Origin of the sequence: Streptomyces sp. OZ13 (assembly GCF_052068155.1) — a bacterium.
Classification (GTDB): domain Bacteria; phylum Actinomycetota; class Actinomycetes; order Streptomycetales; family Streptomycetaceae; genus Streptomyces.
Genome location: NZ_JBQHCZ010000004.1, coordinates 1 through 57,245, shown reverse-complemented (window position 1 = coordinate 57,245; position 57,245 = coordinate 1). Strand labels below are relative to the sequence as shown.

General features: G+C 71.1%; 46 protein-coding genes, 9 tRNA genes and 1 riboswitch (1 of these 56 running past the window's edge). Of the genes, 34 read left to right on the top strand and 21 right to left on the bottom strand.

All coding sequences use genetic code 11. The annotated features are described in order from the left end of the window. From ACTMTU_RS10515 to ACTMTU_RS10505, 3 genes are all read left to right on the top strand, one after another. Window positions 1–1,597: the 3' portion of a hypothetical protein gene (locus ACTMTU_RS10515; RefSeq protein ID WP_441263219.1), read on the top strand. Its footprint begins 62 nt before the window's first position; the window shows 1,597 of its 1,659 coding nt (coding positions 63–1,659); its start codon lies beyond the left edge, outside the window; its stop codon occupies window positions 1,595–1,597. Window positions 1,598–1,819: 222 nt separating this feature from the next. Then, window positions 1,820–3,280 (top strand): N,N-dimethylformamidase beta subunit family domain-containing protein, encoded by a 1,461-nt coding sequence (locus tag ACTMTU_RS10510; protein ID WP_441263218.1) that lies wholly within the window; start codon window positions 1,820–1,822, stop codon window positions 3,278–3,280. 137 nt (window positions 3,281–3,417) lie between these two features. Then, entirely contained in the window at window positions 3,418–4,317 is a 900-nt protein-coding gene (locus tag ACTMTU_RS10505) for a phosphoribosylaminoimidazolesuccinocarboxamide synthase (protein ID WP_441263217.1), read from the top strand. A 57-nt stretch (window positions 4,318–4,374) separates the two neighbouring features. Here ACTMTU_RS10505 and ACTMTU_RS10500 read toward each other — a convergent pair. The 4 genes from ACTMTU_RS10500 to ACTMTU_RS10485 form a co-directional block, all read right to left on the bottom strand. Next, window positions 4,375–4,447, bottom strand: a tRNA-Gly gene (locus ACTMTU_RS10500). Window positions 4,448–5,049: 602 nt separating this feature from the next. Beyond that, window positions 5,050–5,122: transfer RNA gene (locus ACTMTU_RS10495), tRNA-Gly, on the bottom strand. Window positions 5,123–5,202: 80 nt separating this feature from the next. Then, window positions 5,203–5,274, bottom strand: a tRNA-Gly gene (locus ACTMTU_RS10490). A gap of 109 nt (window positions 5,275–5,383) precedes the next feature. Beyond that, a complete protein-coding gene (locus ACTMTU_RS10485; protein WP_244258208.1) occupies window positions 5,384–5,722 on the bottom strand; it encodes a histone-like nucleoid-structuring protein Lsr2 in 339 nt (112 codons plus the stop codon). A gap of 290 nt (window positions 5,723–6,012) precedes the next feature. On the opposite strand from ACTMTU_RS10485, the gene purS reads away from it, so the two are divergent. The 9 genes from purS (at window position 6,013) to purM (ending at window position 15,355) form a co-directional block, all read left to right on the top strand. Continuing rightward, window positions 6,013–6,258 carry a phosphoribosylformylglycinamidine synthase subunit PurS gene (purS, locus tag ACTMTU_RS10480; protein WP_005315325.1) on the top strand — a complete coding sequence of 82 codons (246 nt, stop codon included), beginning with the start codon at window positions 6,013–6,015 and terminating at the stop codon, window positions 6,256–6,258. After that, window positions 6,255–6,935 carry a phosphoribosylformylglycinamidine synthase subunit PurQ gene (gene purQ / locus ACTMTU_RS10475; protein ID WP_441263216.1) on the top strand — a complete coding sequence of 227 codons (681 nt, stop codon included), beginning with the start codon at window positions 6,255–6,257 and terminating at the stop codon, window positions 6,933–6,935. Before purS ends, purQ begins: the two co-directional genes overlap by 4 nt. Then, a complete protein-coding gene (gene purL, locus ACTMTU_RS10470) occupies window positions 6,932–9,181 on the top strand; it encodes a phosphoribosylformylglycinamidine synthase subunit PurL (protein ID WP_441263215.1) in 2,250 nt (749 codons plus the stop codon). Before purQ ends, purL begins: the two co-directional genes overlap by 4 nt. Before the next feature lie 95 nt (window positions 9,182–9,276). Continuing rightward, window positions 9,277–9,792 carry an ArsR/SmtB family transcription factor gene (locus tag ACTMTU_RS10465; RefSeq protein WP_441263214.1) on the top strand — a complete coding sequence of 172 codons (516 nt, stop codon included), beginning with the start codon at window positions 9,277–9,279 and terminating at the stop codon, window positions 9,790–9,792. 37 nt (window positions 9,793–9,829) lie between these two features. After that, on the top strand, window positions 9,830–10,669 hold the full coding sequence (locus tag ACTMTU_RS10460; RefSeq protein WP_441263213.1) for a M23 family metallopeptidase: 840 nt from the start codon (window positions 9,830–9,832) through the stop codon (window positions 10,667–10,669). A 9-nt stretch (window positions 10,670–10,678) separates the two neighbouring features. Beyond that, complete coding sequence (locus ACTMTU_RS10455) at window positions 10,679–11,470, top strand: sterol carrier family protein (RefSeq protein ID WP_441263212.1); 792 nt, start codon at window positions 10,679–10,681, stop codon at window positions 11,468–11,470. Window positions 11,471–11,569: 99 nt separating this feature from the next. After that, a complete protein-coding gene (locus ACTMTU_RS10450; RefSeq protein ID WP_441263211.1) occupies window positions 11,570–12,397 on the top strand; it encodes an META domain-containing protein in 828 nt (275 codons plus the stop codon). A gap of 306 nt (window positions 12,398–12,703) precedes the next feature. Continuing rightward, window positions 12,704–14,221, top strand: coding sequence for an amidophosphoribosyltransferase (gene purF / locus ACTMTU_RS10445; protein ID WP_037774285.1), 1,518 nt, complete (start codon window positions 12,704–12,706; stop codon window positions 14,219–14,221). Between the two features lie 33 nt (window positions 14,222–14,254). Continuing rightward, window positions 14,255–15,355, top strand: coding sequence for a phosphoribosylformylglycinamidine cyclo-ligase (purM, locus tag ACTMTU_RS10440; protein ID WP_441263210.1), 1,101 nt, complete (start codon window positions 14,255–14,257; stop codon window positions 15,353–15,355). An 86-nt stretch (window positions 15,356–15,441) separates the two neighbouring features. Here the strand turns inward: purM and ACTMTU_RS10435 are convergent, their stop codons facing one another. Continuing rightward, complete coding sequence (locus ACTMTU_RS10435; RefSeq protein WP_005315345.1) at window positions 15,442–15,696, bottom strand: DUF3073 domain-containing protein; 255 nt, start codon at window positions 15,694–15,696, stop codon at window positions 15,442–15,444. A 279-nt stretch (window positions 15,697–15,975) separates the two neighbouring features. After that, a complete protein-coding gene (locus ACTMTU_RS10430; protein ID WP_441263209.1) occupies window positions 15,976–17,067 on the bottom strand; it encodes a Leu/Phe/Val dehydrogenase in 1,092 nt (363 codons plus the stop codon). Window positions 17,068–17,253: 186 nt separating this feature from the next. Between ACTMTU_RS10430 and ACTMTU_RS10425 the strand changes: the two genes are divergently transcribed. Together ACTMTU_RS10425 and bldC are read left to right on the top strand one after the other, a co-directional pair. Further along, on the top strand, window positions 17,254–18,093 hold the full coding sequence (locus tag ACTMTU_RS10425) for a hypothetical protein (RefSeq protein ID WP_441263208.1): 840 nt from the start codon (window positions 17,254–17,256) through the stop codon (window positions 18,091–18,093). A 481-nt stretch (window positions 18,094–18,574) separates the two neighbouring features. Continuing rightward, window positions 18,575–18,781 (top strand): developmental transcriptional regulator BldC, encoded by a 207-nt coding sequence (gene bldC, locus ACTMTU_RS10420; RefSeq protein WP_003949541.1) that lies wholly within the window; start codon window positions 18,575–18,577, stop codon window positions 18,779–18,781. Window positions 18,782–19,126: 345 nt separating this feature from the next. Here the strand turns inward: bldC and ACTMTU_RS10415 are convergent, their stop codons facing one another. The 3 genes from ACTMTU_RS10415 to hrpA all read right to left on the bottom strand — a co-directional run bounded on the left by ACTMTU_RS10415 (window position 19,127) and on the right by hrpA (window position 23,681). Continuing rightward, on the bottom strand, window positions 19,127–19,393 hold the full coding sequence (locus ACTMTU_RS10415; protein ID WP_441263207.1) for a DUF6274 family protein: 267 nt from the start codon (window positions 19,391–19,393) through the stop codon (window positions 19,127–19,129). A 168-nt stretch (window positions 19,394–19,561) separates the two neighbouring features. Next, a tRNA-Asp gene (locus ACTMTU_RS10410) sits at window positions 19,562–19,636 on the bottom strand. A gap of 94 nt (window positions 19,637–19,730) precedes the next feature. Then, window positions 19,731–23,681 (bottom strand): ATP-dependent RNA helicase HrpA, encoded by a 3,951-nt coding sequence (gene hrpA, locus ACTMTU_RS10405; RefSeq protein WP_441263206.1) that lies wholly within the window; start codon window positions 23,679–23,681, stop codon window positions 19,731–19,733. Between the two features lie 112 nt (window positions 23,682–23,793). On the opposite strand from hrpA, the gene ACTMTU_RS10400 reads away from it, so the two are divergent. From ACTMTU_RS10400 to ACTMTU_RS10390, 3 genes are read left to right on the top strand one after another with little or no spacing between them, the layout of a single operon-like run. Beyond that, on the top strand, window positions 23,794–24,300 hold the full coding sequence (locus tag ACTMTU_RS10400) for a hypothetical protein (protein ID WP_441263205.1): 507 nt from the start codon (window positions 23,794–23,796) through the stop codon (window positions 24,298–24,300). Between the two features lie 55 nt (window positions 24,301–24,355). Beyond that, window positions 24,356–25,087, top strand: coding sequence for a thioredoxin domain-containing protein (locus ACTMTU_RS10395; protein WP_441263204.1), 732 nt, complete (start codon window positions 24,356–24,358; stop codon window positions 25,085–25,087). Next, on the top strand, window positions 25,084–25,917 hold the full coding sequence (locus ACTMTU_RS10390; RefSeq protein WP_441263203.1) for a cytochrome c biogenesis CcdA family protein: 834 nt from the start codon (window positions 25,084–25,086) through the stop codon (window positions 25,915–25,917). Before ACTMTU_RS10395 ends, ACTMTU_RS10390 begins: the two co-directional genes overlap by 4 nt. A gap of 111 nt (window positions 25,918–26,028) precedes the next feature. On the opposite strand, the gene ACTMTU_RS10385 is transcribed toward ACTMTU_RS10390, so the two are convergent. The 4 genes from ACTMTU_RS10385 to ACTMTU_RS10370 form a co-directional block, all read right to left on the bottom strand. Then, window positions 26,029–26,102 (bottom strand) — tRNA-Phe (locus ACTMTU_RS10385). A 22-nt stretch (window positions 26,103–26,124) separates the two neighbouring features. Then, window positions 26,125–26,199, bottom strand: a tRNA-Asp gene (locus tag ACTMTU_RS10380). Between the two features lie 39 nt (window positions 26,200–26,238). Beyond that, window positions 26,239–26,311: transfer RNA gene (locus ACTMTU_RS10375), tRNA-Glu, on the bottom strand. An 80-nt stretch (window positions 26,312–26,391) separates the two neighbouring features. Next, window positions 26,392–28,008 (bottom strand): metallophosphoesterase family protein, encoded by a 1,617-nt coding sequence (locus ACTMTU_RS10370; protein ID WP_441263202.1) that lies wholly within the window; start codon window positions 28,006–28,008, stop codon window positions 26,392–26,394. A gap of 74 nt (window positions 28,009–28,082) precedes the next feature. Between ACTMTU_RS10370 and ACTMTU_RS10365 the strand changes: the two genes are divergently transcribed. From ACTMTU_RS10365 to ACTMTU_RS10335, 7 genes are all read left to right on the top strand, one after another. Then, on the top strand, window positions 28,083–28,433 hold the full coding sequence (locus ACTMTU_RS10365) for a metallopeptidase family protein (RefSeq protein WP_441263201.1): 351 nt from the start codon (window positions 28,083–28,085) through the stop codon (window positions 28,431–28,433). After that, window positions 28,430–28,927 carry a fluoride efflux transporter FluC gene (locus tag ACTMTU_RS10360; RefSeq protein WP_441263200.1) on the top strand — a complete coding sequence of 166 codons (498 nt, stop codon included), beginning with the start codon at window positions 28,430–28,432 and terminating at the stop codon, window positions 28,925–28,927. Before ACTMTU_RS10365 ends, ACTMTU_RS10360 begins: the two co-directional genes overlap by 4 nt. Then, window positions 28,924–29,286 carry a fluoride efflux transporter CrcB gene (crcB, locus tag ACTMTU_RS10355; protein WP_441263199.1) on the top strand — a complete coding sequence of 121 codons (363 nt, stop codon included), beginning with the start codon at window positions 28,924–28,926 and terminating at the stop codon, window positions 29,284–29,286. The genes ACTMTU_RS10360 and crcB overlap by 4 nt, the downstream gene beginning before the upstream one ends. 104 nt (window positions 29,287–29,390) lie before the next feature. Then, window positions 29,391–29,987, top strand: coding sequence for a hypothetical protein (locus ACTMTU_RS10350; RefSeq protein ID WP_441263198.1), 597 nt, complete (start codon window positions 29,391–29,393; stop codon window positions 29,985–29,987). Window positions 29,988–30,202: 215 nt separating this feature from the next. After that, a complete protein-coding gene (locus ACTMTU_RS10345; protein ID WP_441263197.1) occupies window positions 30,203–32,338 on the top strand; it encodes a DEAD/DEAH box helicase in 2,136 nt (711 codons plus the stop codon). Window positions 32,339–32,582: 244 nt separating this feature from the next. Continuing rightward, window positions 32,583–32,658 (top strand) — tRNA-Lys (locus tag ACTMTU_RS10340). 138 nt (window positions 32,659–32,796) lie between these two features. Beyond that, on the top strand, window positions 32,797–32,970 hold the full coding sequence (locus ACTMTU_RS10335) for a hypothetical protein (RefSeq protein ID WP_441263196.1): 174 nt from the start codon (window positions 32,797–32,799) through the stop codon (window positions 32,968–32,970). Here ACTMTU_RS10335 and ACTMTU_RS10330 read toward each other — a convergent pair. Next, window positions 32,955–33,668, bottom strand: coding sequence for a class I SAM-dependent methyltransferase (locus tag ACTMTU_RS10330; RefSeq protein ID WP_441263195.1), 714 nt, complete (start codon window positions 33,666–33,668; stop codon window positions 32,955–32,957). The two genes, ACTMTU_RS10335 and ACTMTU_RS10330, sit on opposite strands and share 16 nt — an antisense overlap. A 228-nt stretch (window positions 33,669–33,896) precedes the next feature. On the opposite strand from ACTMTU_RS10330, the gene ACTMTU_RS10325 reads away from it, so the two are divergent. The 6 genes from ACTMTU_RS10325 to ACTMTU_RS10300 all read left to right on the top strand — a co-directional run bounded on the left by ACTMTU_RS10325 (window position 33,897) and on the right by ACTMTU_RS10300 (window position 39,672). Beyond that, a complete protein-coding gene (locus tag ACTMTU_RS10325) occupies window positions 33,897–34,340 on the top strand; it encodes an RrF2 family transcriptional regulator (RefSeq protein WP_441263194.1) in 444 nt (147 codons plus the stop codon). Window positions 34,341–34,421: 81 nt separating this feature from the next. Continuing rightward, window positions 34,422–35,612: a globin domain-containing protein gene (locus tag ACTMTU_RS10320; protein ID WP_441263193.1), complete on the top strand. Its 1,191-nt coding sequence runs from the start codon at window positions 34,422–34,424 to the stop codon at window positions 35,610–35,612. Window positions 35,613–35,698: 86 nt separating this feature from the next. Further along, window positions 35,699–35,772 (top strand) — tRNA-Met (locus ACTMTU_RS10315). A 259-nt stretch (window positions 35,773–36,031) separates the two neighbouring features. Beyond that, on the top strand, window positions 36,032–37,135 hold the full coding sequence (locus ACTMTU_RS10310) for a PP2C family protein-serine/threonine phosphatase (RefSeq protein WP_441263192.1): 1,104 nt from the start codon (window positions 36,032–36,034) through the stop codon (window positions 37,133–37,135). 253 nt (window positions 37,136–37,388) lie between these two features. Further along, window positions 37,389–37,545, top strand: a riboswitch (cyclic di-AMP (ydaO/yuaA leader). Window positions 37,546–37,556: 11 nt separating this feature from the next. Continuing rightward, a complete protein-coding gene (locus ACTMTU_RS10305; RefSeq protein ID WP_441263191.1) occupies window positions 37,557–38,600 on the top strand; it encodes a M23 family metallopeptidase in 1,044 nt (347 codons plus the stop codon). Window positions 38,601–38,727: 127 nt separating this feature from the next. After that, the gene (locus ACTMTU_RS10300) at window positions 38,728–39,672 is read left to right on the top strand and encodes an aldo/keto reductase (protein WP_441263190.1); all 945 of its coding nucleotides are present in this window, start codon (window positions 38,728–38,730) and stop codon (window positions 39,670–39,672) included. 18 nt (window positions 39,673–39,690) lie between these two features. On the opposite strand, the gene ACTMTU_RS10295 is transcribed toward ACTMTU_RS10300, so the two are convergent. From ACTMTU_RS10295 to ACTMTU_RS10280, 4 genes are all read right to left on the bottom strand, one after another. Further along, the gene (locus tag ACTMTU_RS10295; RefSeq protein WP_441263189.1) at window positions 39,691–41,064 is read right to left on the bottom strand and encodes a PrsW family intramembrane metalloprotease; all 1,374 of its coding nucleotides are present in this window, start codon (window positions 41,062–41,064) and stop codon (window positions 39,691–39,693) included. A 71-nt stretch (window positions 41,065–41,135) separates the two neighbouring features. Continuing rightward, a complete protein-coding gene (gene trmB / locus ACTMTU_RS10290) occupies window positions 41,136–41,933 on the bottom strand; it encodes a tRNA (guanosine(46)-N7)-methyltransferase TrmB (protein WP_441263188.1) in 798 nt (265 codons plus the stop codon). Window positions 41,934–42,072: 139 nt separating this feature from the next. Then, the gene (gene lhgO, locus ACTMTU_RS10285) at window positions 42,073–43,302 is read right to left on the bottom strand and encodes an L-2-hydroxyglutarate oxidase (RefSeq protein ID WP_441263187.1); all 1,230 of its coding nucleotides are present in this window, start codon (window positions 43,300–43,302) and stop codon (window positions 42,073–42,075) included. A 130-nt stretch (window positions 43,303–43,432) separates the two neighbouring features. Beyond that, entirely contained in the window at window positions 43,433–44,926 is a 1,494-nt protein-coding gene (locus ACTMTU_RS10280) for an MFS transporter (protein WP_364598386.1), read from the bottom strand. A gap of 691 nt (window positions 44,927–45,617) precedes the next feature. Between ACTMTU_RS10280 and ACTMTU_RS10275 the strand changes: the two genes are divergently transcribed. Continuing rightward, window positions 45,618–47,768: an asparagine synthase-related protein gene (locus ACTMTU_RS10275; RefSeq protein WP_441263697.1), complete on the top strand. Its 2,151-nt coding sequence runs from the start codon at window positions 45,618–45,620 to the stop codon at window positions 47,766–47,768. A 386-nt stretch (window positions 47,769–48,154) separates the two neighbouring features. Here ACTMTU_RS10275 and ACTMTU_RS10270 read toward each other — a convergent pair whose 3' ends face one another. Then, window positions 48,155–50,158, bottom strand: coding sequence for a sigma-70 family RNA polymerase sigma factor (locus ACTMTU_RS10270; RefSeq protein ID WP_441263186.1), 2,004 nt, complete (start codon window positions 50,156–50,158; stop codon window positions 48,155–48,157). A gap of 193 nt (window positions 50,159–50,351) precedes the next feature. Next, window positions 50,352–51,128: a TetR/AcrR family transcriptional regulator gene (locus ACTMTU_RS10265; RefSeq protein WP_441263696.1), complete on the bottom strand. Its 777-nt coding sequence runs from the start codon at window positions 51,126–51,128 to the stop codon at window positions 50,352–50,354. A gap of 324 nt (window positions 51,129–51,452) precedes the next feature. Here ACTMTU_RS10265 and ACTMTU_RS10260 point away from each other — a divergent pair, with 324 nt between their 5' ends. Together ACTMTU_RS10260 and ACTMTU_RS10255 are read left to right on the top strand one after the other, a co-directional pair. Then, a complete protein-coding gene (locus ACTMTU_RS10260; RefSeq protein ID WP_441263185.1) occupies window positions 51,453–52,928 on the top strand; it encodes an NAD(P)/FAD-dependent oxidoreductase in 1,476 nt (491 codons plus the stop codon). Window positions 52,929–53,055: 127 nt separating this feature from the next. Beyond that, the gene (locus ACTMTU_RS10255) at window positions 53,056–54,735 is read left to right on the top strand and encodes an ATP-binding SpoIIE family protein phosphatase (protein ID WP_441263184.1); all 1,680 of its coding nucleotides are present in this window, start codon (window positions 53,056–53,058) and stop codon (window positions 54,733–54,735) included. Between the two features lie 19 nt (window positions 54,736–54,754). Here the strand turns inward: ACTMTU_RS10255 and ACTMTU_RS10250 are convergent, their stop codons facing one another. Beyond that, window positions 54,755–56,029, bottom strand: coding sequence for an MFS transporter (locus ACTMTU_RS10250; RefSeq protein WP_441263695.1), 1,275 nt, complete (start codon window positions 56,027–56,029; stop codon window positions 54,755–54,757). A gap of 160 nt (window positions 56,030–56,189) precedes the next feature. On the opposite strand from ACTMTU_RS10250, the gene ACTMTU_RS10245 reads away from it, so the two are divergent. Continuing rightward, window positions 56,190–56,759, top strand: coding sequence for a MarR family winged helix-turn-helix transcriptional regulator (locus ACTMTU_RS10245; protein WP_005315409.1), 570 nt, complete (start codon window positions 56,190–56,192; stop codon window positions 56,757–56,759). Window positions 56,760–57,245: the final 486 nt, after the last annotated feature.

The following is a 57,245-nucleotide window of genomic DNA, read 5'->3' as shown; positions in this document are numbered from 1 at the left end:
CGTGCTGCGTATCCGCAGCAGGGCGGTCGCGGCGGCACTCCTCCCGGCGGCTGTCGCCGTCGTTCTGTTCGCAGGCGGGGCGACGGGCCACATGGCGGGCGGCGGCTGGGACATCGCCCGCTGGGTCGTCACGGTCTGCGCGCTGGTCGTGCTGGTGACCGCCGCGGTCGTGACCGCGATGATCGTGCGTGCCTCCCCCGCGCTGAGCCCGACCGTGGAGCTGCCGGAGCGTTCCGCCCCGGATCTCTACCGGCTGGTGAGGGACCTGGCGGAGCGCCTCGAGGTGCCCGCGCCGTCGGCGCTGGCGCTGACGCCGGACTGCGACAGCTGGCTCGAGGACCGTTCGCACCCGGCGCACTCGATATCCGGTGGCCGGCGTCGCACGGGCGAGGCTCCGGTGCTGGTCATCGGTTCGCCGTTCCTGTGGTGGATGCGGGTGGCCGAGCTGCGCGCGGTGCTCGCTCCGGTCGTCGCGGGCACCGGGTCCGCCGCCGATCCCGACATAGCCGCCGCCCGCCGTTTCGTACGGGGGCTGGACGCTGTGGTCGCCGATGCCGCCCGCTCCGGCCAGGGCAGGACGCGCAAGCTGCTGTCCCGCTTCGTCGGCAGGACCGCGAGGCTTCTGCTCCGCAGCTGTCAGGACCAGGCCGCGGGCATGGAGCGCTGGGTCGCCGCAGCCGCGTCGGAGCGCGCACAGGCTGTGGACTACGGGCTGCGGATCGTGGCGCAGGAGCAGGTCGGCCTGGCGTACGCGGGCTGGGACCGGTTGCTGACTAGGGTCGCGCTCCCCGCCTGGCGGATGGGCCGCTGGCCCTCCCGGCTGGACGCCGGTGTGGTGTCCGCCCTGACCGAGCTGTCGCGCCGGGACCGCCTTGCCGAGGGCTTCACCTCCCGGCTGGGCGAGCGCCCGGCCTGTGACCTGCTGGAGGAGCCGGGCGCGGTCGACGAGGCGGCGTCGCTGCTGGCCGCGCGTCTCTTCCACGGCGGTCCCGCCGGCCAGGGCCCCGACTGGGCGCCGGTCGACTGGCAGCAGTATCCGGAGGAGGTCGTGGACCGGAAGTGGCGTACGGAAGCGGCCCGTATCCACCAGGTTCTCGACGAGCTCGGCGTCGCGCCGTCGAGGGGGCCGCAGGGCCCGACGCTCGTCCGGGTCATGGACCACCTGTCCGCACGGCCCGGCGGAGAGGCGACCGAGGCCCTGGCCGCCGTGCTGACCGCCCGTGTGGCGCGTGAGGAGGCACTCGCGGAGCCCGTGGCCGGGGCCGGGAACCACCCGGTGGACGCGTCCGAGGACGCCCTGGCGCTCTGGGGCGGCGGCGATCCGCTGCCGCTCATGCCGCTTCAGCCGCCGCGCACCGGCCGCGAACTGCTCGCCGACCATGTCGTCGCGATGGTGTGCTGCACGGCGGTCGACACCGTCGGCGCGGTGCCGGGTCTGGACTGGCTCGACGGTCCGGCGCTCCTGGTCGACGGCGAGCGGCGGGCGGATCTGGCGGCGCCCGTGCTGAGCCTGGTCGAGGACGGGGACGCGCAACCGCTGCGGGTCTGGCTGGGTTCCCTCGGGGTTCGCCCGGAGAAGCCGGTCCGCCTTGTCTGAAGGGCGCCCGTCGGGCGGAGCCGCGCCGGACCGGTCCGCATGCCAGGTGCCGGGCGCGACAGGGAGCGCGAAGCGGAGCGATCTCTTCCGGTTCCGGTCTCCTTGTCGTCAATTCGCGACGAACGGTGACGGACTGCATGCGTAATGTGATGTGCTGGAGACCGGCGCTGAACAGGTCGGCGCGGCGCGGTTGTCACAGGGGCACCGAGGGAGGGGGCAGGCATGGGGGCGGATCAGATCCGGCGATGGGAATCGGGCGCTCTCGCGCACGCCGTCTCCGACCCCTTCGGCCAGGGCCCGCTGCCCTGGCTGCGCGGCAGTGAGAACTACTTCGACGACACCGGCCAGGTGGTCCCCTGGTACGCCGATCCGAGCCTGGCCCGCGGCGGCTCCGGCGGCCCCCGTACCGCGGACGACGTGCGCCGTCAGATCAAGGGATTCGTGAGTCCCGGAGCCGCCGCCCCCGGCGAGGCCGTCGACTTCCACATCACGGTGGATCCCCCGCAGCAGTTCTCCGTCGACGTCTACCGGATCGGCCACTACGGCGGCGACGGCGCCGCCAAGATCACCACGAGCCCCCGGCTCTCGGGGATCGTCCAGCCTCCGCCGCTCACCGCCGACCGCACGGTCTCCTGCCACCACTGGTGGCTCTCGTGGCGGCTCCAGATCCCCTCGTACTGGTCCGTCGGCGCCTACGTCGCCGTGCTGACCACCCTGGACGGGTACCGCTCGCACATCCCCTTCACGGTCCGCGACGACCACCCCGCGGACCTGCTCCTGCTGCTGCCCGACGTCACATGGCAGGCGTACAACCTCTATCCGGAGGACGGCCGCACCGGCGCCAGCCTCTATCACGCCTGGGGCGAGGACGGCAGGCTGCTGGGCGAGGAGGACGCCGCGGCCACGGTCTCCTTCGACCGTCCGTACGCGGGCGCCGGCCTCCCGCTCCATGTCGGCCACGCCTACGACTTCATCCGCTGGGCCGAGCGGTACGGCTACGACCTCGCCTACGCCGACACCCGCGATCTGCACGCCGGACGCATCGATCCGGCCCGCTACCGTGGCCTGGTCTTCCCCGGCCACGACGAGTACTGGTCGGCCGCCATGCGCCGGGCGGTGGAGCTGGCCCGCGACCGGGGCACGTCGCTCGTCTTCCTCTCCGCCAACACCATGTACTGGCAGGTCGAGCTCTCACCGTCGCCGTCAGGCGTCCCCGACCGGCTGCTGACCTGCCGCAAACGCCGTGGTCCCGGAAAGCCCGCGCTGTGGCGCGAGGTGGACCGGGCAGAGCAGCAGCTGATGGGCATCCAGTACGCGGGCCGGGTGCCCGAGCCGTCCCCGCTGGTCGTACGGAACGCGGACCACTGGCTGTGGGAGGCCACCGGCGCGGGGGAGGGCGACGAGCTTCCCGGCCTGGTCGCCGGAGAGGCCGACCGGTACTTCCCGCGCACGGCACTGCCCGAGCACGAAGGTCGGATCCTGCTCGCACACTCCCCGTACCTGGACGGCGACGGCACGGTCCGACACCAGGAGACCTCCCTCTACCGCGCGCCCTCCGGCGCCCTGGTCTTCGCCTCCGGGACCTTCGCGTGGTCCCCGGCCCTGGACCGGCCCGGCCATGTCGACCCCCGGATCCAGCGGGCGACCGCCAATCTCCTGGACCGCATCTGCAAGCGTGACTAGTCCCCCTCCGTACGACCCGGGGCTCGGAGAGCCCCGGGCACTTGGCCGCCCGGCGGGGCCTGCCGCACCCTGACCAGCTGGGTCCGGCCCGCGTACGGGACAATCGGAGCTGTTGTTCACAGCCACGGGGAGGAACCGTGTCCGGATTCGTCGAAAAGCCCGAGCCGCTGCAGGTGCCCGGCCTGGTGCATCTGCACACCGGCAAGGTGCGCGACCTGTACCAGAACGAGGCGGGCGACCTCGTGATGGTCGCCAGCGATCGCATGTCGGCGTACGACTGGGTGCTGCCCACCGAGATCCCCGACAAGGGCCGGGTCCTGACCCAGCTCTCGCTGTGGTGGTTCGAACGCCTCGAGGACCTGATCGGCAACCACGTCATCTCCACCGAGCTGCCTCCCGGCGCGCCCGCGGACTGGGCCGGCCGCACCATGGTGTGCAAGTCGCTGCGCATGGTCCCGGTCGAGTGCGTGGCCCGCGGCTACCTCACCGGATCGGGTCTCGCCGAGTACCGGCAGAGCCGCACCGTGTGCGGTCTGGCGCTCCCCGAGGGCCTGAGCGACGGCTCCGAGCTCCCCGCCCCGATCTTCACGCCCGCGACCAAGGCCGCCGTCGGGGACCACGACGAGAACGTGAGCTACGAGGAGGTCGCCCGCCAGGTCGGCGCCGAGACCGCCGCCCACCTGCGCCAGTCGACCCTCGCCGTCTACTCCCGGGCCCGTGACATCGCCCGCGGGCGGGGCATCATCCTGGCCGACACGAAGTTCGAGTTCGGCTTCGACGGCGACAGGCTGCTCATCGCCGACGAGGTGCTCACCCCGGACTCGTCCCGGTTCTGGCCGGCGGCGAGCTGGCAGCCGGGCCGTGCCCAGCCGTCGTACGACAAGCAGTACGTCCGGGACTGGCTGACCTCGCCGGAGTCCGGCTGGGACCGGAACAGCGAGCAGCCGCCGCCCGCACTGCCGCAGGAGGTCGTGGACGCGACCCGCGCCAAGTACGTGGAGGCCTACGAACTCCTGACCGGCGCGACCTGGTCCTAGCGGGACGCCCGGACACGAAGAAGCCCCCGGCCGAAAGGCCGGGGGCTTCTTTCCTTGAGCGGACGACGAGATTCGAACTCGCGACCCTCACCTTGGCAAGGTGATGCTCTACCAACTGAGCCACGTCCGCATGCGCCGTAGCGCGGAGACCACTATACCCAAACTCGGCGGTGCGCGAGACGCACCGCCGACCGGAGTTCTCCCCACGGCCCGGCAGGGCGGGACGCGAGCGCATTCCGCATCGCCGCCCCGAGCCGGTGCGACTTCTTCGCGACGGGGAGCCGGCTCGGCCGGACGGCGATCCTCTCGCCCTTTCCCAAGGTCGTGGGTGAGCGCACTCCAAGAGGGCTTCGGCAGTCAACTCGCGCTGTCCGGAGGGATTTCCGGCGCATCGGAGGATGGTCGCCGGCCGCCGACGTTCTAGGGCCGGGCCCTCGCGCGGTCGTCACGAGCACTCCCGGCTAGGGCCTCGGCCGGCCTGTGCGGCCGGGTGTGATCATGGTTCGTCGGCGCGCGTCGGCTGTGGGCACTGTCACAACGGGGATGCCCAGGTCCGGCTGCGCGGTCTCCACATCGCCTTTGCCGGTCACGCGCTCGGCGGGATCATTTGCCGCCGGCGCCACCCGTCCGCAGATGAGCTGCCCGTCCGCACATGAGGAGAAGCCCGGCCAAGAAGAGGCCCCGGAGTATGACGAAGGCCCCGGTCGCAATGACTGGGGCCTTCGTTCTCTGAGCGGACGACGAGATTCGAACTCGCGACCCTCACCTTGGCAAGGTGATGCTCTACCAACTGAGCCACGTCCGCATTGTTGCCGCTCGGCTCTCACCGGGCGGTACGTCCACCACTGTACCTGATCCACATCCGTGGACGGTAAAGCGATGCAGAGCGGGTGACAGGAATTGCACACTGCGCCTTCCCCCTGGAAGGGGGATGTTCTACTACTGAACTACACCCGCACGCTCCTCGAGGCGGGCCTTTCGGCTTGCCCCTCGGCGTGCTCCAGACTCTAGCGGATCACCTGGGGTGCAGTGCAACTCCGTTCGGCGCGGCCGCGGCCGGCGTCGCTCAACTGGCCTCGCGGAACGCCTCGTAGACGCGCTTCGGGATGCGGCCGCGGGCCGGCACGTCCATCTTGTTGGACTGTGCCCACGCCCGGACCGCTGCCGGTGCGGCCTCGACGGCGGTGTGCCGGTAGGCGACGGCGCGCGGCTTGTCGCGCTTGCCGCTGTTCGTCTGCTTTCGTCCGGCAGCCATGTAGGGCGCCAGCGCCTTGCGCAGTTTCTTTGCATTGGAGAGATTGAGGTCGATCTCGTACGACTTCCCGTCGAGGCCGAACGTGACCGTTTCCGTCGCTTCTCCGCCATCGATGTCGTCGGAGAGCGTGACCACCACTCGCTGAGCCACGGATATCGGTCCTTTCCCTGCGGTATCACCGGAACGGCGTGGGTTGTGACGTGCGGCGATACCGGTTATTCGGCCGTCGAGGGGCAATGCTGCTTTCCTCTGTATTCCTTTGTACAGCGGATGGGCGCGCATTGTGAAGCCCCGGCAATTACTTGCGCGTGTCCTTCACAATGGGGCCCGGCAATCTTTCCTTGGATTTCGCGGGGGGCGGGTTTGATATCTACCCGCGTAGATTTTCGGGGCGGGTACGCTGAGGGAACCGCCCTCGCAACACACCACCGGGAGTGCCCGTGGCTCGCGTCGTAGTCGACGTCATGCTCAAGCCCGAGATCCTCGACCCCCAGGGACAGGCGGTGCAGCGTGCACTGCCGCGACTGGGATTCGCCGGGATCGCGGACGTCCGTCAGGGAAAGCGCTTCGAACTGGAGGTGGAGGGGCCGGTCGACGACGCCGCCCTCTCCCGCATCCATGAGATGGCTGAAACGTTCCTCGCCAACACCGTCATCGAGGACTTCGTCGTGAAGGTGGAGTCGTGACCGCTCGTATCGGAGTCGTCACCTTCCCCGGAACGCTCGATGACCAGGACGCGCTGCGTGCCGCACGGCTCGCCGGCGCAGAGGCGGTACCGCTCTGGCACCGCGACAAGGACCTCAAGCAGGTCGACGCGGTCGTCCTCGCCGGAGGTTTCTCGTACGGCGACTATCTCCGTGCCGGTGCCATCTCCCGGTTCTCGCCGGTGATGGAGACGATCATCGAGCAGGCGAAGGCCGGTATGCCGGTCCTGGGTATCTGCAACGGTTTCCAGGTCCTCACGGAGGCCCACCTCCTGCCGGGCGCGATGCTGCGGAACAACCATCTGCACTTCATCTGCCGTGACCAGAAGCTGCGGGTGGAGAACGCGGACACCGCCTGGACCGCGGACTACGAGTCCGGCCAGGAGATCTCCGTACCGCTGAAGAACATGGACGGCCGGTACGTCGCCGACGAGCGGGTGCTCGACGAGCTCGAGGCCGAGGGCCGTGTCGCCTTCCGCTACCTGGACCTGAACCCCAACGGCTCGCTGCGCGACATCGCCGGCATCACCAACGCCGCGGGCAACGTGGTCGGTCTGATGCCGCACCCCGAGCACGCCGTGGAGCCGCTGATCGGTACCGGCGGTACCGACGGGCTCGGATTCTTCACCTCCGTTCTCAAGAAGCTGGTCGCAGCATGACTCTGGACACCGTCAAGCACGCCACCGAGACCCCGGACGCCGGCCAGCCGTGGAAGGAGCTCGGCCTCAAGGAGGACGAGTACGCCCGGATCCGCGAGATCCTGGGCCGCCGTCCCACCGGTGCCGAGCTCGCGATGTACAGCGTCATGTGGTCGGAGCACTGCTCGTACAAGAGCAGCAAGGTCCACCTGAAGCAGTTCGGCGAGAAGGCGCCCGAGAACGACGCCATGCTCGTCGGCATCGGTGAGAACGCGGGCGTCGTCGACGTCGGCCAGGGCTACGCAGTCACCTTCAAGGTGGAGTCGCACAACCACCCGTCGTACATCGAGCCCTACCAGGGCGCTGCCACCGGTGTCGGCGGCATCGTCCGCGACATCCTCGCGATGGGCGCCCGCCCGGTCGCCGTCGTGGACCCGCTGCGCTTCGGCGCCGCCGACCACCCCGACACCAAGCGCGTCCTGCCGGGCGTGGTCGCGGGCATCGGCGGCTACGGAAACTGCCTGGGCCTGCCGAACATCGGCGGCGAGGTCGTCTTCGACGAGTGCTACCAGGGCAATCCGCTGGTCAACGCCGGCTGCATCGGTGTGATGAAGCACGAGGACATCCACCTCGCGAAGGCGTCCGGCCCCGGCAACAAGGTGATCCTCTACGGCGCCCGCACCGGCGGCGACGGCATCGGCGGTGTCTCGGTGCTCGCGTCGGAGACCTTCGAGTCGACGGGTCCCGCCAAGCGGCCCGCCGTCCAGGTCGGCGACCCCTTCCAGGAGAAGCTCCTCATCGAGTGCACCCTTGAGATCTTCAAGGAGAAGCTCGTCGCGGGCATCCAGGACCTCGGCGGCGCCGGTCTGTCCTGCGCCACCTCCGAGCTCGCGAGCGCCGGCTCCGGCGGTATGCGGGTCGAGCTGGACAGCGTGCCGCTGCGCGACGCGACGCTCTCGCCTGAGGAGATCCTCATGAGCGAGTCGCAGGAGCGCATGTGCGCGATCGTCGAGCCGGACAAGGTGGACCGGTTCCTGGAGATCTGCGAGAAGTGGGACGTCATCGCCACCGTCATCGGTGAGGTGACCGACGGTGAGCGCCTGGAGATCTTCTGGCACGGCGAGCAGATCGTCGACGTCCCGCCGCGGACCGTCGCCCACGAGGGCCCGGTCTACCACCGGCCGTACGCCCGCCCCTCCTGGCAGGACGCGCTCCAGGCGGACGACGCGAACAAGCTGGCCCGCCCGGCGAACGCGGAGGAGCTGCGCGAGCAGGTCCTCAAGCTGGTCGCCTCTCCGAACCAGGCCTCCAAGGCGTGGATCACCGACCAGTACGACCGCTTCGTGCAGGGGAACACCGTGCTGGCGCAGCCGGAGGACGCGGGCATGGTCCGGATCGACGAGGAGTCGAACCTGGGCGTGGCCATGGCGACCGACGGCAACGGCCGGTACGCGAAGCTCGACCCGTACACGGGTGCGCAGCTCGCGCTGGCGGAGGCGTACCGCAACGTGGCCGCCTCCGGTGCGAAGCCGCTCGCGATCTCCGACTGCCTGAACTTCGGCTCGCCCGAGGACCCGGACGTCATGTGGCAGTTCGCCGAGGCCACGCGTGGTCTCGCGGACGGCTGTCTGCAGCTGGGCACGCCGGTGACCGGCGGCAACGTCTCGCTCTACAACCAGACGGGCGAGACGGCGATCCACCCGACGCCGGTCGTCGCGGTGCTCGGTGTGATCGACGACGTCAACCGCAGGACGCCGATCGCGTTCGCCGAGGAGGGGCAGCTGCTCTACCTGCTCGGCGACACCCGCGAGGAGTTCGGCGGCTCGGCCTGGTCCCAGGTCGTCCACGACCACCTCGGCGGTCTGCCGCCGAAGGTCGACCTCGACCGGGAGAAGCTGCTGGGCGAGATCCTGATCTCGGCCTCCCGCGACGGCATGATCGACGCGGCGCACGACCTGTCCGACGGCGGCCTGATCCAGGCGGTCACGGAGTCGTGCCTGCGCGGTGGCAAGGGTGCGCGGCTCGTCGTCCCGGACGGTCTGGACGCGTTCACCTTCCTGCTGAGCGAGTCGGCGGGCCGTGCGGTCGTCGCCGTCCCGCGCAGCGAGGAGCTCCGCTTCAACGACATGTGCGGCGCCCGCGGTCTGCCCGTGACCCGTATCGGTGTGGTGGACGGAGACTCCGTCGAGGTGCAGGGCGAGTTCAGCATCCCGCTGAGCGAGCTGCGCACGGCGCACGAGGCGACCATCCCGGGTCTGCTCGTCTGACCTGTCGCTCTGCGGCCCCCGTCCGGTTCCGACCGGGCGGGGGCTTCTGCGTGTGGGTGTTGCACGAGATTACGTAATTACGTAATCTCGTTCGCATGGATCTGGAAGAGCGGGTCGCCGCGCTCGAGCGACGGCTGGCGGCCCTGGAAGGCGCCCGGCCCGCCGCGGCAAGCCCGGGTGACGGCGACTTCTGGGCGCTGGAGGGACTGAAGCAGCAGTTCGCCTCCGCCGGCGAGGCGGCGGCGGACGGCGGCGTGCTGTTCACCGGAGCCGTACGGCTGCCCACCGAGGAGCGGTACGAGTGGCAGTACGGCGCGCTCACCACGGACGTCCTCGATGAGGACGGCCCCGACCAGGGACAGCTCGCCGAGTCGCTGGCCGCCCTCGGCCACGCCGTCCGGCTGCGCCTGCTGCGCGAGATCCTCGGCGGCCGCCGTACCGCCGCCGAGCTGGCCGAGCTCGAAGGGCTCGGCACCACCGGCCAGATCTACCACCACCTGCGCCAGTTGACCGGCGCCGGCTGGCTCCGCACCACGGGGCGCGGTCGCTACGAGGTACCCGGGGCCCGGGTGGTCCCGCTGCTCGTGGTGCTGACCGCCGCGTGCCCGTGACACGGCAAATCCGTGCCGCACCAAGGGGGAACCGACCATGTCCGTACGCAAGACGCTCGTGATCGTCTACCGGTCGGGATGGGTGGCGTTCTTCACGCTCATCCTCCTCGACCTGTTCGCCGGCCTTCCGTTCGACCGGCTGTGGATCTGGTCGCCCGCGCTGCTTTCCCTCGCGATACTTCTGGGCGTTTCCGTTCGCACCCGCCGGGCCCGGCGCCGGCACCCGCGCGAGGCGGTCGAGGTGGGCGTCCCGGTGCGCGGCCGCTGGTCGGCGCTGAACAGCCCGACGGACCGCACGCCGAGCCACGGCACCCATGGCTACGGGCAGACGTACGCCATCGATCTCGTTGCCGAGCCTTCCGAGGGCGCCCGGCCGGGGTTCAAGCTCCTGTGGCCGGTCGTCCGCCGGAACAGGGACTTTCCTGCCTTCGGGGAGCAGCTGTTCGCCGTCGCCGATGCCACGGTCGTCCACGCCGAGGACCGTCAGCGCGACCATCTCAGCCGCAATTCGCTGCTCGCGGTGCTCTACCTGATGATCGTCGAGGCGTCGCTCCGGGACATCGGCGGAGTGCGCAGGGTCTTCGGCAACCATGTCGTCCTGGACCTCGGCGAGGGAGTGTTCGCCGCGTACGCGCATCTCCAGCGCGGCTCCCTCGCGGTCCGGGCAGGCGACCGGGTCCGGGCAGGGCAGCCGATCGCACGGTGCGGGAACTCCGGCAACTCCTCGGAACCGCACCTCCACTTCCAGCTGATGGACGGCCCGGACGCGGACACCGCGGTCGGCGTCCCGTTCCGCTGGCGCGGCCTCGAAGTCCCCGGGAACGGGGAGACGTTCACTGCCGGGGACACGGTGCCCGGTGGCTTGCCCACCCCGTAGGGTCGGCTCATGCCACCGGCCAGGAAGCGTCTTCGCAGCTACGATCCCGCCCTCACCCGCGCCGCCGTGCTCGCCCAGTTCGGGCACGTCAGGCAGGCCGTGGACGGCCTCACCGACGATCAGTTCGCGCTGCCGACGCGGCTCGGGGACTGGACCGTACGGGAGCTCGCCGCGCACATCGCCATGGTCGCCGGACTCGTCACGCGCTATCTGCGCCTGCCGGAGCCGGACAAGCAGGACCTGGCGCTGCTGGACTGGCCCTTCGTGACGGTGACGGCGGCCGGGCAGGTCGACGAGGACACCAGGGCGTTCGCCGAGGGCGGTACGGTCACCGAACTGTTCGACCGCACGGCCGCGGGCCTCGAGGAGCTGCTGCCGACCGCTGACGCGGAGCGGCTCGTGCCCATGCGGTTCGGCGGGATGCGGCTCGGGGACTTCCTGGTCACCCGCACCGTCGAGCTGATCGTCCACACCGACGACCTGAACGACGCGACCGGGCTGGACATCCCGTACGACCGCCGGGCGCTCGCCGCCTGCACACGGCTGCTCGCGGACGCCCTCGCGGTGAAGGCGCCGGGTGCGTCGACGGAGGTGCGTGTCCCGCCGTTCGCCGTGGTGCAGTGCGTCGAAGGCCCGCGGCACACCCGCGGGACGCCGCCCAATGTCGTCGAGACCGACCCGCTGACCTGGGTCCGCCTCGCCACCGGCCGTACCGGATGGCGTGAGGCGCTCGACTCGGCGAAGGTCGCCGCGAGCGGTGAGCGCGCCGATCTCGGGGCACTGCTGCCGATCCTGGGCTGACCGGCCCGGGCGGGACGGAAGGGCCTCGTCGGGCCCGTGCCCTGCGGCCGGACGGGGGAACGGGCGGAACCGACCTCAGGGCCGCTCCGTCCCACGGGTATGCGCAATCAGCTGAGCATTTCTGTGACCGCACTGGCCGTCCTCGCACTCGCCGCCTGCGGCACGGAGTCGGGCGCCGGCTCCGGTGACCGCGGCGACGGAGGAGGAACCGTGCAGCCCGATGTTCCCGTGACCGGTGTCCACTGGTCCGTCGACAGCGTCACGGTCGACGGGCGCAGGACCAAGGCCCCCGCGGACGCCCACGTCGAGATCACGGACAAGGGGCGGGCCCAGGGCAACTACGGCTGCAACCACTTCGGCGCCGACGTGAAGATCGAGGGCGACACCATCACGGTGGGGCCCGGAGAGATGACCGAGATGGCGTGCGAGGAGAAGATCCAGGGCTTCGAGGACACCCTGCGCGCCGCCTTCTCCGGGAAGCTCAAGGCGAAGCTCAGCGACGGCAGGCTGACCCTGACGACGGAGAAGGGCGACTCCATCGCCCTCACCTCGGAGCCGTCCTCCCCGCTGGTGGGCACCAAGTGGTCCGTGAACAGCCTGGTGTCCGGACAGACGGCGGCATCCCTGCCGGCCGGCACGGAGAACAAGGCGCATCTGACCTTCGCCAAGGACGGTTCGGTCAGCGGCAGCCTGGGCTGCAACCGCTTCACCAGCACGGCGAAGATCTCCGACGACTCGATCACCTTCGGCCGCCTCGCCTCGACCCGGAAGCTGTGCGAAGGCCCGGTGATGGACGTGGAGCGTCAGCTGGTCAAGGTCCTCGACGGGACGGTGAAGTACCAGCTGGGGCACCGGTCGCTGACGCTCACCGCCCCGGACGGCGAGGGCTTCGCGGCGGTCACCTCCGACACGTCCCGCGAGAAGTGACCGTGTGAACTAGCACACGCCGCCTCCGCCGGGCGCGACGGGCCGCACCGGGCGCTCGTTGACGGAGGGTGATCAAGTCGATGCCGGCGGGCCGGAGGCCGAATCCCTGGCCGGGACGGGGTGCGGGCACGTCCGTCCCGGATCGTGGACGCCCGACTGGACGATTTCCGAGCGTCCCGCGAGGTCGGGCGCACGCCGGCGGACCCAAGGGACGGGGCCCTTCATGCGCCGTTTGCACCCCTGGAAACCCGGTTGCGCGGTGTCCCCAATTCGGACCAGTGGTCGATCTCGCCTACACTCGGTGGCGTGCCACGTGGTGACGGACGACTCAACCACGACCTGCTCCCCGGTGAGAAGGGCCCCCAGGACGCTTGCGGCGTCTTCGGTGTCTGGGCTCCGGGAGAAGAGGTCGCGAAGCTCACTTACTTCGGGCTCTACGCCCTCCAACATCGAGGCCAGGAATCCGCGGGAATCGCGGTGAGCAACGGCTCCCAGATCCTCGTCTTCAAGGACATGGGCCTGGTTTCCCAGGTCTTCGACGAAACCTCCCTCGGCTCCCTCACAGGTCATATCGCGGTCGGTCACGCCCGCTACTCGACCACGGGCGCCTCGGTGTGGGAGAACGCGCAGCCGACCTTCCGGGCCACCGCCCACGGCTCGATCGCGCTCGGCCACAACGGAAACCTGGTCAACACCGCCCAGCTCGCGGAGATGGTCGCCGAACTCCCCAAGGAGAACGGCCGCGCCACCCAGGTCGCCGCGACCAACGACACCGATCTGATCACCGCGCTGCTCGCCGGCCAGGTCGACGACGACGGCAAGCCGCTGACCATCGAGGAGGCGGCCGCCAAGGTCCTCCCCGAGGTCCGGGGCGCCTTCTCGCTCGTCTTCATGGACGAGGGCACCCTCTACGCGGCCCGCGACCCGCAGGGCATCCGCCCGCTGGTCCTCGGCCGCCTCGAGCGCGGCTGGGTCGTCGCGTCCGAGACCGCCGCCCTCGACATCTGCGGCGCCAGCTTCGTCCGGGAGATCGAGCTCGGTGAGCTCATCGCCATCGACGAGAACGGCCTCCGCAGTTCGCGCTTCGCAGAAGCGAAGCCCAAGGGCTGTGTCTTCGAGTACGTCTACCTGGCACGCCCGGACACGGACATCGCCGGCCGGAACGTCTACCTCTCCCGTGTGGAGATGGGCAGGAAACTGGCCAAGGAAGCGCCGGTCGAGGCCGACCTGGTCATAGCGACGCCGGAGTCCGGCACGCCCGCGGCCATCGGCTACGCAGAGGCCAGCGGTATCCCGTACGGCTCCGGCCTGGTGAAGAACGCCTATGTCGGCCGCACCTTCATCCAGCCCTCGCAGACCATCCGCCAGCTGGGTATCCGCCTCAAGCTGAACCCGCTCAAGGAAGTCATCCGGGGCAAGCGGCTGGTCGTCGTGGACGACTCGATCGTCCGCGGCAACACCCAGCGGGCCCTGGTCAAGATGCTCCGCGAGGCAGGAGCGGCCGAGGTCCACATCCGGATCTCGTCCCCGCCGGTGAAGTGGCCCTGTTTCTTCGGGATCGACTTCGCGACCCGCGCGGAGCTCATCGCCAACGGCATGACGATCGACGAGATCGGCACCTCGCTCGGGGCCGACTCCCTGTCGTACATCTCCATCGACGGCATGATCGAGGCGACCACGATCGCCAAGCCGAACCTCTGCCGTGCCTGCTTCGACGGCGAGTACCCGATGGAGCTGCCCGACCCCGAGCTGCTCGGCAAGCAGCTTCTGGAGACCGAGCTGGCGGGCGGCTCCGACGCCGCCGACGCGCTCCGTCGTCCGTGATCCCCCTGCAGTACGACACGAAAGTTCTCCAGCATGTCTGCTGAATCTTCCGAGCGTGCTCCGCACGCGGGCACCGGTGCCAGCTACGCGGCGGCGGGCGTCGACATCGAGGCGGGCGACCGCGCGGTGGAGCTGATGAAGGAGTGGGTGAAGAAGACGCAGCGCCCCGAGGTCGCGGGCCTCGGCGGCCTCGGCGGCTTCGCCGGCCTCTTCGACGCCTCCGCCCTCAAGCGCTACGAGCGTCCGCTGCTGGCCTCGGCCACCGACGGCGTCGGCACCAAGGTCGACATCGCACGCCAGATGGGTGTCTACGACACGATCGGCCACGACCTGGTGGCCATGGTCATGGACGACATCGTGGTCTGCGGCGCGGAGCCGCTGTTCATGACCGACTACATCTGCGTCGGCAAGGTCCACCCTGAGCGGGTGGCGGGGATCGTCAAGGGCATCGCCGAGGGTTGTGTGCTCGCCGGCACCGCGCTGGTCGGCGGCGAGACCGCTGAGCACCCGGGCCTGCTCGGGCCCGACGACTTCGACGTCGCGGGCGCCGGTACCGGTGTGGTCGAGGCGGACCGGCTGCTCGGCCCGGAACGCATCCGTAAGGGTGACGCGGTCATCGCGATGGCGTCGTCCGGGCTTCACTCCAACGGATACTCGCTGGTCCGGCACGTGCTGTTCGACCGGGCGAAGATGTCGCTGGACCAGCAGGTCGAGGAGCTCGGCCGGACGCTGGGCGAGGAGCTGCTGGAGCCCACCAAGATCTACTCGCTGGACTGTCTGGCGCTCACCCGGACCACCGAGGTGCACGCGTTCAGCCACATCACCGGCGGCGGTCTCGCGAACAACCTGGCGCGGGTCTTCCCCGACTCGCTGCACGCGGTCGTCGACCGTTCGACCTGGACCCCGGGAGTGATTTTCGATCTTGTCGGCAAGGCCGGCCAGGTCGAGCAGCTCGAGCTGGAGAAGACGCTCAACATGGGCGTCGGCATGATGGCCGTCGTGCCGCAGGAGTCCGTCGATGTGGCGCTGACCACACTGGCCGACCGCGGGGTCGAGGCGTGGGTGGCCGGGACCGTCGTCGACCGGGACAGCGACCGGCACACGGGTGCCGAGCTGACCGGGACGTACGCGTAGCGACCGTGGTCCGGCCGGCGGCGTGAGCCGACAGCACAGAACCCGGTCCGGGGTCGCCCCTGGACCGGGTCAGTGTCGGTGCAGCGTCAAGCGCCGCGGCGCTGTTGCGACGACGGACCGGACTCGTCGTCCTCGTCCTCGTCGTCGTTGTACAGATCCGCGTACTGTGCGTACGGGTCGTCTTCCTCGTCGTCGTCCTCGAACGGCTCGCCGTTCGGAGGCTGACTCGAAGTCGAAGCGCCCAGCTCGTTGGCCAGACGCGACAGGTCAGTCCCGCCGCTGTTGTACTTCAGCTGGCGGGCGACCTTTGTCTGCTTGGCCTTGGCCCGGCCGCGCCCCATGGCTCGACCCCCTCGGTGACGGGGCTCGACGGCCCCAGAGTCTTGACACGCGTTCATGAGTCGGAACGGGCTCTCCGTGGAGAGACCGGTCCGTAGGGCTTCAACGGTACCTGCTTCCGCGGCCATACGGTACGCCGCCCGCATCACGTGCCACTTGGCAGGACCAGCAAAGTGCCCGATCCTCGCTGGTCAACTGCGATTTTAACCTCTTCCCGGCGGTCGACCCGCCGACCGGGGTGAGTCTTGTCTCCCCGAGGCCGGCGGGCCGGGCGGACACGGTCAGCGACCGCGCGCCTCCGCCATGCGGTGCTCGGCGATCCGGTCGGCCGCCGCAGCCGGCGGAATACCGTCTTCCTTCGCACGTGCGAATATTGCCAGCGTGGTGTCGAAGATCTTGGACGCCTTCGCCTTGCAGCGGTCGAAGTCGAAGCCGTGCAGTTCGTCGGCGACCTGGATGACGCCGCCGGCGTTCACCACGTAGTCGGGCGCGTAGAGGATGCCGCGGTCCGCGAGGTCCTTCTCCACGCCCGGGTGCGCGAGCTGGTTGTTGGCCGCGCCGCAGACGATCCTGGCGGTCAGCACCGGGACGGTCGCGTCGTTCAGGGCGCCGCCCAGCGCGCAGGGGGCGTAGACGTCCAGGCCCTCGGTGCGGATCAGGGTGGCCGTGTCGGCGACCGCGGTCACCTTGGGGTGCCGGTCGAGGATCCGGCGCACCGAGTCCTCGCGCACGTCCGTGATGACGACCTCGGCCCCGTCGGAGACCAGGTGGTCGACCAGGTGGTGGCCCACCTTGCCGACGCCCGCCACGCCGACCTTGCGGCCGCGCAGCGTCGGCTCGCCCCACAGGTGCTCGGCCGAGGCGCGCATGCCCTGGAAGACGCCGTACGCGGTCAGCACGGAAGAATCGCCCGCGCCGCCGTTCTCGGGGGAGCGGCCGGTCACCCAGCGGCTCTCACGTGCGACGACATCCATGTCGGCGACGTAGGTGCCCACGTCGCAGGCGGTCACGTAGCGGCCGCCGAGGGAGTCGACGAACCGGCCGTAGGCCAGCAGCAGTTCCTCCGACTTGATCTGCTCGGGGTCACCGATGATCACGGCCTTGCCGCCGCCGTGCTCGAGCCCGGCCATGGCGTTCTTGTACGACATGCCCCGGGAGAGGTTCAGCGCGTCGGCGACGGCCTCTTCCTCGGATGCGTACGGGTAGAAGCGGGTGCCGCCGAGGGCCGGGCCCAGAGCGGTGGAGTGGATGGCGATGACAGCCTTCAGGCCACTGGCGCGGTCCTGGCACAGCACGACTTGCTCGTGGCCCCCCTGATCCGATCGGAACAGGGTGTGCAGTACGTCGGCATTGGCGCCGGTCACATCGGTCACGGTGGTGACTCCCAAGTACGAAGCGGCGGAGACGGTCCGTCCTCGGGGGGCCTGACCGTCGCTTTTGGCTGGGCAGACGCGGGGAAGGACCGGTTTGGCAAGAGGGTAAGTCCTACGCGTGCGTAGATCCGACGCAGTGCCGAGGATCACCCTCTCGCGGGGTACCGGCGTGGAAGGATTTGCGGCATGCCAGCGCTGTCCTCGGTTCTTGTCCCTTACGCGTCCTATCTGCGGATCTACGAGCCGCTGGCGGCCTTCCCCGAGCCGGAACGCGGCCACTGGGCCCGCTACGCCCGCCGGGAGGCCACACCGACGGCCCAGGACGAACTGCGCCGTTCGCTGGCCGACTTGCTGCCGACGCCGCCCGTCCCCGTACCGGTCCACGAGAGCGCCGACGCGTTCGTGGCGGACGTCGACGGGGTGGTCTGCGTCTGCCCCTGGCGGACCCGGCTGCGCGGCTGGCTGGCCCTGGAGGAGCTTCCGGAGCAGCTGCCGGCGCAGTTGCTGGACGCGGCGCTGCCGCGCGTGGTGCGGGACCAGGCGGCGGCGGACTTCGAGGAGTGGCGCGCCCGCAACCCGGACGCCCGGCCGTGGATCAGGACGGCGGTCTGGCATGTACCGGTCGGCTGGTTCACGCTCTTCGCCGACGAGGAGCGTGAGTACGAGGCGGCCGGTCCGGCGGCGCCCGTGCTGCGGTACCGGACGCCGATGGTCCAGGCGCGCAGGCGGGTCGCACGGGCGCTGCGGACGCTCCGGGAGACGATCGACGAGGGTCCGCTGACCGAAGGGCTGCTGGACGTCGGCCGCTGGCTCGAGGAGTTCCATCCGCGGTCGCTGGTGGAGCTGGATTACGGCGGCCTGGTGCACGCGCTGCCGGACGGACAGCTGGCGCAGGACCGTTCCGCGGCCGATGTGGCGGAGGGGATCGCGGCGCTGCGGGCCGGCGACGGTGAGGGCGCGGCGCTGGCGTACGGGCGGCTGACCGAGCGCTGGCGGGCCGTCAGGGACCGTCAGTTCGCCAACTGAAGGCCGACTTCGTTGTCGGGGGTGCACTGCGTACAGGACGTAGGTCCCGATCCGGGCACTTACCCCCCAAGCGTGACGGACGGCACTAACCGCGCCCTTGCGCCCATCACCTACCCTCGTGTCAAAATAGGACAAGGAGTCCGGGGAGGGTTCCTTCCGTCCAAGTAAGGGCGGAATGCTCAGCATTGCACGCTATGGGGGGTCTGGCGACTCCTGATCGCTCTGTGACTGATCGTTACTGTGACGTGACTGTCCGTTATGGCATGGTCCATCGGGCTTCGGCCGCTGATGGACACCTGAGAGGGCAATTCCATCGGTTTGGCCGACGTCGCTGGACAGATGGTGTAGTTGTAGTGCCGAGGACAAGCCGTTCGTCCTATAACCGACTCGGCCCGCGTCTGCCATTTCGGGCAACGCGGGTCAAGGTGCAGAATTTAGAGGAAAGAACCGAGAAGGTTCGGTTCTCCCGAGGAGGCCGCTCATGACCGCTCGCACCCCTGATGCCGAGCCGCTGCTGACCCCGGCTGAGGTTGCCACCATGTTCCGCGTGGACCCGAAGACGGTTACCCGCTGGGCCAAGGCAGGCAAGCTCACGTCCATCCGCACGCTCGGAGGACATCGCCGGTACCGCGAGGCAGAGGTCCGCGCACTGCTTGCGGGTATCCCGCAGCAGCGTAGCGAGGCCTGAACACCCCTGTAAGACCGGGCATTTCCGGGGCCCCCACCTCGGAGAACCCACCCCTAGCTCCATGTGACGGTGCTCTGCCCCAACAGACCCTCGTCATCGATCGCGCTGGACTCCGCCGGGTCCAGCGCGATTTTTTTGTGCCCGGTCGGGGCTTCGGGGGGCCTTGTGCCGGCCTGTGCCGGACCGCCCCGAGGAGGGTGCAATGGCACATATTAAATCGGACGGTTGTAGGGAGGGGTTAAAAGGAGGGGTTCTGAAAACCCGTTCGGTGACTACCGTCACACCGCACGACTCTTGCCAAACTCCAGCCTGTCACGGAACCAGGCGCGCCGGAGCGGCTGTTGGTCATTCCTTGGTGGGACCTTCGTCCTCGGCCGACGGGCCGTCCGGCGCCTCTGCCGACGGCCGGGTTGCCTCTGCCGACGGCCGGGCGGCGGGTGGCTGTGCCTGTCCGGTGCCGGACGGCTCCCCGTCGGGGCGCTCCATGGCGAGCCGCAGGAGGCGATGGCAGATGGGGCAGGACCTTGTGAGGTGCCGATAGCCGGAGGCGGCGGACAGATGGGCGCGCAGCAGCGCCCGGGTCTCGTACCGCCTTGCTGTGGACGCCGCCATGCACGTCACCTCCGGGTGTGTGCCGTCCTCTTGGGTCGCTCGGCCGGCTCCCGCCGGATCCGAACGAATGACCCTAGTGACTGGGTACCCGTGGCAGATGACGCCGTCAAGACGCCCGGGCACGACGAAGGCCCGCATCGAAATGATGCGGGCCTTCGTCATCCAGCGCGGTCCTGACGGGATTTGAACCCGCGGCCTCCACCTTGACAGGGTGGCGAGCACTCCAAACTGCTCCACAGGACCAGGTTTCGCAGCCGGCACTTGCTCCCTTGGCTGCGAGAGAGACTGTACAGCAGGTGCGACCATCAGGTCGAACTCACTCCTGGCGACCGGCCCGTCACGGCGCTGCCGCGTCGATGGCCTTCACGATCCGCTTGTCGGACACCGGGTACGCCGTGCCCAGCGCGTGCGCGAAATAGCTCACCCGCAGCTCCTCGATCATCCAGCGGATGTCCAGGACCTCCTGCGGCACCGGCCGGCCCTGCGGCAGCTGCTCGAGCAGCCAGGCGTACTCGTCCTGCATCTCGTGGACCTTCTCCATGCGCGTGGTGTCGCGCTGGACGGCCGTGGGCATCTGCTGGAGGCGGCGGTCCACTGCCACCAGGTAGCGCATCAGGTCTGGCAGCCTGCGCAGCCCTGTGCGGGTCACGAAGCCGGCCGGCACGAGGGCCGCCAGCTGCTCGCGTACGTCCTGGACGTTGTTGATGAGCACCAGGCTGTTCGTGGCCTTCAGACGGCGCTCACAGGCCTGCCAGGCCGCCAGGATCTGCTGCACCTGGTCGATGGTGCGGACGGTCAGGTCGACGAGGTCGGCCCGCACCTTGTCGAACAGCTTCCGGAACGATTCCTCGTCCCACGCCGGTCCGCCGTGTTCCGCGATCAGACGGTCGGCCGCGGCCAGGGCGCAGTCCTCGAACAGCGCCTGGACCGAGCCGTGCGGATTGCGGGAGAGCGCCAGCTTCTGCTGGTTCGTCAGCTTGTCCGAGGCGAACTTGGCCGGATTCACCGGGATGTTGAGCATGATCAGACGGCGGGTCCCGCGCCACATCGCCTGCGCCTGCTCCGCCTCGGTGTCGAAGAGCCGTACGGCGACGGAGCCGCCCTCGTCGACCAGGGCGGGGAACGCCTTGACCGGCTGGCCCGCGCGCCGCGTCTCGAAGACCTTCGAGAGGGTCCCGATCGTCCAGTCCGTCAGTCCGCTGCGCTCCAGGGACTCGCCGGAGGGACTGGAGGAGGCGGCGGCCTTGGACAGCGCCTGCCGGGCCTTCGGCTTCAGCTGGACCCGGAGGGCCTCCAGGTCCTTGTCCTCAGCGAGCTTCTTACGACGCTCGTCGACGATCCGGAACGTGATCTTCAGGTGGTCGGGCACACGGGACAGATCGAAGTCCTCGGCCGTGACCGGCACGCCGACCATCCGCTTCAACTCCCGCGCGAGCGTGACCGGCAGCGGCTCCTGGAGCGGCACGGCCCTGGCCAGGAACGCCTTCGCGTAGTTCGGCGCGGGCACGTAGTGGCGGCGGACCGGTTTCGGCAGCGAACGGATCAGCTCGGTGACCAGGTCCTCGCGCAGCCCGGGGATCTGCCAGTCGAAGCCCTCGTCGGTCACCTGGTTCAGCACCTGCAGCGGGATGTGCACGGTGACACCGTCCGCGTCCGCGCCCGGTTCGAACTGGTACGTCACCCGGAACTTCAGCCGGCCCTGCCGCCACGAGTCCGGGTAGTCGTCCTTGGTGACCGCACCCGCCTTCTCGTTGATGAGCATCTCGCGCTCGAAGTCGAGCAGGTCGGGCTGCTCGTGGCGCTTGTGCTTCCACCAGGAGTCGAAGTGCGCGCCGGACACGACGTGTTCGGGCACCCGCTGGTCGTAGAAGTCGAAGAGGGTCTCGTCGTCCACCAGGATGTCCCGACGGCGGGCGCGGTGCTCCAGCTCCTCGACCTCGGTCAGCAGTCTGCGGTTGTCCGCGAAGAACTTGTGGTGCGTGCGCCAGTCGCCCTCGACCAGCGCGTTGCGGATGAAGAGGTCACGCGAGACCTCCGGGTCGATCCGCCCGTAGTTCACCTTCCGCTGGGCGACGATCGGCACGCCGTAGAGCGTCACCTTCTCGTACGCCATCACCGCGGCCGCGTCCTTCTCCCAGTGCGGCTCGCTGTACGTACGCTTCAGCAAATGCTCGGCGAGCGGTTCGATCCACTCCGGCTCGATCCTCGCGTTGACCCGCGCCCACAGGCGGGACGTCTCCACCAGCTCGGCCGACATCACGAACCGCGGCGGCTTCTTGAAGAGGGCCGAGCCTGGGAAGATCGCAAACTTGGCGCCGCGGGCGCCCAGGTACTCGTTCTTCCCTGTGCTCCTCCCGCTCTCGCCCCCGGTCTCCTTCACGTCCTTCATGCCGACGTGCGACAGCAGACCCGCGAGCAGCGAGACGTGGACGGACTGCTCGGGCGCGTCGTCCTCGTTCAGACCGATACCCATCTGCTTGGCGACCGTGCGGAGCTGGGAGTAGATGTCCTGCCACTCCCGGATGCGCAGGAAGTTCAGATACTCCTGCTTGCACATCCGGCGGAAGCTCGAGGAGCCGCGCTCCTTCTGCTGTTCACGGACATAGCGCCACAGGTTGAGGAAGGCGAGGAAGTCGCTGGTCTCGTCCTTGAAGCGGGCGTGCTGCTGGTCGGCCTGCGTCTGCTTCTCCGCCGGGCGCTCGCGCGGGTCCTGGATCGACAGCGCGGCCGCGATCACCATGACCTCGCGCACACAGCCGTTCTTGTCGGCCTCGACGACCATACGGGCGAGCCGGGGGTCGACCGGCAGCTGGGAGAGCTTGCGGCCCATCTCCGTCAGCTTCTTGCGGGGATCCTTCTGCGCCGGGTCGAACGCGCCCAGTTCCTGGAGGAGCTGGACACCGTCACGGATGTTGCGGTGGTCCGGCGGGTCGATGAACGGGAACTTCTCGATGTCGCCGAGTCCGGCCGCCGTCATCTGGAGGATGACCGACGCCAGGTTCGTACGGAGGATCTCCGCGTCCGTGAACTCGGGCCGGGCGTTGAAGTCGTCCTCCGAGTACAGCCGGATGCAGATGCCGTCCGACGTACGGCCGCAGCGGCCCTTGCGCTGGTTGGCGCTGGCCTGGCTGATCGCCTCGATGGGCAGCCGCTGCACCTTCGTGCGATGGCTGTAGCGGGAGATACGGGCGGTCCCCGGATCGATCACGTACTTGATGCCGGGGACGGTCAGCGACGTCTCCGCGACGTTGGTGGCGAGGACGATCCGGCGGCCGGTGTGCTGCTGGAAGACGCGGTGCTGCTCGGCGTGCGAGAGCCGGGCGTAGAGGGGGAGCACCTCGGTGAAGCGGTACTGCTTCTTGTTGAGCGCCTCCGCGGTGTCGCGGATCTCGCGCTCGCCGGAGAGGAAGACGAGGATGTCACCCTTCCCCTCGCCCATCAGCTCCTCCACCGCGTCCGTGATCGCGGTGATCTGGTCGCGGTCGCTCTCCTCGCCGTCCTCTTCGAGCAGCGGGCGGTAGCGGACCTCGACGGGATACGTACGGCCGCTGACCTCGACGATCGGGGCGTCGCCGAAGTGCCGGGAGAAGCGCTCGGGGTCGATCGTCGCGGACGTGATCACGACCTTGAGATCGGGACGCCTGGGCAGCAGCTGCGCCAGGTAGCCGAGCAGGAAGTCGATGTTGAGCGACCGCTCGTGGGCCTCGTCGATGATGATCGTGTCGTAGGCGCGCAGCTCGCGGTCGGTCTGGATCTCGGCGAGCAGGATGCCGTCCGTCATGAGCTTCACGAAGGTGGCGTCCTGGTTCACCTGGTCGGTGAAGCGGACCTTCCAGCCGACGGTCTCGCCGAGCGGGGTGTCCAGCTCTTCCGCGACCCGCTCCGCGACGGTGCGGGCGGCGATACGGCGGGGCTGCGTGTGCCCGATCATGCCGCGCACGCCACGGCCCAGTTCCAGACAGATCTTCGGGATCTGGGTGGTCTTGCCGGAGCCGGTCTCGCCCGCGACGATCACGACCTGGTGGTCCCGTATAGCCTCGAGGATCGCGTCCTTCTTCTGGCTGACCGGGAGCTGCTCCGGGTACGAGACCGCGGGCACGCGGCCGGCACGGAGCGCGGTGCGGGCCGCGGACTTCTCCGCCTCCGCGGCGATCTCGTCCAGCACGGCCTGCCGAGCCTCGGGCTTACGGATACGGCGGGCGCCTTCGAGACGGCGGCCGAGCCGGTGGGCGTCGCGCAGCGACGCCCCGGCCAGCAGGGTCTGAAGGTCGGCGAAGGAAGTAGACATACGAACCCCAGGATCGCACCCCCGCCAAACCACTGGCGAACTCATTTCACGCGCAGCCTGGTGCAGTATTGAGCGACTCCGCCCCCGACGACCCCGAAAGGACAGCGCGTCCATGCTGATCGGCCGCGACCGCCGGCACCGCCTCGTGGTGTCCGCGAGCCTGCTGCTCGGCCTGCTGGGGACGCTGCTCGGGTGCATGGGCGCGGCGACGGCTGCGGCGGACCCCGGACCGGTGTCCGTCGCCGGGCCGGTCACCACGCCCGGGTCCATGCCAGGGCCGGTCACGCCGCCCGGGTCCATGGCCGGGCCGGACGCAACGCTCGCGCCCAAGGCCGGGCCGGGTGCCGTGCCCGCGTCCACGGCCGGGCCGGCGGCCGCTCCCACGCAGCGACCGGGCTGCGGGCAGGGCGCCAATGACGACGACAGGGACGCCCACCCGGGGACGCCCCCGCGCGGCAGTTCCCCGTACGAGCTGCTGCCCGCGCTCCACCAGGCCGGCGGTCCCGCCGGCCACGGGGCGCTGCTGCCCGACCGTGCCTTCCTCGACGAGTCGCCGCTGCCGGCGCCACCGCCGGCGGCACCCCCCACCCCGGTCGCCCTCTCCGTCCTGCGCGTCTAGGCCCGGCGGCACCCTTCACCGTCAGTCCGCCGGACCTTCGCCCAGGAGCACCACCATGCCTTCTTCCCCTTCCCGTAAGCCCCTCGCCATCGGCACGGGTGTCCTCGTCGCCGCCCTGCTGCTCGGCTTCGCGTCGTACACCGCCACCAAGCCGGACGCGCCGGCGGGCGGTTCCTCCGCCGTGGCCGATGTCTCCGCCGACCCGCGGGACGGCGTCCATCCCGCGCTGGAGAAGCTCGCCCGCCGAGACGCGGCGGACCCGCTGGCGGTGGGCCGCGCCGACGCGCCCGTCGTCATGGTCGAGTACGCGGACTTCCAGTGCGGCTACTGCGGACAGTTCGCCCGCGACACCGAGCCTGAGCTGATCAAGAAGTACGTCGAGGACGGAACCCTGCGTATCGAGTGGCGCAATTTCCCGATCTTCGGCGAGGAGTCGGAGGCCGCCGCACGCGCCTCCTGGGCGGCGGGCCGGCAGGGCCGTTTCTGGGAGTTCCACGCGGCCGCGTACGCGGAGGGCGCCAAGGAGAAAGGCTTCGGCAAGGAGCGGCTCGACGCGCTGGCGCGCGAGGCGGGAGTCGCCGATCTCGGGCGCTTCGCACGGGACCTCAACAGTGAGGCGGCGCGGCAGGCCGTGAAGAAGGACCAGGAGGAGGCGTACGGGCTGGGCGCGACGTCCACCCCGTCCTTCCTGATCAACGGGCGGCCCATCGCGGGCGCCCAGCCGATGGCGACGTTCACCGAGGCGATCGAGGCGGCGAAGCAGGCCGCGGACGGGAACGGCCGGTGAGCGACATCGGCTATCTGGCCGCCTTCCTCGGCGGTCTGCTGGCGCTGGTCAGCCCCTGCAGCGCACTGCTGCTGCCCGCCTTCTTCGCCTACTCCGTCGACTCGGCGGGCCGGCTGCTGGCCCGCACGGGAATCTTCTACGCGGGCCTGGCCACCACCCTCGTCCCGCTGGGCGCTGCGGGATCGTTCGCGGGACGGCTGTTCTACGGCCACCGCGATCTGCTCGTCCTGGCCGGCGGATGGCTGATCGTCGCGTTGGGAGTCGCGCAGATCCTCGGCATGGGTTTCGCCTCCCGCCGTATCGCTTCGGTGTCCGGCCGTATCCGCCCGACGACAGCGGCGTCCGTGTACGCGCTCGGCCTGGTCTACGGCCTGGCGGGGTTCTGCGCGGGTCCGATCCTGGGCAGCGTGCTGACGGTGGCGGCGGTCAGCGGCAGCCCGGTCTACGGCGGTCTGCTCCTCGCGGTCTACGCCCTCGGCATGGCGGTCCCGCTCTTCGTCCTCGCCCTGCTGTGGGAACGGTTCGACCTGGGCCGCCGCCGGTGGCTGCGCGGCCGGACGCTGCGGGCGGGACGCTTCGAGCTGCACACGACGTCGCTGCTCTCGGGACTGTTCTTCGTCGTGCTCGGGACGCTGTTCCTGGTCTTCGACGGGACCACGGCCCTGCCGGGACTGCTCTCGGTCGACGACTCGTTCGCTGTGGAGGAGTGGGCGTCGCGCCTCGGCGGGGCGATCCCCGACTGGGCGCTGCTGGCCCTGGTGGTGACGGCGACCGCGGTGATCGTGGCCGTCCGCCTCCGGGCCGACCGCGGTGACCGCGAGCGCGCCTGACGTGCGGGGGCCCGCCCGTCCTGGGCGGGCCCTGCGGCACCGGTGATGTCCCCGGACACTCCCTGAGCACGACGACGGCCCCGGCTCGAAGAGCCGGGGCCGTCTGAGTTGTGGCTGGGGCCGGGGTCGAACCGGCGACCTATCGCTTTTCAGGCGATCGCTCGTACCAACTGAGCTACCCAGCCACGAAGCTCTTTCGAGCTTCAGCGGTCCTGACGGGATTTGAACCCGCGGCCTCCACCTTGACAGGGTGGCGAGCACTCCAAACTGCTCCACAGGACCAAGCTATGTGCGAGACCAAGTCTCGCACACGGTAAAGCGTGCCCCCAACGGGATTCGAACCCGTGCTACCGCCTTGAAAGGGCGGCGTCCTGGGCCACTAGACGATGAGGGCTAAGGGCCCGCCTGGGCGCTTCTCAGCGCGTCGGGGACGTGAGAAGCATATGGGATGCGGGGAGCTATCGCCAAAACCGTTTACGGGGAGGGGTTCGGCGTGGCGGGGGAGGGTGTGCCGGAAGGGGTACCGGACGGCGATCCCGAAGGCGAGGGCTCCGCCGTCGGGTCCTCGGCGAGGTGGCGGGTGACCTCGGCCGTCGTCAGTCCGAGACCTCCCAGGGTGATCTCGTCCCACGCCTGCATCCGGCGGGTCGTCCGGTCCAGATAGAGGACCGAGGCGCGCACCTTCTCCGGCTTCTCGTTCTGGACCGCGCGCAGACCGCCGCCGCCCGTGGAGCCCTCGATCTTCAGCCGGGTGCCGTGCTTGAGGAGCTCGGTCTGCCGCTTGTGGATGTGGCCGGCCAGCACCAGCGGGACCGTCCCGTCGGTCTCGCGGGCGGCGACCGGGTTGTGGGCGACTGCGATGTCGACGGGCGTGCCCGCGGCCTCCTGGTCCCGCAGCGCGGAGGCGAGGCGGATGCCTGTCATCCGTTCGGCGGGGTCGCCCTGCGCGACCACCGACCGGTCGGGGGTGAACTGCGGGTCGCCGCTGCCGGCGATGCGCAGCCCGGCCACGGTCACGGCCCTGCCGTCGTCGAGCACGTGCACGTTCTTGAGGCGGGAGAGGTACTCCTGGGTGGTGCGCGAGTCATGGTTGCCGCGCACCCAGACGTACGGCGCGCCCAGGTCGGAGATCGGGTCGAGGAAGCCGTTCTCGGCGGCGGAGCCGTGGTCCATCGTGTCGCCGGAGTCGATGATCACGTCGATGTCGTACTGCTCGACGAGCGACGCGATGATGTGCCAGGCCGCCGGGTTGAGGTGGATGTCCGAGACGTGCAGCACCCGCATCGTGCCCGGGTCGGGCTGGTAGGCCGGGAGCGTGGAGGTCGCCTCGTACAGCTTGGTGACGTTGGTGACGAGACGGGCCAACTCCTCCTGGTAGATGCCGAATTCGGTGACGATCGAGCGGGCATTGCCGACGACGGAAGGCGCGGACGTCAGCAGGCCGGAGAACTTGGGCTCGAGAACGGACTTCGGGTTCCAGGTGGCGTACGCGCTGACGCCGGACGCCGCCAGCAGGGCCAGCGCCAGGCCACCCGCCGCCAGCGCCCGGCGCGGGCGGCGGTAGACGGCGAGGCCGAGCGCGGTGGCTCCGGAGACGACGGCGACGCAGGACCGGAACGCCAGCTCCGCCGTGCCGTCCTGGACGTCGCGGGTGATCTCGTCCTGGAGGCCGGAGATCAGTTCCGGATGTTCCACCAGGGCCTGGGAGCGGACCGGGTCCAGCCGGTCCACGTCGACGTCGAGACGCACCGGTGCGGTGTGCGAGTCGAGCTCCAGCGCGCCCAGCGGAGAAACGTTGATCTTCGTTCCGCCGTTCAGGGAAGGCCGCAGCGTCATGGTCGTGTCCATGGGGCCGACCGGCGTACGGACGTTCCCGACGATCAGCAGCCCCAGCCAGGCGCCGATCAGGACGACGCCGGTGACTCCCAGCGCCCTGACCCATGGCCGGGGGGCCGGGTCCAGCGCGGGGGCGGGGGCCGGTCCGGCGGGCGCGCCGCGTTTGTGCAGGCGATGCAGGAGCCGGCTCAGTGCGGCCGGGATCGGCGGGAACGACGTGGGCGAGCGGTGCGGTTCCTGGGCTTGGCGGGCCATTGGTCCCGTATGCCCACACCGACGGGCGGCCATGCCGGGGCGACCACTCGCACGGCGTACGTGACAATGGCCGGGTGCTGGAGATGACGCGCGAGGAGTTCGAGGAACTGGTCTCCGAGGCCCTGGACAGGATCCCGCCCGAGCTGACGCGGCTGATGGACAACGTCGCCGTGTTCGTGGAGGACGAGCCCGCCCGGGACGACCCCGACCTGCTCGGCCTCTACGAGGGGACTCCGCTGACCGATCGCGGGGAGTGGTACGCGGGCGTGCTGCCCGACCGCATCACCATCTACAGGGGGCCGACGCTGCGGATGTGCGAGTCCCGCGAGGACGTCGTCGCGGAGACGGAGATCACAGTGGTGCACGAGATCGCGCACCACTTCGGGATCGACGACGAGCGGCTGCACGAGCTGGGGTACGGGTGATCTCCGGCGCCGACGCAGCCGGCGACGCGGAGGCCATCGACCCGGACGTCGACCTCCACGTCCCCGCCCACCGGGCCGAGACTGCCGGCGGGCGCAAGTGGGCGGTGCTCGCCGCGATTTCGGCGGGCGGCGTGGTCGGCGCCTGCGCGCGCCACGGCGCGACCTTGCTGTGGCCGACGCCCGAAGGCACGTTCCCGTGGGCCATCTTCTGGGTCAACGTGACCGGCTGCGCCCTGATCGGTGTGCTCATGGCGCTCGTCGGCGAGGGAGGCCGAACGGCGCCCGCGCTGGTGCGGCCCTTCCTCGGGGTCGGTGTGCTCGGCGGGTTCACGACGTTCTCCACGTACGCCCTGGACCTGTCGGGCCTGTTGGAGCGCGAAGAGACCGGCGTCGCGCTCGCGTACGCGGGCGGCACGCTCGCCGGGGCGATGGGCGCGGTGTGGCTCGCGGCCTCGGCGACGCGGGCGGCGCTGAACCGGACGGCGGCGCCGTGAACTGGCTGCTGGTGGTCGTGGGCGCCGCGGTCGGCGCGCCGCTGCGGTACCTGACGGACCGTGCGGTGCAGGCCCGCCACGACTCGCTGTTCCCGTGGGGGACGTTCGTGGTGAACGCCGCGGGAAGCCTGGTGCTCGGCGCCGTGGCGGGGGCGTCGGTGTCCGCGCCGGCTTACGCGCTGCTCGGTACGGGCCTGTGCGGGGCGTTGACGACCTATTCCACGTTCTCGTACGAGACGCTGCGGCTGGCCGAGCGGGGAAGGCGGTTCCTGGCCGTGGCGAACGTGGCCGCCTCGGTGCTGGTCGGGCTCGGATCGGTGTTCCTGGGGCTGGAGTTGGGGCGCGCCCTCACGGCGTGACCCGCCGCCCCGGCCCGCGCCGTGGCGGGATCCCGGGCGTGTCCCTTGCGGGGTGACGGGAGTTGGTCAGGGAGACCCGCGTCCCCTGCCCCGGAGGTGCCCCCGTGCGCCAGTTGTCAGCCCCCGGCCGTACGGCCGTCTGGATCGCCGCCTCCATGGCGGTTCTGGCCTCGGCAGGCTGTATGAGCGTGAGCGACGACGGCGGGGCGAAGCCCGCGCCCAGCTCGTCCGCGGAGCGGCACGGGACGGGGGCGGAACCGGACGGCGGACGTGTGCTCCCGGGCGGACACGGGCGGCAGGCGGGAGGCGGCGGGGACGCCTCCCGCGATCCCGACGGGAACGACGGGAGCCCTTCGCCCGCCCCGAGCGGTCCGGCCTCCGCCGGTGCCGGGCCCTCCGAGGCCACCCCGCCGCCCTCGGAGCCGAAGCCGTCCGCGCCCCCCGGGGGTGCCGGGCCGTCCGCGTCCGCGCCGCAGTCGTCGATGCCGCCGGCGGAGGAGTCGCCGCAGCCGCCGGTGGAGAGCCCTCCGCCGTCACCCCCGCAGTCGTCCGACCCGCCGAGTGCCTCCTCCGCGCCCGAGGTGCACGCCGGCGCGATGCGGGTGGTGCCGGCCGACGCGGACGCGGAGCCCTCGGCGTCACCGCAGTCGCGCCCGGACGGCCGGGGCGGAAGCGACGGGGCCGGCCCGTCCGCCGCCTAGGGAGTGTGCCGGGCGTCACTCTGCAGCGGTTTGCCTTCGGTGGGGGAGGGTGCGTATGGTGGTAGATCGTTTGATCCCATTGCCCGGCGCCGAAACAGAAGAGCGCCGCGTGGCGCGTACTCTCCCTAGCCGTGGCTGACCGCATCGAGGCGGTCGAATTGCGAATTCACGGAGTTTGGGCGCGTGCCGAGACTCCGGAAGGTTTCGCATTTCGCATGTCCAATTTCAGCACTGATCACGCCGTCATGCCCGAGAACGACGAGATTGTCGAGACGGTTGTCGCGGAGGCCGCAGAGGCCCCCGAGGAGCCGCAGACCACGTTCGCGGAGCTCGGCCTCCCCGAGGGCGTCGTACGCAAGCTCGCCCAGAACGGCGTGACCACGCCCTTCCCGATCCAGGCCGCGACCATCCCGGACGCCCTGGCCGGCAAGGACATCCTCGGCCGTGGCCGCACCGGCTCCGGCAAGACCCTCTCCTTCGGTCTGCCGACCCTGGCCACGCTGGCCGGCGGCCACACCGAGAAGAAGAAGCCCCGCGCGATCATCCTCACCCCGACCCGTGAGCTCGCGATGCAGGTCGCGGACGCGCTGCAGCCCTACGGCGACGTGCTCGGCCTCAAGATGAAGGTCGTCTGCGGCGGTACCTCCATGGGCAACCAGATCTACGCCCTCGAGCGCGGTGTCGACGTCCTCGTCGCCACCCCGGGCCGCCTGCGCGACATCATCAACCGCGGCGCCTGCTCCCTGGAGAACGTCCAGGTCGCCGTCCTCGACGAGGCCGACCAGATGTCCGACCTGGGCTTCCTGCCCGAGGTCACCGAGCTGCTCGACCAGATCCCGGCCGGCGGTCAGCGCATGCTCTTCTCCGCCACCATGGAGAACGAGATCAGCACGCTGGTCAAGCGCTACCTGACCGACCCGGTCACGCACGAGGTCGACAGCGCCCAGGGCAACGTCACGACCATGAGCCACCACGTGCTCGTCGTGAAGCCCAAGGACAAGGCGCCGGTCACGGCCGCCATCGCCGCCCGCAAGGGCCGCACGATCATCTTCGTCCGCACCCAGCTCGGCGCCGACCGCATCGCGGAGCAGCTGCGCGAGTCGGGCGTGAAGGCGGACGCGCTGCACGGCGGCATGACCCAGGGCGCCCGTACCCGCACGCTGGCCGACTTCAAGGAGGGCTACGTCAACGCGCTCGTCGCGACCGACGTCGCCGCCCGCGGCATCCACGTCGACGGCATCGACCTGGTCCTGAACGTGGACCCGGCCGGTGACCACAAGGACTACCTACACCGTTCCGGCCGTACGGCCCGGGCCGGCAAGTCCGGTGTCGTCGTCTCGCTGTCGCTGCCGCACCAGCGCCGCCAGATCTTCCGGCTGATGGAGGACGCGGGCGTCGACGCCTCGCGTCACATCGTCGGCGGAGCGGGCGCGTTCGACCCGGAGGTCGCCGAGATCACCGGCGCCCGCTCGCTGACCGAGGTCCAGGCCGACTCGGCGAACAACGCCGCCAAGCAGGCCGAGCGCGAGGTCGTCGAACTGACCCGCCAGCTCGAGCGCGTCCAGCGCCGTGCGACCGAGCTGCGCGAGGAGGCCGACCGTCTGGTCGCCCGCGCCGCCCGTGAGCGCGGGGAGGACCCGGAGGCCGCCGTCGCCGAGGTGACCGAGGCCGCGGTGGCCGAGATCGCCGCGGTGCCGGAGCAGGCCGAGCCGGTGCGCGACCGTGACGAGCGTCCCTCGTCCGACCGTCGTGACGAGCGTGGCAACTTCCGTCGTGACGACCGCGGCGGTGACCGTGGTGGCTTCCGCCGTGACGACCGCGGCGGTGACCGTGGTGGCTTCCGCCGCGACGACCGCCGTGACGACCGTGGTGGCCGTTCCTTCGAGCGTCGTGACGACCGCGGTGGCGACCGTGGCGGCTTCCGCCGCGACGACCGCAGTGGTGACCGTGGTGGCTTCCGCCGCGACGACCGCCGTGACGACCGTGGTGGCCGTTCCTTCGAGCGTCGTGACGACCGCGGTGGCGACCGTGGCGGCTTCCGCCGCGACGACGACCGTGGTGGCCGTTCCTTCGAGCGCCGTGACGGTGACCGTGGTGGCTTCCGCCGTGACGACCGCAGTGGTGACCGTGGTGGCTTCCGCCGTGACGACCGCCCCGCCGGTCACCGTGGCAGCGACCGTCCGTTCAACCGTGACCGCCGCGACGACCGCCCCTCGAGCGGCTTCCGTCCCGGTGCCGGCGACCGCCCGTACGGCCGCCGTGACGACCACCGCGGTGGCGCCGGTTCGAGCTCCGGCTCCTTCGGGGGCGGCCGCCGCGACGACAAGCCGCGCTGGAAGCGCAACGGCTGACCTCGTGTGAGGACCGATTGAGCAGGGCCCGTACGGCACTTCGGTGCGGTACGGGCCCTGCTTCTTCGTGTACGGCGCCGCTTCTCGTGCGGGTGCGTGCCTGTCCCGGTGCCCGGGAAGGCGCCTGCGAGCGGGTCGCGCCCGAACGTGTTCACGCTCCTTCGCCGGCGACTCGTGCGGGGGAGCGGAGATACCCGATCGGCTCCGGGGATCTCTCCCGCTATGCTCAGGGGTGTTGTGTCGAGGGCCGTTAGCTCAATTGGCAGAGCAGCGGACTTTTAATCCGTTGGTTGTGGGTTCGAGTCCCACACGGCCTACCACTCAGCCCCAGGTCAGGAAGGTTCTGGCCTGGGGCTGATCTTGTCTCCGGCCGGCCTCGGCGGTGATCCGGCCCCACCGGCCGGCCCGGACGCCGGTACCCCGGGAACCCGCGCACACTGGAGACAGGAGGTGCACCCATGGCACTCGAAGACGACTGCGACCACACGACCGGGATCCAGCACGACATCACCAGGACGGGAGACGAGGAGCTCGGGGCGAAGCGGTACCTCTGCGGCAAGTGCGGGCACGAGTACACGGTTCCGCGGCAGGACACCGCGAACGAGGACCCCGGCGGTCAGTCGCTGAAATAGCGGCGCACCCCTGAGGACGCTCGGTCGCGTCGCCGGCAGCAGAGGAAGACCTGTTCCTCGGGCGGCACGTCGCTGATCGCCGGTGCGTAGGTGTACGAGGACTCCTCGAGGATCTCGAAGTCCTGCTCGACGACCTTGTGCAGCTCCTCACGGAGGTAGCCGGACACCCGGATGCTCTTTCCGAGGAACGGGATCGCGCGGTTGTCCATGTCCGCCTCCACCATCGAGATCACGAACAGGCCGCCGGGAGCCAGCAGGTGGTGGACGGTGCGCAGGGCCTCGGGGATCTCCTCGCGGGGGAGCATGAGCAGGGAGAAGAAGGCCGTGACCGCGTCGAAGCGGCCCAGGTCCGCGGGGCCGCCCGGCCGGAGGTCCGCGACGTCGAGTCGGTGGAACTCCCCTTCCGGCACGTTCGCCCGGGCGAGGCGCACCATCTCCTTCGACAGGTCGACACCCACCACCTCGAATCCGGCGTCCGCCAGCCGCCGCGCGGTCGGCACTCCGGTACCACAGCCCACATCCAGCACCCGTGCCCCGGGGGACAGCGCCTCGGCCAGCCATTCGCCGGCGGAGATCTGGCCCTCCTTGTGGGGGAAGGCATCGTCGTAGCTGTCGCCGATGGCGTCGAAGGCCTCAGCCTGGTCCCTGCGGTCGGGGCGTATGCCCTCGTAGTCGGCGTCGCTGATCCTGTTTGTCACGAAAGTACCTTTCGGAGGCCGCCTTGGGTGACCCATAATCGCGCCGTCGCCTTCCGGTGTCAGGCGGATGGCATCGGAGGCGCCCGGCTCGGCACTGTGCTGTGGTGCCGGGCTCCGGCGCCCTGCTTCGCGGCTCGGCGGCAGGCGGGCGGCACGCGAACCCAGGGTTGGCGCGGTGGGACGGACCCCAAATGCGACTCTCAGATGCGTGTTTGTTAGCTTCGCCTCGTGCGACTGACCAAGTTCACCGATCTGGCGCTCCGCGCCGTCATGCGCCTCGCGGTCTCCGAGCAGGGCGGGCCTCTGACCACCCGCGCGGTGGCGGAGGAGATGAACGTTCCTTACGCGCACATGGCCAAGGCGATCGCCCGGCTCCAGCGTCTCGGCGTCCTGGAGGCCCGGCGCGGACGGGGCGGAGGGCTCGAGCTGACCGCGCTCGGCCGGCGGGCCTCCGTCGGATGGCTGGTGCGGGAGCTGGAGGGGGAGGGTGAAGTGGTCGCCTGCGAGGGCGATGCGCCGTGCCCCCTGCGCGGGGCCTGCCGGCTGCGGCGGGCGCTGCGCGATGCGCAGGAGGCGTTCCACGCCGCCCTGGATCCGCTGACGGTGGCCGATCTGGTGGCTTCCCCGGCCGGGCCGGTCCTGGTCGGGCTCTCAGGTCGCCGCACCGGATGAAACCAAGCTGAAGCCGTGCCCTCAGGAGTTTCAGAACGACGGCTTCGAATACGCAGATGAAATACCAATTAAGGAGTAGTCGTGCTCTCCGAGCAGTCCGTCCCGGTCGTCCGGGCCACCCTCCCCGTCGTCGGAGCCGCCATCGGCGACATCACCCAGCTCTTCTATCGCAAGCTGTTCGACGACCGGCCCGAGCTGCTGCGGGACTTCTTCAACCGGGGCAACCAGGCCAACGGGGAGCAGCAGCAGGCGCTGGCCGGCTCGATAGCCGCCTTCGCGGGCATGCTGCTCGAGCGGTCCGACGAGCGGCCGGACGCGATGCTGGCGCGGATCGCCAACAAGCACGCCTCCTTGGGTGTCACCTCCGGCCAGTACAAGCTCGTGCACGAGCACCTGTTCGCGGCGATCGCGGAGGTGCTGGGTGACGCCGTCACCGCCGAGGTCGCCGCCGCCTGGGACGAGGTCTACTGGCTGATGGCGAACGCCTTGATCGCGGCGGAATCAGGTCTCTACAAGGAGGCCGGCGCCGCCGACGGTGAGGTGTGGCGCAGCATGGAGATCGTCGAGCGGCGCGAACAGACGCCTGACGTGGTCTCGTTCCTCCTTCGGCCGGCCGACGGATCTCCCGCCGGCGCCTTCAGGCCCGGGCAGTACGTCAGTGTCCAGGCCGAACTCCCTGACGGTGCCCGGCAGATACGCCAGTACAGCCTCTCCGCGGCCCCCGGTGGCTCGCAGTGGCGCATCACCGTCAAGCGGGCGCGGGGCGCGGCCGGTCCGCAGGGTGAGGTCTCCTCGTGGCTCCACGAGACCGCGCGGGCCGGGGATCTGCTGACCGTCTCCTTGCCCTTCGGCGATCTGGTGCTGGGCGAGGACGAGGGCCCGCTGCTGCTGGCGTCCGCCGGCATCGGCAGCACGCCGATGCTCGCCATGCTCGACCACCTCGCCGCCACCGGTTCCGACCGCCGGGTCATCGTCGTGCACGCCGACCGCAGCCCGGCGGACCACGCCCACCGCGAGGAGTTGCGCCGTCTCGTCGACGCCCACCCTTCGGCGTCCCTCCACCTCTGGTACGAGACCGGCGGCGACGCCGGTGCGGCGGCCGGGCAGGCCGACATCGGCGCACTGGACCTCCCCGAGGGGCTCACGGCCTATCTGTGCGGCCCGTTGCCGTTCATGCGCTCCGTACGGGATGAGCTGCTGCGCCGGGGCGTTCCCGCCGCGGCCGTGCACTACGAGGTTTTCGGGCCCGATCTCTGGCTCGGTCAGGAGTAGCCGACGACAATTTTCCGGCCTTCTCCCGGCGCTGCTCGTAATTGGTACGGATCTTGCTCTGCATGGCGTAAGGTTGTGTTCACCGACGCGGGGTGGAGCAGCTCGGTAGCTCGCTGGGCTCATAACCCAGAGGTCGCAGGTTCAAATCCTGTCCCCGCTACTGATGACACCGGCCCGGTGGTCGATCGAGAAGATCGACCACCGGGCCGGTGGCTTTTTCCGGCAGCGTTCCGATCGTCGCCCGGTCGGGCGACCGGAAGTCGCCCCGCGGCGCGTCGGCCTTCAGCCTGAGGGGGGCGCGGTACTGTCCGCAGCCGTCAGCGGACCCGGTAGGACCCGGCAGGAGACCACCTTTGGGCCAGGAGTGGCGAGATCAGGGCGGCGCCAGAAGAGCCCCGTGGTTCGTCCGCGTGTTGCCCATGGCGATGATCGTCGGCGGGGTGGTCTTCGACGTTCTGACCCCGCCCCGGTTCACCGCCGTACCTCTCTATGCGGCCGCCCCGCTCGTCGCGGCGCCTGTCCTGTCATGGATGGCGACCCTGCTGACCGGGATCGCCGCGGTTCTGGCGCTGAGCGTCCTCCATGCCGTCAACAGAAGCTTCTGGCAGATCACGGTCCTCACCGAGACGACCACGGTGGTCACCGTCGTCGCACTTGCGCTGTTCATCAACATCCTCGTGCGGCGCAGCGGTGAGCGGCTCGCCTCGGCCCGGGTGATCGCCGAGACCGCGCAGCGGGCCGTCCTGCCCGCGCCGGCCGACCGGATCGGCGGTCTGTACATCGCCGCCCGGTACGAGGCGGCGCAGGCGGGCGCGTTCATCGGCGGTGACCTCTTCGCGGTGCAGGACACCCCTCACGGCGTGCGCCTCCTCGTCGGCGATGTGCGGGGCAAAGGGCTGGGGGCGGTGGGGACCGTGGCCGTGCTCATCGGCGCCTTCCGCGAGGCCGCGGAGCAGGAGCACTCGCTGGAGGGCGTGGCGCAGCGGTTGGAGCGGGCGCTCAAGCGGGAAGGCACCAGGCGGGAGGGGCTGGACGCCGTGGAGGGGTTCACCACCGCCGTTCTGGGCGAGATCCCGCGCGGCCGGGCCCTGGTGCGCCTGGTGAACCGGGGGCATCCCGAGCCCTTGGTGCTGCACGCCGACGGCGCTCTGGACGTCCTCGGGCCGGCGCAGGCCGCGCTGCCGCTGGGGATGGGCGACCTGGCGGCGTGGCCGGACCGGGCGGACGAGTACCCGCTGCCCGACGGGGCGACGCTGCTGCTCTACACGGACGGGGTGACGGAGGCGCGGGACGCTCGCGGCGTCTTCTACGACCCGGTGGAACGGCTCGCGGGGCGTCTCTTCCCGGGGCCGGCGGAGCTGCTGGACGCGCTCGTCGACGACGTACGGCGGTACACCGGCGGCGGTTCGAGCGACGACATGGCGCTGCTGGCGGTCGGCAGGCCTGCGGAAGGGCAGCCGGAACGACGCAGGACGGTGCCGGTGGTTCCGCCGGAGCCGGACGGCCGCGGCAGGCCCGCGTGACATCACGGCCCTGATACGGGTGGTGCGCACGCTCCGTAGTCGAAGGGGAGCCGTCCGCATAACATTTGATACACCGTCAGAACTGTGACTGCCTCTGGCGTTTGATCAACTCGCCCGGTTCCGGCCGACTCTGTCCGGGTAAGTCCCGGGCGAAGTCGTTAATGATCACCCGGAACAGCTTGGAATCCGGCCCCGGCGTCTATTAACGTTCGATAACGCAGTGCGGTCGTCCCAGCCGTCGCAGAGGCGGCGCCGTGCGCACGTGCCGAATCCCGTAAGGGAACCGGGGAACCACTAATTGGGGTGAATCGGTCACCCTTTGCCGCTCTGTCCGCGGTCGAGGGCGCCCGTAGGAGACCTTCCTGCTCCGAACCCGTCAGCTAACCCGGTAGGCGAGAAGGAAGGAAAGGAGTACGCCTTCGTGGCGTCCAACATGCCTGCCCCCGAGGCCCGCTTCGCGTCCGAACGTTTCAGTACCGACGCCCCCGAGCGGACTTGGGAGGAGTGGAACCCCACAGAGGACTCCGTCCGCCCCGTGCGCGGCCGGCACCGTGTCATCAAGCAGCGCGGCGGAATCGCCCGCAGCTCCACGGTGCTCGGAGTCGGCGTCATCGCCGCGGTCGGCGCGGGTGGCATAGCCACCGCGCAGGACAAGCCGGCGGTCTCCATCTCCCTTCCCGATTCCATCGCGGACAAGCTTCCCGACGCGAAGTCGCTTCCCGGCGTGGGATCCCTGATCTCCGACTCGGACGACTCCGACGGCGATGTGCACGCCGCGCCGCTCACCGCCGCGACCACGGTCGCCGACAGCGGCGCCGGCCAGGCTCAGGCCGCCGGCTCCGGCGAGGCCCTGCGCGCCCGGATCCTCCAGCAGGCCGAGCAGCAGCAGGCAGAGGCCGACGCCGAGGCGAAGGCGGCCGCGGAGGCGCTTGCCGCCGAGCAGGCGGCGGCCGCAGCCGAGAAGCAGCAGAGCGCGGCCGAGGCCAAGGCCGCCGAGGAGAAGCGCAAGGCGGAGGAGGCCGCGCGTGCGGCGGCGGAGGCGGCGCGTCTCGCCGAGCTCGCCCGCAGCTTCTCCCTTCCGACCTCCTCCTACACGATCACCTCCACCTACGGTGAGTCCGGCGCGATGTGGTCCTCCGGCCAGCACACCGGCCTGGACTTCGCGGCACCGACCGGGACCCCGGTCAAGGCGGTGCACGGCGGCACGGTCAAGTCCGCAGGCTGGTCCGGTTCCTACGGCTACCGCATCGTCCTCGAACTCGAGGACGGCACCGAGGTCCTGTACGCCCACCTCTCCTCGATGACGGCGAGCGCGGGCCAGCAGGTGTCCACCGGCGAGACGATCGGGCGCGTCGGCGCGACCGGTAACGTCACCGGCCCGCACCTGCACCTCGAGGTGCACACCGCCGGCGGCGCGGGCATCGACCCGATGGCGTGGCTGCGCGGCAAGGGCCTCACGCTCTGATCCCTGCCCGGTACGGGTCGCGGTAAGTCCCGTACCGGGCACATCCATGTCTCCGGAGCCCTGGCGCACACCCCCCGACGCCAGGGCTGCCGGAATAGCCGGTACGGGCACGGCCGTTGATCACCGCATGACCTCTCTGCGCACCCTCGGTTCCTCCGGCCTGACCGTCTTCCCGCTCGCTCTCGGCGGCAACGTCTTCGGCTGGACGGCCGACGAGGCGCGGACCTTCGCGGTCCTCGACGCGTACACCGCCGCGGGCGGCAACTTCGTCGACACAGCCGACAGCTACTCCTCGTGGGCCCCCGGGAACGAGGGCGGCGAGTCGGAGACCCTCATCGGCAAGTGGCTCGCGGCCCGCGGCAACCGCTCCGAAGTCGTCGTCGCCACCAAGGTCGGCGCCCACCCCCGCCACAAGGGTCTCTCCGCCACCACGCTCAAGGCGGCTGCGGAGGAGTCGCTCACCCGGCTGGGCACCGACCACATCGACCTCTACTACACCCACTTCGACGACCCGTCCGTGCCCGTCGAGGAGATCATCACCGCCCTCGACCAGCTGGTGAAGGACGGCAAGGTGCGCGCGATCGCCGCCTCCAACATCAGCGCCGAACGGCTCCGGGCGTCCCTGGACTTCTCCGAGCGGGAGGGCCTCGCCCGCTATGTGGCGCTGCAGCCCCACTACAACCTGGTCTCACGCCGCACCTACGAGGGCGAACTCCAGGACACCGCCGCCCGCGCCGGCCTCGCCGCCGTCCCCTACTACGCGCTCGCGTCGGGCTTCCTCACCGGCAAGTACCGGCCCGGCACCACGGTGGACAGTGCCAGGGCCCAAGGAGCCTCCAAGCACCTCGAGTCGGAGCGAGGGCTGAAGGTCCTCGACGTGCTCGACAGGATCGCGCAGGCCCGTGGCGCGGAGATCGCGACCGTCGCACTGGCGTGGCTGGCCGCGCAGCCGACCGTGGCCGCGCCGATCGCGTCGGCCCGTACGGTCGAGCAGGTGCCGGCCCTGGTGGCGGCGGCGGACCTGGCCCTGACGGAGGGCGAGCTGGCCGAGCTGACCGCCGCGTCCGCCTGAGACCGCACCGGCGCGGGCTCAGTAGCGGTAGGGGTTGTAGCCGCTGTAGTCGCGGTGCGGCGGCGGCAGCGGCATCCGGGCCGTCGCCTGGGCGGCGTACGCCAGCGAAGGGCCCGCCACCTCCCTGCGCTGCCACAGATGGTGCAGCAGCTCCTGCTCGCGCTCCACGAAATCCGGGCCCGCAGCGCCCCGGTGGGCCCGGTGACGCAGGAAGGCGAGCGTCGTCGCGAACGCCTCGTACTCCGACACGGCGTGCCCGGCCGCCGGGCCGTACGCGCGCCGGGCGAAGTCCCGGGCCACGGTGCGGGCCCGCATCGACGACAGGGCGCGGGGCTCGGCCGCGGACATCCAGCCGGCCGCGGCGTACGCCGGAAGCTCCTCCGAGATCGTGCGCAGCTCACGCTGGCGGGTCCATATCGCCAGCCAGGTGAGCAGCGCGAACACCGGCACCATGAAAGCCCCGTACACGGCGTAGAAGCCCCACGGGCCGAGCATCGACGCCGAGCCGTTCCACAGGGCGTGCATCCCCATCGCGAGCGCCAGGCCCAGCAGCGGCAGCGCGATGCGCCGCAACCGCAGGTGCCGGCGCGCGCCGAGCGCGGCGAGACCGAAGCCGAGGCCGGTGAGCACGGTGAAGAGCGGATGCGCGAACGGCGACATCACGATGCGTACGAAGAACGTCGCGGCGGTCACGGAGGCGAAGCCGGAGGTGCCTATCGCCTGGTCCTCGTCGAAGGCGCTGCCCAGATAGAGGATGTTCTCCGTGAAGGCGAAGCCGGTGGCGGTGAAGCCGGCGACCACCACGCCGTCCACGATCCCGGTGAAGTCCCGTCTGCGGAAGACGAAGAGCAGCAGGATCGCGGCGGCCTTGGCGCTCTCCTCCACGACCGGCGCTATCACCGTCGCGCCGAGAGTGTCGGCCGAGGCCGGGTCGGCGGTCGCCGTCGCTATCCAGCGGGTCGCGAAGGTGTTCGCGACGATCGCGACCAGCGCGGCGGCGAATGCGCCCCAGGCGAAGGCGAAGAGAAGATTCCGCCACGGGCCGGGCTCCACCCGGTCGAGCCAGCGGAACGCCGCCAGCAGCAGCGGGACCGGCAGGGTCGCGAGACCGAGACCGACCAGGAAGCCGTGGGTGCCGGTCTGCTCGCGCACGAGCACCAGTATCACCAGAGCGCACAGGGCGAGCAGGGTGATCACCGCACCGGCGCGGAACGCCCGGCTGCGCCAGATCCTCGACGCCGCCCGCGGCCGGTAGCGCCGGCGCGCCGGCGCGGGCACTTCGGTCAGCAGCGCGTCGACATGCTCCTGCTCACGCGCGGGCAACACGGGGTGCGGGGGCACCGCCGGGCGCTGCGGGCGGTGCTCCGGTGGTTGCTGCGCGGAGTCGGACACCCGTCGACCCTAACCAGGAGCACCGACAAGCGGCGACGGCGCGTCGCCCGTCGCGGGCGTCACCGCACAGTTCAGGCCTGGGGCGTGACCCGGCGGAACAGCAGATCGCGGACCTTGTGGCCCTTGTCCAGGCCCTGGCCCTCGAAGCGGGTCAGCGGACGGAACGCGGGTCGCGGCGCGAAGCCGCCGTCCTCCTGGGTGTTCTCGAAATCCGGATGCGCCGACAGCACCTCGAGCATCTGCTCGGCGTACGGCTCCCAGTCGGTCGCGCAGTGCAGGATCGCGCCCGGAGCGAGCGGCCCGGCGGCGAGGGAGAGGAAGTCCGGCTGGATCAGCCGGCGCTTGTGGTGCCGCTTCTTCGGCCACGGGTCGGGGAAGTAGACCCGCATGCCGTGGAGCGAGCGGGGCGGCAGCATCTCCCGAAGCAGGATGATCGCGTCGCCGTTGGCAACCCGGATGTTGGACAGGCCGTTCCGTTCCGCGAGAGCGAGCAGGTTGCCCTGGCCGGGGGTGTGGACGTCGACGGCGAGGATCCCGGTCCCCGGGTCGTCGGCGGCCATCTGGGCGGTAGCCTCCCCCATGCCGAAGCCGATCTCCAGGACGACGGGAAGTCCGCCGAACATCTCCTCGAGGTCCAGCACCCGGTGCCCGTCGATGTCCAGGCCCCACAGCGGCCACAGCCGCTGCAACGCGTCCTCCTGCCCGGCGGTGACCCGGCTGCGCCGCGGCTGGAAGCTGCGAATACGACGCTCGTGGTGCGAACCGGCCGGGTCGGCGGCGGGTCCGCCCGGGAAGCGCGGCTCGCTCTTGGCGCGGATGAAGTGGCGCGGGGCCTCGGAGCTGGGGTCGGGATCACGGAACTCAGACACAGTGATGCCGATTCTACGAGGGCGCGATCGGGCGGTGCGCCGGCGTGGGCCGCCCCCGGTGAGCGGGAGCGGTCAGGTCACGGGGCGGCGCAGCCGCTTGAACGCTCCGCGCGAGGCGCGGCCGTCCGGTCCGGCCGCGTCACCGGACGGTGCGGGGACGCGAGGGCGACAGCGCGGTGAGCGCGCGACGGGCGACCTCGCGGCCGATCGGGAGCGACGCCGTCGCCGCCGGAGAGGGGGCGTTCAGGACGTGCACCGTCCGCGGGGCCTCCCGGATCAGGAAGTCGTCGGCGAGTGTCCCGTCGCGGAGCACCGCCTGCGCGCGCACGCCCGCCGGTGCCGGGCGCAGGTCGTCCTCCGTGACCGCCGGCAGCAGTCGCCGTACCGCCGCCGTGAACGCCCGCTTGGACACCGAGCGGCGCAGCTCCCCGGCCCCGTACCGCCAGTGCCGGCGGGCGATGTGCCAGGAGCCGGGCCAGCCGAGCGTGCCCGCCAGGTCCAGGGGCCGGACGGCCGACCAGCTGTAGCCCTCGCGTGCCAGAGCGGGGACGGCGTTCGGGCCGACGTGGACGCCGCCGTCGATGCCCCGGGTGAGGTGGACGCCGAGGAACGGGAACGCCGGGTCGGGCACCGGGTAGACCAACCCGCGGACGAGACCGGGGCGGGCCAGGTCGTAGTACTCCCCCCGGAACGGGACGATCCGCATCCCCGGGTCGTCGCCCGCGAGCCGGGCCACCCGGTCGCAGTGCAGCCCGGCGCAGTTGACCAGCACCCGGGCCCGTACGACCGTGCCCGAGCGTGTCCGGACCGCGACGCCCCACGGGCGGCGGTCGACGGCGGTGACCTCCTCGCCGTACCGCACGTCCGCGCCGGATGCCGTCGCGAGCTGTGCGGCCACCGACCCGTAGTCGCAGATGCCGGTCGTCGCCACATGGATCGCGGCGAGGCCGCGGACCTCCGGCTCGTACTCACTGATCTGCGCCGGACCGAGCTCGCGCACCGGAATGCCGTTCTCCCGGCCGCGCTGGACCAGGGCGTGGAGCCGTGGGAGCTCGTCCCTGTCCGTCGCCACGATCAGCTTGCCGGTGACCTCGTGACCGATGCCGTACTCCGCACAGAACTTGACCATCTCGGCGGCGCCGCGCACGGCGAACCGGGCCTTCAGCGACCCGGGCCGGTAGTAGATCCCGCTGTGGATCACACCGCTGTTGCGGCCCGTCTGGTGCCGGGCGGGGCCCTGTTCCTTCTCCAGGACCGTCACTCCCGTGCCGGGGGCCGAGCGCGAGAGCGCGTACGCCGTCGACAGGCCGACGATGCCGCCGCCGACCACCAGCACATCGCAGTCGAAGTCATGCCCGGACGCCCTCACCGCGTCACCTCCCACCCCGATAGTGCACTGGCCCGCTGACAACGCGCTCAAACCAGTCGACACGCGGGAGACACGCCCGACTTCCACGCGGGAACCGCCGCCGGCGTCCCCGGGGGTGCCGTCAGGGGCGTCAGGCAGGTGTCATGAGGAGCGGGCGGGCCCTCTCCCGCAGCTCCATGACCCGCGGCTCGTCGCCGTACGGCTCGAGCCGGTGCAGCAGGTCCCGTACGTACTCCGTGGTCCGAGCGGACGAGATCCGGCCCGCGACCTCCACCGCGCGGGTGCCCGCCGCACAGGCGGCGTCCAGATTGCCCGATTCCAGCTCGGCCACCGCGGACACCACGAGCCGCAGTCCGTGCGAGCGCACGTACTCCTCCGTGGGGCGGGACAGTGCCTGCTCCGTGAAGCGCCGCACCTGCCGCGGTGCCTTCAGGTCGCGGTAGCACTCGGCCGCGTCCGCCGCGAATCTGTCGTACGAGTAGAAGCCCAGCCAGGACGGGTCGCCGTCGCCCTCCCTCGACCTCTCCAGCCAGCCCTCCGCGGCCTTGAGGGCCGCGCCCGCGGCCGCCGCGTCGTTCGCCTTGGCGTGGGCGCGGGCCTCCACCAGACGGAAGAAGCTCATGGTGCGGGCGGTGGCGAGGCCCCGGTTGCGTTCCAGTGCCGCCTGGGCCAGGTCGACGCCCTCGTCGGCGAAGCCGCGGTACGTCGCCTGGAGCGACATGGAGGCGAGCACGTATCCGCCCAGCGGCACATCGGCGGCGGCGCGGGCCAGGCGCAGCGCCTGGATGTAGTAGCGCTGCGCGGCTTCCTGCTGTCCGGTGTCGAAGGCCATCCACCCGGCGAGTCGGGTCAGTTCGGCGGTCGCGCCGAACAGGGCCCGGCCCACTTCGTCCGAGTACGAGCCGAGAAGCAGGGGTGCGGCGTCGACGCGCAGGCACTCGGGGACCATCGACGAACGCCAGTCACCGCCCCCGTACTTGGAGTCCCAGCGGCGGGCGTCCTCCGCCGCCTCCCGGAGTTTCGCGACGTCGCTGTGACCCACGCGGGCGGGCGTGTCGGCGGCGTCCGCGGTCTCCGTGCCGTCGGGAACGTCGGGGGAACCGGAAGAGGGGTCGGAGGAGAGGGACGAGCCGCCGGTCGCGTCGAACAGCCGCTCGACCGACGCGTCGGCCGGGGTTATCAGCCAACGGGAGGCGGGCGTCGCGTAAGCGCTCACTGCGAACGATCCGGCCAGGGACTGCCAGATGCCCCCGCCGCCGGCACGGCGGCCCGCAAGATCCAGCCGGTACAGTTCGGTGGCCGATTTCACCGCTTCGCCGACATCACGCGGGAACGCCAGTCCCACCTCGGGCGCCGGGTCGGCGTCGGCCAGTCCGATCTCGTGGAGCGGCACCGGACGGCCCAGCTTGGCGCCGATGGCTGCCGCGATGAGATGGGGTGCGGCGCCCTGCGGCACCATGCCCTTGGACACCCACCGGGCCACCGACGTCTTGTCGTAGCGGAGGGTCAGACCACGCTGCGCGCCGAGGTCGTTGACCCGCCGCGCGAGGCCCGCGTTACTGATTCCCGCGAGGGCGAGAACCGTGCCGAGCTTTTCGTTCGGCCCGCGTTGCTCCCTGGACATGCGCCACCCCTCGACACGCAGACGGCTGCCGCGCACGGCCCGCGCACGGCATTCGTGCTGGGTTCTCCCGGTTCGCGGCACCCCCTCCCGACCGGTCCCGGCTGCAAAACCATGTGGCCGTGCCCTGCGGAATATGCGCGCCTGTGGAGAACAGCAGCAAACACAGCGTAGTTCGCCGCATCCCGACCGTTAAGGGGCCAACTTCCCTATGGCGGGATTGTTGTCCGTACGGGTGATCGCCCGTCCGCCCTCGTGCTCCCGCCGTGTGGCCGTGCGCCCGTCCGTGCGCTCTGGCCGGTCGGAGGCGGGAGCGCTTCCATGAGTGCTGCGTGGGTCGGCCCGCTGCGTACTGGAACCAGCGGGCTGGGGGACACCGCCGCCTCAATCCCCGCGGGCGGCGGACAGGGCCCGGGAGGCGAACTGCGCCTCCCGGTCCGTGTGTTGCGGTCAAACTGCCACGCTGACGCGGCCCCGAAAATGGCTGAATGACGCCTGTCCGTCGGCCCTTCCCGAGGGTTGCCCGGACCTCCGGCGGCCTCGGAGCCGGCTCCCGCACCGTCGGCAAATCGCCAACGCCGCCGCGGTGTTCCGTTTTTGCACGCGCTACCGGGAGCCCTTCGCGTGCGCCTCCTTCGTGGCAGCATGTTCCCGAACGGCTTCGGCGATGTCCGGCAATGTTGGGGAGGCGGCGATGCGGTGGCTGGTGGGGTGGAGCAGTATCGCCGCGAACTTCGGCACGGCGGGCGCCGTCGGAGCCTCCGAAGAGGGCCGCACCCTGCATCCCGTCGGAGCCCAACTCCTGTGGGGCGACCCGGATCCGCTGTGGGCCGTCGGGGACTGGCGGCCCGACGAGGTGCGCATCATCACCGCCGAACCGCACCAACGGCCTTATGCCACCCCGGGCAACGGCCAGGCGCCCACCGTGACCCGGCTCGCCGTCCTCGGCTGCTGCGCCGCCAGCGACGAACAGCTGCGGGTCGGGCTGTTCGCGGCGCGCGGCGGCGCACTGAGGCATCTGACCGCGTGGGCGGGCAGCTACACCGTCGTCGTCCAGGTCGGCCGCCGCATCACCGTCGTCGGCGACCTCGCCGGTGCCCGCCCCGTCTTCTACACCCCGTGGGCGAACGGCACGGCGTACGCGACCGCCGCCCTCCCGCTGGCCGACCTCATCGAGGCCCAGCTCGACATCGGACACCTGGCCGCCCTGCTGGCCTGCCCCGAGTCGCCGGAGGCGCTGCGCGACTCCACCCCGTACGCCGGAGTGAAACGCATCCCGCCCGGACACGCGCTGATCCTGCGGGAGGGCTCACGGGAGATCACCGGGTACGAACCGGTCGCCTCGCTCGCCGTCGCCGCCCCGCAGGTCGAGGCCGCTCGCGCCATCGACGGTGTACGCGACGCACTCGTCGAGGCCGTACGTGCCAGGCTGACCGCGCCCCGGCACGCGCCCGAGACCATGCCGCCCGACCCGGGGCCCGTCCCCGGGATGGGCCCCGCCGAACGCCGCGCGGCCCGCGGCGGGCCGACGCCCGGGATCGGCGCCGACCTCTCCGGGGGCAGCGCCTCAAGCACCCTCGCCCTGCTCGCGGCCGGACTGCCCGGCGTACCGGGCACGGTGCTCGGACACGGCACCGGCGCCGGTGAACGCCTGCTCGCCGTCACCTTCAACGACCTCGCCACCAGCGGACACGAGCTGCGCGAGCCCGAGCTGGAACGGGCCCGCCTCATCGCCGCCAACCCACGCCTGCACCATGTCGTGGTCGCCGCCGGAGAAGAAGGACTGCCGTACGCGAATCTCGACTCCGGCCCCCTGACCGACGAACCCGCACCGTCCTTGGTGACCGCGGAACGCCACCGGGGTCGGCTGGCCGCCGGCAGTGCCGACCACTTCACCGGAGCGGGCGCGCGGCAGGTGCTGGACGCGCATCCGGCGCGGCTGGCCGACCTGCTGCTGGACCGGCGCAGACGCCACCTGCTGCGGCCGGTCACCGCCCTGGCCCGCTCGGAACGGCCTTCCCCCCAGTCCCTCTTCGTCCCGCTCACCGTGTACCGGGCAGCCCGCAAGCTGGCCCGAACGCCCTACCGCACCGGACTCGAGGCGGCTGCCGGCGACGTGCTCCTCGCCAATCGTCCGGGTCCCGCCCTGCGCAACGGCGCGGTGGGCGCGTCACTGGCGGCGCTGGCGTGGTCCCGTCCCGGGCCCGCGGCACGCTGGCTCACCGGGGAGGCGCTCGCTGAAGTATCGGTTCGGCTGACGGAGGCGGCGACCCGGCCCACCTCGGTCCAACGGCCGGGCGAGACACGGGCACGGGCCGCGCTCGCCCGCCACGCCTTCGACCACCGGATCCTGGAACAGGCCGCGGAGGTACGCAGCCAGCGTCTGCACGCGCCCTACCTGGACAACCAGGTCGTACGGGCCTGCCGGGACCTGCCGGAATCGCTCCGCGTCCAGCCGGGCGCGCGGGCCGCCGTACTGCGCACGGTCCTCGCGGGCGCCGGCATCCACGACCTGCCGCCCGGCTGGGGCTCCCCGACACACGCCTCGTCCGCCGCGGCGGCCCGCACGGGACTACGGTCGGCGCTGCCGCACCTGATCGCCCTCTTCGACGCCCCGCTGCTCGCGGACGCGGGCCTCATCGAGGCCCGCGTCGTCCGCGGGGCGCTCCGTGCGGCGTCCGAGGGCGAGCCCGTGCCACTGGACGGGCTGGCGGACCTGGTCTCCACCGAACTTTGGCTGCGGAGGCTGCTGTCGCGCCGGGGCACGTGCTGGACGGGTACGGCGGCGCCGCGGCAGCGAGCGGTGGCGGGCGGGGTGCCGCGACGGCCGACGCTGCAGTCGTAGGGGGCGGGTGCGGGTGCGTGGCGCCTGCGGCGGGCTTGTCCCTACCCGCCCCTTCCCGCTGTACCGATGTGCGGCTCCGCCGCGTGGCGGGGCAGGCCCCGGACCCCGTACCGCGCTTCGCGCGGTGCCCTCAATCTCCTACGGCCTGGCGGCCGTGGGAGGTGCCCCCGGGCGGGCTCGAGTTGCCTGGCAACTTCAGCCTCGCCGGCGTTCGAGGCGCGGGGGTGCGGTGGGGGTCCCCCCACGCCGCCATGCATAGGGGGAGGAGCCCCCGAAACACCGCGCTTCGCGCGGGGCCGGGTCCGGGCGGAGCCCGGTTTCGGGAAGGGGCGGGTAGGGGAAACGGCCCCGCGCAGCGGTCAAGCCACGGCGGCCACGCCCCGCCCCTACTCGCAGGTGATGCGTGACTCCGCCCAGTCCGCCAGCGCCACCTGGTCCCGTGCAGTCTCCGGTTCCGCCACCAGGCGGATGGTGCTGCGGCCGGTGATGGGCACGTGGACCGGGACCGCCGGTTCGCCGCTGCGGACGACGGGGGAGCTCCACAGCCGCGTCCCGTCCCCGTACACCGAGAAGCGCACCGCGCCCATGCCCAGGCCGCGCGTCAGGTCGTCGATGCCGACGAATGCTTCGTACGTGGTGCACCGTCGGTTGAGGTCGATGGTGATGGACGACTTGGCGTGCGCGGTCGCCCCGTGCGCGTACTGCGTGCCGCCGATGGACATGGACGAGCGCTGCCAGAGCCAGCTGCTCTCGCCGAGCCGGACCTCCGGGCCCGTGTGGTCGCCGAAAGCCCCGTAGTCGAGGCGGTTCACCTGGTAGACCTCCGGCGCGGGCGACGGAGGCGTGGGTGTGGGGGTGGGTGTGGGGGTGGGTGTGGGCGACGGCGTGGGTGTGGGCGTCGGGGAAGGCTGCGGCTCCGGCGTGGGGCTCGGCTTCGGCGGCGTGGGCTTCGGGGGTGCCGGCTCGGGCTCCGGCGCCGCCACGGCTTCGACGACCGGCGGCGAATTCGGCGCGGGCGGGGCCGGGGACTCCGGCTCGGGCGTGGGCGGCGGTACGACGGGCTGGGCGACCGGCGGCTTCGCCACAGGATCCGGGACCGGTTGCGGGTCACCGGAAAGCGCCCAGACCAGTCCGGCGGCCGCGACCGCGGCGACAGCGGCCGCGATGCCCACCTTCGCCGGGGCCCCGAGGCCTTCGGCCGCGGCACCGCCCGTGGCACCGCCCGAGGCGCCACCGGCGGTGCTCCCGGTGGCGGCCGCCGCCGCTCCGGCTCCTGCGGCGCCCACGGCGCCGCCCGCCACGATGCCCGCGGCCTTGAGGGAGTACCCCGCGGCGAACCAGCCGATCACCGCGATCGGCAGCAGCGCCGGAATGCCCGCGTTGACATGCGCCAGTTCACCCGCGGCGAGCCGGCACTTGACGCACTCGTCCAGGTGCTTGCGAAGCCCGCGTTCCGCCCGCATGCGCAGACCGCCGCGGGCGTAGGCGCCCAGCCGGTCCGCGTAGCGCGCGCAGTCGCCGCCCGTGGTGAGCGCGGTGCTCACATGGGCCTGGAGGTAGGCCTGCTTGAGGCCTTCGCGGGCCCGGCTCGCGAGCACCGCGGTCGCGTTGGCGGTCAGCCCGAAGAGCGGTGCGACGTCGCTCGGCGACTCCTCCTCGACGGTGGTGTGCCACAGCACCGCCTGCCAGCGCTCCGGCAGTGACCGGAACGCCTGCATGGCGAGTGACCGTTCCGCCTCGTGCATCGCCCGTACGTCCGCGCCGAGGTCGAGGGTGTCCTCGTTCGACGCGTCGGCGCTGCGGGCCGCCTCCGTGGCGAAAGCCGCGAAGTCCTCGACCAGTTGCTCCCGCTTCGCGGTCTTCATCCAGTTCGCGGCGACGCGCCGGACCGTGGTGAGCAGGTAGGCCCGTACGGCCTGCTCGGGCCCGGCGCCGCCGCGCACCGCCTGCAGCGTCCGGGCGAACACCTCCGCGGTCAGGTCGTCGGCGGTGTCGGCGTCCCGGCAACAGGTGCGGGCATAGCGCCGGATGGCGTCCGCGTGGCGGCGGAACAGCTCCTCGTACGCGCTGTCGTCGCCGTCCCGCATGCGCAGAATCAATTCTGCGTCTGCCGGTGGCAGTTCGCGGGGCGGGGGCAGCACCGAGCCGTGGCTGCCGGCCTCCCGCTGCTGCGGCACCGCGTAGTGGTTCTGCGAATCCGCAGGTTCCGCGGACAGCGCCCTGGACACGTCCGGCGCACTGTCCGTTGCCTGCCCCGCCGCGCCGGCCGGTCCCGCCCCGCCCGGGGAATAACCTCGGCCGCCCTGGCTGGGCACCTGGGAGGCGGACAGTTCGTCCGCCTCCGGCCCGGCCGCGCCGCTCAGCGACTCGTCCCGCCCGTCACCGCTCATCGCGGAAGCCCCCGTAAGCACCTACAGACCCGAACACCGGGCAAGCGTGCCATACAGCGGCCCTACGCCGAACCCCTCCGTACGGCAACCACCCGTCCGGGGAAACTTCCACGGATCCGGTTCCTCTGCCTCACTCGTAAGAGGCACACTGCGGCGGGCGTACGGACACGGCGTGTTGACGTGCGGGCAGCAATCACACCGCCCGGGGGCGCAGGCCCTCGAGCAGAATGTCCAGCAACCGGGCCGAGGCCGCCTCCTGCTGTGCGGCGTCGGGCAGCGAGGGCGCGGCGGTGGCTATCACCAGCAGCACGTCCGCCACGGTCACATCACCCCGAAGCTCGCCCGCCGCACGGGCCCGCTCCACGAGCCGGCCCACCACCTCCAGCAGATCCGCCGCACCGCTGTCGTCCAGCTCCTCAGCCGGCATCGGTCGTGGCGCCACCACACGCAGCCCGGGCTGTGCCACCGCCCGCTGCTGCGGCACCCGGGTGTCGTCCAGCGGCTCGGTGTCGGTGACGACGGTCGGCTCGTCACCGTCGACGCCCACCCGCAGCACCTGCGGCGGCAGCAGACGACCGGCGCCGGACGCCACCGACGTGCGCAGGAAACGTGCGAGAGCCGACCACGGCTCCTCCTCCTGCCCGAGCGCGGTGCGCGCCTGTTCGGTCAGCCGGGACGTCTCCTCCTCGGCTATCCGGCGCACCAGGACGTCCTTGCTGGGAAAGCGGCGGTACACCGTCCCCACGCCGACCCGCGCACGCCGGGCGACGTCCTCCATCGGCGCGCCGTAACCAAGCTCGCCGAACACTTCGCGCGCCGCCCGCAACACGTGCTCGAGATTGCGCTGCGCGTCCACCCGCAGCGGCGCGGAGCGGCTGGTCCCGCCCGATCCCGCGCGCCCGCTCCCATTGCCGTCGGCCGCCGATGCCGGCGCGACGGCAGTCTGCCAATGCGAATCCTGAATATGCATGAGCGTTCCCCCGGTCATGTCGTCTCCCCCCGGAGACCTCCCCGCTGTCCGCCGGGCATGTCGTGACCCGACACCCCGACCGAGTACGAACATAGTTGAGCCCGAGTCAATTCAGAAGGGGGTACTTCCGCACGGAGCGCCCCCCGATCGGAGCAAGGGCCGGAAGGTTCCCTATTACGCCCCGGGACCCCGACCCACCCGCCATGTCTGACCTGCGTGGCTTCCTTTTTGCCCCGAGCTGGGCGCGGAGCCGCCGGAAGCCGTCTTCCGGTCACACAATTTGCCGGGCCTGTGGACAAACTCCCGAGGCCGTTGCCTCATGGGATGGTGAAGGCTGCAAACACCCGGGGCACGACCCCCGGCACCCCGCCGCGCAAACGCATTCTCGTCGTCGGCGGCGGTTACGTCGGGATGTACACCGCGCTGCGCCTCCAGCGGAAGCTGAAGCACGAGCTGGCGCGTGGCGAGATGGAAATCGTCGTGGTCACGCCCGACCCTTATATGACGTATCAGCCGTTCCTCCCGGAGGCCGCGGCCGGTTCCATCTCCCCACGCCATGTCGTGGTCCCCCTCCGCCGTGTTCTCGACAGATGCACCATCGTCATCGGCGAGGCCAAGGCCGTCGACCACGCGAAGCGCACGGCGACGGTCAGCACGCTCGCGACCGAGGAGGAGGGCGCCGGCGCCGTCGAGATCACCTATGACGAGCTGGTCATCGCGCCCGGGTCCATCTCCCGCACCCTTCCCGTCCCCGGCCTCGCCGACTTCGGCATCGGTTTCAAGACGGTCGAGGAGGCGATCGGCCTGCGCAACCACGTCATCGAACAGATGGACATCGCCTCGTCGACCCGGGACCCGGCCATCCGCGACGCCGCCCTGACCTTCGTCTTCGTCGGCGGCGGCTACGCGGGCGTCGAAGCCCTCGCCGAGCTCGAGGACATGGCCCGTTACACCTCCCGCTACTACTACAACATCAAGCCGGAGGACCTGAAGTGGATCCTCGTCGAGGCACAGGGGCGCATCCTCCCCGAGGTCGGCGAGCAGATGGGCAGGTACGCCGTACGTGAGCTGCGCGCCCGGAACATCGACGTACGCCTGGAGACGCGCCTCGACTCCTGCGAGGACCGTGTCGCCGTCCTCAGCGACGGCTCGCGCTTCCCCACCCGGACGCTCGTGTGGACGGCAGGCGTCAAACCCGCCCCGGTCCTCGCCGCCACCGACCTGCCCCTGAACGGGCGGGGACGGCTCAAGTGCACCGCCCGTCTCTCCGTCGAAGGCGTCGACCACGCCTGGGCCGCCGGTGACGCCGCGGCCGTCCCGGACCTGACGTCCGACAAGCCCGAGGCCGAGTGCGCGCCCAACGCCCAGCACGCCGTACGCCAGACCAAGGTGCTCGCGGAGAACCTCGTGGCCTCGCTGCGCGGCGCGCCCATGCAGGACTACGCGCACAAATACGCGGGATCAGTCGCGTCCCTCGGCCTGCACAAGGGCGTCGCGCACGTCTACGGGCGCAAGCTGAAGGGCTATCCGGCCTGGCTGATGCACCGGGTCTACCACCTCAGCCGGGTGCCGACCTTCAACCGCAAGGCACGAGTGTTGGCCGAATGGACCCTCTCCGGGCTCTTCAAGCGTGAGATCGTCTCTCTCGGCTCGCTGGAACACCCGCGCGCCGAGTTCGCACTCGCGGCGGGAGGCGAACGACCGGCGAACGGCTCGAAGGAGCAGCCGTCCGCCGGCCAGAAGGAAGGGCCCCAGGAGCAGTCGGCCGACGGGTCACCCGACGGTCCCACGGGGACCTGACGGCGGTTCGGCAACTCGGGAAAGACGACTGTCAGTCCGGTCGGCCACACTTGACGTGTGACCATAGGTGGGCTCACACCTGCACAGAGTGACCCTTGGCGACGATCCCATTGAGGCTAGAAAGTCAGTGAACTTCACGCGTTGGAGCGCCAGGCTCCCCGGTACGCAGCGCCGCGCCGCGGCGCGGGGAACCGACCGAGGGCTCTCCCCGGCGCAGCGGTCCGAGGGCTCCGTGCCCGCGGCCCGCGGCGAGTACGGTCACTCCGAGCCCCCGCCCGACGTCCCGGCGCTGGAAGACTTCTCCGTACCGGAGATGCTCGGCCGCCTGCCCGCCCTCGTCGCGCTCGTCTACGGCCCCGAGCACCGCATCGCCTACGTGAACGACGCCTACGCCGCCGCCTTCGGGCCGCGGCAGGCCGGATCGCCTGCCGCCGACGTGTGCCCCGAGCTCACGGAGCTGGGGCTACTGCCGCTGATGGACCAGGTGCTGCGCAGCGGCAAGCCGCGCACGGTCAAGTCCCGCAGGATCCAGGGCGGTGGGGAATCGGCCCGGCGGGGCGAGGGGTCGTACACGATCACCTGCCTGCCCGCGGAGCGCGCGGACGGCAGCAAGGAGACCGAGGGCGTGTTCGTCTTCGCGGCCGACGTCACCGACCACGCGGACGCGGCGGAGCGTCTGCGGGCCAGCGAGCGCCGGCATCGGGAGACGGCCGTGACGCTTCAGCGTTCGCTGCTCCCGCAGGAACTGGAACAGCCCGACGATCTCCGCTTCGCCGCCACCTACCAGCCCGGCGGTATCGACGCCGCGGTCGGCGGCGACTGGTACGACGTGATCACGCTCGGCGCGGGACGCACGGCGCTCGTCATCGGAGACGTGATGGGCCGCGGCGTGCGCGCTGCCGCCGTCATGGGCCAGCTGAGGACCGCGGTCCGTGCCTACGCCCGCCTCGACCTCCCGCCGCACGAGGTCCTCCAGCTGCTGGACGGCCTGGCCTCCGAGATCGACGCCAGCCAGATCGCCACCTGTGTGTACGCCGTACACGACCCGAACGAGGGCCGGCTCGTCTACGCCTCCGCCGGCCATCTGCCGATCCTCGTGCGCGACGAGGACGGCACGGTCCACAAGGCGGCGGAACCGACCGGACCGCCGCTCGGCACCGGCGGCTGGCTGCACACCTCGGGCGCCATCGACCTGCCGCCCGGTTCCACCGCCGTCCTCTATACGGACGGCCTCGTGGAACGCCGTGGCGAGGACATCGACGAAGGGGTGGCCGCGCTGGAGCGCGCGCTGTCCGGGGCGACCGGCAGCCCGCAGGTGGTCTGCGACCGGCTGATCCGTTCCCTCGGCGTCACCGCGGAGCACGACGACGACGTCGCCGTGCTCGTGCTGCAGCACCCGACGCGGAAGGGGGCGGACGCCGAGCTGTTCCACAACGCCGCCCTGGACCTGCTCGGCGGTATCGAGGCGGCGCCGCGTGCCCGGGCCTTCGCGTCAGGGGTCCTCGCCTCGTGGCGGTTCTCGCCGGAGCTGCACGACCTCGGTGTGCTGGCCGTCAGTGAACTGGTCGCCAACTCCCTCCAGCACGGCACCCCGCCCATGCGGCTCAGACTCCGCCGCACCGACCGCCGTCTGATCGTCGAGGTGACGGACGGGGACGACCATTTGCCGCGCCGCCGCCGCGCCGAGACGGAGGACGAGGCGGGCCGCGGGATCTCCATCATCGCGACGATCGCCTCGTCCTGGGGGAGCCGACGCACCCCGGGCGGCGGCAAAGCGGTCTGGTGCGAGTTCGCCCTTCCGCGCTGAAGCCCAGGGACCCGGGGCCTCAGCGGGCGGGGGCGACCGCTTCCTCGGGCTTGTGCACGGCAACCACGCGGGTCCTCGCCGAGAGCGACGGCCGGTCCTGCACCGGGGTGAGCCGCTTGCCCAGGCGCAGCGCCAGCACCGTGACCGACAACGAGAACAGCACGAACGTCACGATGTACGGGCCGTGCAGCGCGGCGCCCATCGGCCCGCCGACGGCCGGGCCGACCGCCAGAGCGAGCTGCTTGACCAGCGCGAAGGCCGAGTTGTACTGCCCGACCATGGCCTCCGGCGCCAGGTCCGCGACCAGCGGTGCCACGGTCGGCGAGAGCATCGCCTCCCCGAGGCCGAACAGCGCGTACGTCGAGATGAACGCGGCCGTCGCCATGGCCTGGCTGCCGTGGCCGAGGCCCGCGTAGCCGGCCGCCAGCCAGGCCACGGCCCAGATGAGCCCGACCGAGGCGATGACCCTGCTGCGCCTGCGCCGCTCCACGAACCTCAGCACCAGGAACTGCGCGAGCACGATGACCGCGGTGTTGGCCGCGAGGGCCGTGCCGAGGGTCGCGGGCTCGATACCGGCGGCCTCCGTGCCGTAGGCGGCGAGACCCGACTCGAACTGGCCGTAGCAGGCGAAGAAGAGGACGAAGCCCAGGACGAGCAGCTGCACCATGGCCCGGTGGCCGAGCAGTGCTCGCAGGCCGCCCTTGGCGCCGGTCTCCGCGCCGGAGGGACGCGAGTCGTGGAGCGTCGGGGAGTGGGGGAGCCGCACGGTCAGGGCGATCGCCGCGAGCACGAGGAACATGGCCGCCTCGATACCGAACAGCAGGGTGAAGCTCGCCGGCCGGCTCTCGTCGACGATGTGTCCGCCGATCAGGCCACCGACGCCGAGTCCCAGGTTCTGCAGGAAGAACTGTGTGGCGAAGGCACGGGTGCGGGTCGCCGTCTCCGAGCACCAGACGATCATCGTGGCGAGCGCCGGCTGCATCACGGCCGTGCCGGCGCCGAGCAGCGCGGCTGACAGTACGACTGCTGGGATGCTGCCGGAGAGACCCATGCCGACGGCTCCCGCGGAGGCGAGCACGGCGGCGGCCACGAGCACGGGCAGAGGCCCCCGGCGGTCGATGATCCGCCCGGTGAAGGGCAGAGCGACGAGCGCGGCCATCGCGAAGACCGCGAGCACGGCACCCGCCGTGCTCGCGCCCAGCTCGCGCACCTGCGCCACATAGACGTAGAGGTACGGAACGGTGAAGCCGAGCCCGAACGCGCTCAGCGCGTTCCCCGCCTGGATCCGGCGCATCGCTGCACCCTTCGCCTTGGTCACACTCACCTGCTTCTGGTCGAGAAGCCCCTCGAGTCCGTAGGACTGAACCCTGAAGACTTCAACACTAAAGTTCAATGCTGAAGAGTACACATCGAAGGACTTCAATGCCAACGAGTGCCGTGCCATACTTCGGCGCATGCCTACCGAGACCCCCGAGGCCTCCCTGACGTCCGGCCCGCACGAGCCGAGCCTCGACGAGCAGATCGCTGCCTACCAGCGCGAATTCGGCGATCTCGACCCGCAGGTCGAGAAGGTGGTCTCCGCCCTCGGCCGGCTCAACCGCCGGATGAACGTCGCGTACGGCCGCCAGGTCGCCGACCTCGGCATCAGCAACACCGAGTGGGAAGTCCTGAAGACGCTGGTGCTCTCGGGCTCCCCCTATCGCATGGGACCCGGTGAACTCGCCAAGCGCCTGGGGCTCACCCCCGCCGCGATGACGCACCGCATCGATCGCATGGCCGGCGAAGGCCTGGTCACCCGCGACCGCGACGAGAACAACCGGGTGCGGGTGATCGTCGAGCTGACGGACGAGGGCCGCGCCAAGTGGCTCGAGGCGATGCGCATGGCGACGAACTTCGAGGAGGACCTGCTCCAGGACCTCTCGGGCGACGAGCGGGCGGTCCTCGGCGAGCTGCTCATCCGCGTGCTCCGCCGTGTGGAACACGACCAGCCGGACGCCGGCGGGCGGCTCACCGACCTGGATTAGCCGGGCCGCGGGGCAGGGTTGACACGGACCTCTGCGATCCGTAAGGTTCTTCGAGTTGTCGCGGGGCCGGAACGGTTCTGCGACAGCCATCCCGCCGCGAACGCGGCAACCAAACTCAGCACGATCTCCCAGCCGGGACGAATTTCGGCATGCCGAAATTCATTTCGAAAGCTCGATTATGAGCCGCCCGGGAAATCCGCTAGAGTTTGAGCGTCGGAACGGCCCAACAGCCGGGATGACAACTCCCGCTGACTGGGAATCAGGCCCGAAAGAGTCTGATAGAGTCGGAACCGCCGGAAGGCCGAAAGGCCGGAAAGCACACCGAGGAAATCGGATCGGAAAGATCTGATAGAGTCGGAAACGCAAGACCGAAGGGAAGCGCCCGGAGGAAAGCCCGAAAGGGTGAGTACAAAGGAAGCGTCCGTTCCTTGAGAACTCAACAGTGTGCCAAAAATCAACGCCAGATATGTTGATACCCCGTCCATC

What these genes read in the sequence shown, in the direction of transcription:
- ACTMTU_RS10510 (WP_441263218.1), top strand. Translation starts at nt 1,820, where the DNA reads ATGGGGGCGGATCAGATCCGGCGATGGGAATCGGGCGCTCTCGCGCAC.
- purL (WP_441263215.1), top strand. Translation starts at nt 6,932, where the DNA reads ATGACTCTGGACACCGTCAAGCACGCCACCGAGACCCCGGACGCCGGC.
- ACTMTU_RS10465 (WP_441263214.1), top strand. Translation starts at nt 9,277, where the DNA reads ATGGATCTGGAAGAGCGGGTCGCCGCGCTCGAGCGACGGCTGGCGGCC.
- ACTMTU_RS10460 (WP_441263213.1), top strand. Translation starts at nt 9,830, where the DNA reads ATGTCCGTACGCAAGACGCTCGTGATCGTCTACCGGTCGGGATGGGTG.
- ACTMTU_RS10455 (WP_441263212.1), top strand. Translation starts at nt 10,679, where the DNA reads ATGCCACCGGCCAGGAAGCGTCTTCGCAGCTACGATCCCGCCCTCACC.
- ACTMTU_RS10450 (WP_441263211.1), top strand. Translation starts at nt 11,570, where the DNA reads ATGCGCAATCAGCTGAGCATTTCTGTGACCGCACTGGCCGTCCTCGCA.
- purM (WP_441263210.1), top strand. Translation starts at nt 14,255, where the DNA reads ATGTCTGCTGAATCTTCCGAGCGTGCTCCGCACGCGGGCACCGGTGCC.
- ACTMTU_RS10435 (WP_005315345.1), bottom strand. Translation starts at nt 15,696, where the DNA reads ATGGGGCGCGGCCGGGCCAAGGCCAAGCAGACAAAGGTCGCCCGCCAG.
- ACTMTU_RS10425 (WP_441263208.1), top strand. Translation starts at nt 17,254, where the DNA reads ATGCCAGCGCTGTCCTCGGTTCTTGTCCCTTACGCGTCCTATCTGCGG.
- bldC (WP_003949541.1), top strand. Translation starts at nt 18,575, where the DNA reads ATGACCGCTCGCACCCCTGATGCCGAGCCGCTGCTGACCCCGGCTGAG.
- ACTMTU_RS10415 (WP_441263207.1), bottom strand. Translation starts at nt 19,393, where the DNA reads ATGGCGGCGTCCACAGCAAGGCGGTACGAGACCCGGGCGCTGCTGCGC.
- hrpA (WP_441263206.1), bottom strand. Translation starts at nt 23,681, where the DNA reads ATGTCTACTTCCTTCGCCGACCTTCAGACCCTGCTGGCCGGGGCGTCG.
- ACTMTU_RS10400 (WP_441263205.1), top strand. Translation starts at nt 23,794, where the DNA reads ATGCTGATCGGCCGCGACCGCCGGCACCGCCTCGTGGTGTCCGCGAGC.
- ACTMTU_RS10395 (WP_441263204.1), top strand. Translation starts at nt 24,356, where the DNA reads ATGCCTTCTTCCCCTTCCCGTAAGCCCCTCGCCATCGGCACGGGTGTC.
- ACTMTU_RS10370 (WP_441263202.1), bottom strand. Translation starts at nt 28,008, where the DNA reads ATGGCCCGCCAAGCCCAGGAACCGCACCGCTCGCCCACGTCGTTCCCG.
- ACTMTU_RS10345 (WP_441263197.1), top strand. Translation starts at nt 30,203, where the DNA reads ATGTCCAATTTCAGCACTGATCACGCCGTCATGCCCGAGAACGACGAG.
- ACTMTU_RS10335 (WP_441263196.1), top strand. Translation starts at nt 32,797, where the DNA reads ATGGCACTCGAAGACGACTGCGACCACACGACCGGGATCCAGCACGAC.
- ACTMTU_RS10310 (WP_441263192.1), top strand. Translation starts at nt 36,032, where the DNA reads ATGGCGATGATCGTCGGCGGGGTGGTCTTCGACGTTCTGACCCCGCCC.
- ACTMTU_RS10300 (WP_441263190.1), top strand. Translation starts at nt 38,728, where the DNA reads ATGACCTCTCTGCGCACCCTCGGTTCCTCCGGCCTGACCGTCTTCCCG.
- ACTMTU_RS10280 (WP_364598386.1), bottom strand. Translation starts at nt 44,926, where the DNA reads ATGTCCAGGGAGCAACGCGGGCCGAACGAAAAGCTCGGCACGGTTCTC.
- ACTMTU_RS10275 (WP_441263697.1), top strand. Translation starts at nt 45,618, where the DNA reads ATGCGGTGGCTGGTGGGGTGGAGCAGTATCGCCGCGAACTTCGGCACG.
- ACTMTU_RS10270 (WP_441263186.1), bottom strand. Translation starts at nt 50,158, where the DNA reads ATGAGCGGTGACGGGCGGGACGAGTCGCTGAGCGGCGCGGCCGGGCCG.
- ACTMTU_RS10265 (WP_441263696.1), bottom strand. Translation starts at nt 51,128, where the DNA reads ATGCATATTCAGGATTCGCATTGGCAGACTGCCGTCGCGCCGGCATCG.
- ACTMTU_RS10260 (WP_441263185.1), top strand. Translation starts at nt 51,453, where the DNA reads ATGGTGAAGGCTGCAAACACCCGGGGCACGACCCCCGGCACCCCGCCG.
- ACTMTU_RS10250 (WP_441263695.1), bottom strand. Translation starts at nt 56,029, where the DNA reads ATGCGCCGGATCCAGGCGGGGAACGCGCTGAGCGCGTTCGGGCTCGGC.
- ACTMTU_RS10245 (WP_005315409.1), top strand. Translation starts at nt 56,190, where the DNA reads ATGCCTACCGAGACCCCCGAGGCCTCCCTGACGTCCGGCCCGCACGAG.